The organism is Rhodococcus sp. NPDC006774, from assembly GCF_040636045.1.
Classification (GTDB): Bacteria; Actinomycetota; Actinomycetes; order Mycobacteriales; family Mycobacteriaceae; genus Rhodococcoides.
Genome location: NZ_JBEYIW010000008.1, coordinates 1 through 56,905 on the forward strand (window position 1 = coordinate 1; position 56,905 = coordinate 56,905).

General features: G+C 65.1%; 56 protein-coding genes and 4 tRNA genes (1 of these 60 cut by a window edge). 34 read left to right on the top strand and 26 right to left on the bottom strand.

The window, feature by feature from the left end; all coding sequences use genetic code 11:
* Positions 1 to 90: 90 nt before the first annotated feature.
* The 6 genes from ABZ677_RS14080 to ABZ677_RS14105 form a co-directional block, all read right to left on the bottom strand.
* Positions 91 to 525: an NAD(P)H-binding protein gene (locus ABZ677_RS14080; protein WP_358370291.1), complete on the bottom strand. Its 435-nt coding sequence runs from the start codon at positions 523 to 525 to the stop codon at positions 91 to 93.
* Positions 526 to 619: 94 nt separating this feature from the next.
* Complete coding sequence (gene sigJ / locus ABZ677_RS14085) at positions 620 to 1,480, bottom strand: RNA polymerase sigma factor SigJ (RefSeq protein ID WP_358370294.1); 861 nt, start codon at positions 1,478 to 1,480, stop codon at positions 620 to 622.
* A gap of 98 nt (positions 1,481 to 1,578) precedes the next feature.
* The gene (locus ABZ677_RS14090; RefSeq protein ID WP_358370297.1) at positions 1,579 to 3,684 is read right to left on the bottom strand and encodes a 3-hydroxyacyl-CoA dehydrogenase NAD-binding domain-containing protein; all 2,106 of its coding nucleotides are present in this window, start codon (positions 3,682 to 3,684) and stop codon (positions 1,579 to 1,581) included.
* The gene (locus ABZ677_RS14095) at positions 3,681 to 4,907 is read right to left on the bottom strand and encodes an acetyl-CoA C-acyltransferase (protein WP_358370300.1); all 1,227 of its coding nucleotides are present in this window, start codon (positions 4,905 to 4,907) and stop codon (positions 3,681 to 3,683) included. The genes ABZ677_RS14090 and ABZ677_RS14095 overlap by 4 nt, the downstream gene beginning before the upstream one ends.
* 72 nt (positions 4,908 to 4,979) lie before the next feature.
* Positions 4,980 to 6,275, bottom strand: coding sequence for a ribonuclease D (locus tag ABZ677_RS14100; protein WP_358370303.1), 1,296 nt, complete (start codon positions 6,273 to 6,275; stop codon positions 4,980 to 4,982).
* A gap of 40 nt (positions 6,276 to 6,315) precedes the next feature.
* On the bottom strand, positions 6,316 to 6,915 hold the full coding sequence (locus ABZ677_RS14105; RefSeq protein ID WP_037189453.1) for a DUF3000 domain-containing protein: 600 nt from the start codon (positions 6,913 to 6,915) through the stop codon (positions 6,316 to 6,318).
* 125 nt (positions 6,916 to 7,040) lie between these two features.
* Between ABZ677_RS14105 and hemE the strand changes: the two genes are divergently transcribed.
* From hemE to ABZ677_RS14130, 5 genes are read left to right on the top strand one after another with little or no spacing between them, the layout of a single operon-like run.
* Entirely contained in the window at positions 7,041 to 8,114 is a 1,074-nt protein-coding gene (gene hemE / locus ABZ677_RS14110) for a uroporphyrinogen decarboxylase (protein WP_358370607.1), read from the top strand.
* On the top strand, positions 8,111 to 9,466 hold the full coding sequence (locus ABZ677_RS14115) for a protoporphyrinogen oxidase (RefSeq protein WP_358370306.1): 1,356 nt from the start codon (positions 8,111 to 8,113) through the stop codon (positions 9,464 to 9,466). Before hemE ends, ABZ677_RS14115 begins: the two co-directional genes overlap by 4 nt.
* A gap of 4 nt (positions 9,467 to 9,470) precedes the next feature.
* A complete protein-coding gene (gene hemQ, locus ABZ677_RS14120; protein ID WP_032397941.1) occupies positions 9,471 to 10,166 on the top strand; it encodes a hydrogen peroxide-dependent heme synthase in 696 nt (231 codons plus the stop codon).
* Positions 10,163 to 10,867, top strand: a complete 705-nt coding sequence (locus ABZ677_RS14125) for an HAD family hydrolase (protein WP_358370309.1) — start codon at positions 10,163 to 10,165, stop codon at positions 10,865 to 10,867. Before hemQ ends, ABZ677_RS14125 begins: the two co-directional genes overlap by 4 nt.
* Positions 10,864 to 13,185, top strand: a complete 2,322-nt coding sequence (locus ABZ677_RS14130; RefSeq protein WP_358370311.1) for a molybdopterin-dependent oxidoreductase — start codon at positions 10,864 to 10,866, stop codon at positions 13,183 to 13,185. The genes ABZ677_RS14125 and ABZ677_RS14130 overlap by 4 nt, the downstream gene beginning before the upstream one ends.
* On the opposite strand, the gene ABZ677_RS14135 is transcribed toward ABZ677_RS14130, so the two are convergent.
* The 3 genes from ABZ677_RS14135 to ABZ677_RS14145 form a co-directional block, all read right to left on the bottom strand.
* Entirely contained in the window at positions 13,163 to 13,621 is a 459-nt protein-coding gene (locus ABZ677_RS14135) for a MaoC family dehydratase (protein WP_045195371.1), read from the bottom strand. The genes ABZ677_RS14130 and ABZ677_RS14135 overlap by 23 nt on opposite strands.
* A 131-nt stretch (positions 13,622 to 13,752) precedes the next feature.
* Entirely contained in the window at positions 13,753 to 14,280 is a 528-nt protein-coding gene (locus ABZ677_RS14140; RefSeq protein ID WP_358370313.1) for a hypothetical protein, read from the bottom strand.
* A 15-nt stretch (positions 14,281 to 14,295) separates the two neighbouring features.
* Positions 14,296 to 14,817: a hypothetical protein gene (locus ABZ677_RS14145; RefSeq protein ID WP_358370316.1), complete on the bottom strand. Its 522-nt coding sequence runs from the start codon at positions 14,815 to 14,817 to the stop codon at positions 14,296 to 14,298.
* Positions 14,818 to 15,580: 763 nt separating this feature from the next.
* Here ABZ677_RS14145 and ABZ677_RS14150 point away from each other — a divergent pair.
* Complete coding sequence (locus ABZ677_RS14150) at positions 15,581 to 15,808, top strand: DUF2188 domain-containing protein (RefSeq protein WP_358370319.1); 228 nt, start codon at positions 15,581 to 15,583, stop codon at positions 15,806 to 15,808.
* A 38-nt stretch (positions 15,809 to 15,846) separates the two neighbouring features.
* Here ABZ677_RS14150 and msrB read toward each other — a convergent pair whose 3' ends face one another.
* From msrB to ABZ677_RS14170, 4 genes are all read right to left on the bottom strand, one after another.
* Entirely contained in the window at positions 15,847 to 16,275 is a 429-nt protein-coding gene (gene msrB / locus ABZ677_RS14155; protein ID WP_358370322.1) for a peptide-methionine (R)-S-oxide reductase MsrB, read from the bottom strand.
* A gap of 27 nt (positions 16,276 to 16,302) precedes the next feature.
* The gene (locus tag ABZ677_RS14160; RefSeq protein WP_037189446.1) at positions 16,303 to 17,541 is read right to left on the bottom strand and encodes a glycosyltransferase family 87 protein; all 1,239 of its coding nucleotides are present in this window, start codon (positions 17,539 to 17,541) and stop codon (positions 16,303 to 16,305) included.
* A 63-nt stretch (positions 17,542 to 17,604) separates the two neighbouring features.
* Positions 17,605 to 19,167, bottom strand: coding sequence for an alpha/beta fold hydrolase (locus ABZ677_RS14165; protein WP_358370325.1), 1,563 nt, complete (start codon positions 19,165 to 19,167; stop codon positions 17,605 to 17,607).
* Positions 19,168 to 19,213: 46 nt separating this feature from the next.
* Positions 19,214 to 20,002 carry a pyrimidine reductase family protein gene (locus ABZ677_RS14170; protein ID WP_358370328.1) on the bottom strand — a complete coding sequence of 263 codons (789 nt, stop codon included), beginning with the start codon at positions 20,000 to 20,002 and terminating at the stop codon, positions 19,214 to 19,216.
* 34 nt (positions 20,003 to 20,036) lie between these two features.
* Between ABZ677_RS14170 and zapE the strand changes: the two genes are divergently transcribed.
* Complete coding sequence (gene zapE, locus ABZ677_RS14175) at positions 20,037 to 21,050, top strand: cell division protein ZapE (protein WP_037189441.1); 1,014 nt, start codon at positions 20,037 to 20,039, stop codon at positions 21,048 to 21,050.
* 7 nt (positions 21,051 to 21,057) lie between these two features.
* Here the strand turns inward: zapE and ABZ677_RS14180 are convergent, their stop codons facing one another.
* From ABZ677_RS14180 to ABZ677_RS14195, 4 genes are read right to left on the bottom strand one after another with little or no spacing between them, the layout of a single operon-like run.
* The gene (locus ABZ677_RS14180; protein ID WP_358370331.1) at positions 21,058 to 21,585 is read right to left on the bottom strand and encodes a GNAT family N-acetyltransferase; all 528 of its coding nucleotides are present in this window, start codon (positions 21,583 to 21,585) and stop codon (positions 21,058 to 21,060) included.
* Complete coding sequence (locus ABZ677_RS14185; RefSeq protein ID WP_052047498.1) at positions 21,582 to 22,034, bottom strand: hypothetical protein; 453 nt, start codon at positions 22,032 to 22,034, stop codon at positions 21,582 to 21,584. The genes ABZ677_RS14180 and ABZ677_RS14185 overlap by 4 nt, the downstream gene beginning before the upstream one ends.
* 16 nt (positions 22,035 to 22,050) lie before the next feature.
* Entirely contained in the window at positions 22,051 to 22,758 is a 708-nt protein-coding gene (locus tag ABZ677_RS14190; protein WP_358370334.1) for an alpha/beta family hydrolase, read from the bottom strand.
* Positions 22,751 to 23,068 (bottom strand): hypothetical protein, encoded by a 318-nt coding sequence (locus tag ABZ677_RS14195; protein WP_358370337.1) that lies wholly within the window; start codon positions 23,066 to 23,068, stop codon positions 22,751 to 22,753. Before ABZ677_RS14195 ends, ABZ677_RS14190 begins: the two co-directional genes overlap by 8 nt.
* 181 nt (positions 23,069 to 23,249) lie before the next feature.
* On the opposite strand from ABZ677_RS14195, the gene ABZ677_RS14200 reads away from it, so the two are divergent.
* On the top strand, positions 23,250 to 24,119 hold the full coding sequence (locus ABZ677_RS14200) for a bile acid:sodium symporter family protein (RefSeq protein ID WP_358370340.1): 870 nt from the start codon (positions 23,250 to 23,252) through the stop codon (positions 24,117 to 24,119).
* Between the two features lie 80 nt (positions 24,120 to 24,199).
* Here ABZ677_RS14200 and ABZ677_RS14205 read toward each other — a convergent pair.
* The 3 genes from ABZ677_RS14205 to ABZ677_RS14215 form a co-directional block, all read right to left on the bottom strand.
* A tRNA-Val gene (locus ABZ677_RS14205) sits at positions 24,200 to 24,274 on the bottom strand.
* Between the two features lie 37 nt (positions 24,275 to 24,311).
* Positions 24,312 to 24,382, bottom strand: a tRNA-Cys gene (locus ABZ677_RS14210).
* Positions 24,383 to 24,399: 17 nt separating this feature from the next.
* Positions 24,400 to 24,471: transfer RNA gene (locus ABZ677_RS14215), tRNA-Gly, on the bottom strand.
* 243 nt (positions 24,472 to 24,714) lie between these two features.
* Between ABZ677_RS14215 and ABZ677_RS14220 the strand changes: the two genes are divergently transcribed.
* From ABZ677_RS14220 to pdxS, 9 genes are all read left to right on the top strand, one after another.
* Positions 24,715 to 24,786, top strand: a tRNA-Val gene (locus ABZ677_RS14220).
* A 116-nt stretch (positions 24,787 to 24,902) separates the two neighbouring features.
* Positions 24,903 to 25,304, top strand: coding sequence for a TIGR02611 family protein (locus ABZ677_RS14225; protein ID WP_037190070.1), 402 nt, complete (start codon positions 24,903 to 24,905; stop codon positions 25,302 to 25,304).
* 102 nt (positions 25,305 to 25,406) lie between these two features.
* On the top strand, positions 25,407 to 27,467 hold the full coding sequence (thrS, locus tag ABZ677_RS14230) for a threonine--tRNA ligase (protein ID WP_358370610.1): 2,061 nt from the start codon (positions 25,407 to 25,409) through the stop codon (positions 27,465 to 27,467).
* Between the two features lie 2 nt (positions 27,468 to 27,469).
* Positions 27,470 to 28,012 (top strand): HIT domain-containing protein, encoded by a 543-nt coding sequence (locus tag ABZ677_RS14235; protein WP_037189437.1) that lies wholly within the window; start codon positions 27,470 to 27,472, stop codon positions 28,010 to 28,012.
* A 25-nt stretch (positions 28,013 to 28,037) separates the two neighbouring features.
* Entirely contained in the window at positions 28,038 to 28,721 is a 684-nt protein-coding gene (gene pgsA / locus ABZ677_RS14240; RefSeq protein ID WP_094741995.1) for a phosphatidylinositol phosphate synthase, read from the top strand.
* Positions 28,718 to 29,623 carry a phosphatidylinositol mannoside acyltransferase gene (locus ABZ677_RS14245; RefSeq protein ID WP_037189435.1) on the top strand — a complete coding sequence of 302 codons (906 nt, stop codon included), beginning with the start codon at positions 28,718 to 28,720 and terminating at the stop codon, positions 29,621 to 29,623. Before pgsA ends, ABZ677_RS14245 begins: the two co-directional genes overlap by 4 nt.
* Positions 29,620 to 30,744, top strand: a complete 1,125-nt coding sequence (locus tag ABZ677_RS14250; RefSeq protein ID WP_358370344.1) for a glycosyltransferase family 4 protein — start codon at positions 29,620 to 29,622, stop codon at positions 30,742 to 30,744. Before ABZ677_RS14245 ends, ABZ677_RS14250 begins: the two co-directional genes overlap by 4 nt.
* A complete protein-coding gene (locus ABZ677_RS14255) occupies positions 30,744 to 31,769 on the top strand; it encodes an NUDIX domain-containing protein (RefSeq protein ID WP_358370347.1) in 1,026 nt (341 codons plus the stop codon). Before ABZ677_RS14250 ends, ABZ677_RS14255 begins: the two co-directional genes overlap by 1 nt.
* A 250-nt stretch (positions 31,770 to 32,019) precedes the next feature.
* Positions 32,020 to 32,895 (top strand): pyridoxal 5'-phosphate synthase lyase subunit PdxS, encoded by an 876-nt coding sequence (gene pdxS, locus ABZ677_RS14260; protein ID WP_255137701.1) that lies wholly within the window; start codon positions 32,020 to 32,022, stop codon positions 32,893 to 32,895.
* A 10-nt stretch (positions 32,896 to 32,905) separates the two neighbouring features.
* Here pdxS and ABZ677_RS14265 read toward each other — a convergent pair whose 3' ends face one another.
* Positions 32,906 to 33,556, bottom strand: coding sequence for a hypothetical protein (locus ABZ677_RS14265; RefSeq protein ID WP_252342149.1), 651 nt, complete (start codon positions 33,554 to 33,556; stop codon positions 32,906 to 32,908).
* Between the two features lie 41 nt (positions 33,557 to 33,597).
* Between ABZ677_RS14265 and ABZ677_RS14270 the strand changes: the two genes are divergently transcribed.
* The 12 genes from ABZ677_RS14270 (at position 33,598) to ABZ677_RS14325 (ending at position 46,802) form a co-directional block, all read left to right on the top strand.
* Positions 33,598 to 34,449: an acyl-CoA thioesterase II gene (locus tag ABZ677_RS14270; RefSeq protein WP_037189431.1), complete on the top strand. Its 852-nt coding sequence runs from the start codon at positions 33,598 to 33,600 to the stop codon at positions 34,447 to 34,449.
* Positions 34,446 to 35,048, top strand: a complete 603-nt coding sequence (gene pdxT, locus ABZ677_RS14275; RefSeq protein WP_358370351.1) for a pyridoxal 5'-phosphate synthase glutaminase subunit PdxT — start codon at positions 34,446 to 34,448, stop codon at positions 35,046 to 35,048. Before ABZ677_RS14270 ends, pdxT begins: the two co-directional genes overlap by 4 nt.
* Positions 35,049 to 35,135: 87 nt before the next feature.
* Positions 35,136 to 35,894 (top strand): YebC/PmpR family DNA-binding transcriptional regulator, encoded by a 759-nt coding sequence (locus ABZ677_RS14280; protein ID WP_037189429.1) that lies wholly within the window; start codon positions 35,136 to 35,138, stop codon positions 35,892 to 35,894.
* A gap of 107 nt (positions 35,895 to 36,001) precedes the next feature.
* Positions 36,002 to 36,619: a crossover junction endodeoxyribonuclease RuvC gene (gene ruvC / locus ABZ677_RS14285; RefSeq protein WP_037189428.1), complete on the top strand. Its 618-nt coding sequence runs from the start codon at positions 36,002 to 36,004 to the stop codon at positions 36,617 to 36,619.
* Positions 36,616 to 37,221, top strand: coding sequence for a Holliday junction branch migration protein RuvA (gene ruvA / locus ABZ677_RS14290; RefSeq protein ID WP_037189426.1), 606 nt, complete (start codon positions 36,616 to 36,618; stop codon positions 37,219 to 37,221). Before ruvC ends, ruvA begins: the two co-directional genes overlap by 4 nt.
* A gap of 54 nt (positions 37,222 to 37,275) precedes the next feature.
* Entirely contained in the window at positions 37,276 to 38,304 is a 1,029-nt protein-coding gene (ruvB, locus tag ABZ677_RS14295; RefSeq protein WP_052047563.1) for a Holliday junction branch migration DNA helicase RuvB, read from the top strand.
* 138 nt (positions 38,305 to 38,442) lie between these two features.
* A complete protein-coding gene (gene yajC / locus ABZ677_RS14300; RefSeq protein WP_358370356.1) occupies positions 38,443 to 38,853 on the top strand; it encodes a preprotein translocase subunit YajC in 411 nt (136 codons plus the stop codon).
* Between the two features lie 161 nt (positions 38,854 to 39,014).
* On the top strand, positions 39,015 to 40,808 hold the full coding sequence (gene secD / locus ABZ677_RS14305; RefSeq protein WP_358370358.1) for a protein translocase subunit SecD: 1,794 nt from the start codon (positions 39,015 to 39,017) through the stop codon (positions 40,806 to 40,808).
* 1 nt (position 40,809) lies between these two features.
* Positions 40,810 to 41,991 (top strand): protein translocase subunit SecF, encoded by a 1,182-nt coding sequence (secF, locus tag ABZ677_RS14310; RefSeq protein WP_037189423.1) that lies wholly within the window; start codon positions 40,810 to 40,812, stop codon positions 41,989 to 41,991.
* 24 nt (positions 41,992 to 42,015) lie between these two features.
* Positions 42,016 to 43,719, top strand: a complete 1,704-nt coding sequence (locus ABZ677_RS14315; RefSeq protein ID WP_358370361.1) for an ABC transporter substrate-binding protein — start codon at positions 42,016 to 42,018, stop codon at positions 43,717 to 43,719.
* Positions 43,716 to 44,255 carry an adenine phosphoribosyltransferase gene (locus ABZ677_RS14320; RefSeq protein ID WP_037189421.1) on the top strand — a complete coding sequence of 180 codons (540 nt, stop codon included), beginning with the start codon at positions 43,716 to 43,718 and terminating at the stop codon, positions 44,253 to 44,255. Before ABZ677_RS14315 ends, ABZ677_RS14320 begins: the two co-directional genes overlap by 4 nt.
* Positions 44,256 to 44,327: 72 nt before the next feature.
* Positions 44,328 to 46,802, top strand: a complete 2,475-nt coding sequence (locus ABZ677_RS14325) for a RelA/SpoT family protein (protein ID WP_094634576.1) — start codon at positions 44,328 to 44,330, stop codon at positions 46,800 to 46,802.
* A gap of 66 nt (positions 46,803 to 46,868) precedes the next feature.
* Here ABZ677_RS14325 and ABZ677_RS14330 read toward each other — a convergent pair whose 3' ends face one another.
* Both ABZ677_RS14330 and ABZ677_RS14335 read right to left on the bottom strand, forming a co-directional pair.
* Positions 46,869 to 47,663, bottom strand: a complete 795-nt coding sequence (locus ABZ677_RS14330; protein WP_037189420.1) for a peptidylprolyl isomerase — start codon at positions 47,661 to 47,663, stop codon at positions 46,869 to 46,871.
* Positions 47,660 to 48,523, bottom strand: coding sequence for a peptidylprolyl isomerase (locus tag ABZ677_RS14335; protein WP_037189419.1), 864 nt, complete (start codon positions 48,521 to 48,523; stop codon positions 47,660 to 47,662). The genes ABZ677_RS14330 and ABZ677_RS14335 overlap by 4 nt, the downstream gene beginning before the upstream one ends.
* A 191-nt stretch (positions 48,524 to 48,714) precedes the next feature.
* Between ABZ677_RS14335 and ABZ677_RS14340 the strand changes: the two genes are divergently transcribed.
* From ABZ677_RS14340 to ABZ677_RS14350, 3 genes are read left to right on the top strand one after another with little or no spacing between them, the layout of a single operon-like run.
* On the top strand, positions 48,715 to 49,407 hold the full coding sequence (locus ABZ677_RS14340; protein WP_037189418.1) for an MBL fold metallo-hydrolase: 693 nt from the start codon (positions 48,715 to 48,717) through the stop codon (positions 49,405 to 49,407).
* Between the two features lie 2 nt (positions 49,408 to 49,409).
* Positions 49,410 to 50,681, top strand: a complete 1,272-nt coding sequence (gene hisS / locus ABZ677_RS14345) for a histidine--tRNA ligase (RefSeq protein ID WP_358370366.1) — start codon at positions 49,410 to 49,412, stop codon at positions 50,679 to 50,681.
* Positions 50,653 to 51,324, top strand: coding sequence for a hypothetical protein (locus ABZ677_RS14350; RefSeq protein ID WP_358370369.1), 672 nt, complete (start codon positions 50,653 to 50,655; stop codon positions 51,322 to 51,324). The genes hisS and ABZ677_RS14350 overlap by 29 nt, the downstream gene beginning before the upstream one ends.
* Before the next feature lie 7 nt (positions 51,325 to 51,331).
* On the opposite strand, the gene ABZ677_RS14355 is transcribed toward ABZ677_RS14350, so the two are convergent.
* On the bottom strand, positions 51,332 to 51,802 hold the full coding sequence (locus ABZ677_RS14355) for a DUF3237 domain-containing protein (RefSeq protein ID WP_037189416.1): 471 nt from the start codon (positions 51,800 to 51,802) through the stop codon (positions 51,332 to 51,334).
* A gap of 123 nt (positions 51,803 to 51,925) precedes the next feature.
* Between ABZ677_RS14355 and ABZ677_RS14360 the strand changes: the two genes are divergently transcribed.
* Positions 51,926 to 52,954 (top strand): Rv2578c family radical SAM protein, encoded by a 1,029-nt coding sequence (locus ABZ677_RS14360; RefSeq protein WP_358370372.1) that lies wholly within the window; start codon positions 51,926 to 51,928, stop codon positions 52,952 to 52,954.
* An 11-nt stretch (positions 52,955 to 52,965) separates the two neighbouring features.
* Here ABZ677_RS14360 and ABZ677_RS14365 read toward each other — a convergent pair whose 3' ends face one another.
* Complete coding sequence (locus ABZ677_RS14365) at positions 52,966 to 53,889, bottom strand: neutral zinc metallopeptidase (protein WP_358370375.1); 924 nt, start codon at positions 53,887 to 53,889, stop codon at positions 52,966 to 52,968.
* Positions 53,890 to 54,059: 170 nt separating this feature from the next.
* On the opposite strand from ABZ677_RS14365, the gene aspS reads away from it, so the two are divergent.
* Positions 54,060 to 55,844, top strand: coding sequence for an aspartate--tRNA ligase (gene aspS / locus ABZ677_RS14370; protein ID WP_358370614.1), 1,785 nt, complete (start codon positions 54,060 to 54,062; stop codon positions 55,842 to 55,844).
* A gap of 81 nt (positions 55,845 to 55,925) precedes the next feature.
* On the opposite strand, the gene ABZ677_RS14375 is transcribed toward aspS, so the two are convergent.
* Positions 55,926 to 56,905 carry the 3' portion of a hypothetical protein gene (locus tag ABZ677_RS14375; RefSeq protein WP_358370378.1) on the bottom strand. 121 nt of this gene lie beyond the right edge of the window, so only the last 980 of its 1,101 coding nucleotides appear in the window; its start codon lies beyond the right edge, outside the window; its stop codon occupies positions 55,926 to 55,928.

Consider the following 56,905-nt stretch of genomic DNA (forward strand, 5'->3'; position numbering starts at 1 on the left):
CGAAGGATCACACGGTGGCCGCTCTACACCCGTGCACAACACGGAATCGCAGACGATCTCGGCCACCGAGTTACACCACTCTATGGGGCACTACTGATCGTGTGCGCGAATCTGGCCGGCGAACTCGTGGAACTGGGTGGCTCGAAGAATTGTCCACGGCACTGTGCCGGCTCGAATGATTCTCTCCTGCTCGACCTTTCCGGCGTAGTACGAGTGTGGAGCCCTGTCTATCCCCACGATCGACAGCGCCACGTGATGGCCGACACCGGCCGCGCCCTCTGCCGTCAGCAGGTTTCGCGTGACAGCGGCGAAGAACGACATCGACTCCTTCGCCGAGATCGTCTGCGTCGACGCGACGTCGACCACCGCGTCGACTCCGGCCAGGGCGTCGGACAGACCCGACCCGCTGACGAGATCCACACCCGCAGATCGCGACAGAACGACCACCTCGTGTCCGCGTTGACGGGCGACCTCGACGACATGCACTCCGACGGTTCCGGTTCCACCGGCTACGGCTAGCTTCATCGCGTATCCACCTGATTCTCGAGAGCTGATGCGGACCGCACGGCGCGGCCCTCCACTCTCTGACGACACAGCCGTGCCGAATGTATGGCGAGTGTCAGGGCCAATGTCGGAGTTTGTCCGGATTGAGCACGATCCAGATGTCGGCCACCACCCCGTCCGCTGTGTCGAACCCGATGACGCCGAACACCTCTCCGCCGCGTCGGATCACGATGCCGGACAGGCTGTTGACGGCCTCGATGGACCAACTGAGGTCCGTGGACTTGGCGGTGATGCCGCGAACGAAACGAGCGACTCGGTCGGAGCCCACAACAGGGTTGCGGGCCGCCGAGACCTGCCCGCCTCCGTCGCTGATCAGGGTGACATCGGGGGCGAGCAACGAGACGAGCGTCGCAAGGTCTCCGTCTCCCGAGGCCATCGCGAAGGCGCGCACGACGCGATCGTGCTCGAGGGGGTCGGCAGAGGTGAGATGGCGGCCGTGCACGTGTTTTCGGGCGGCAGACGCGAGCTGGCGGCATGCGGCAGGGGAGCGGTCGAGCACGGCCGCGATGTCGTCGAACGGAACGGCGAAGGCATCGTGCAGCACGAATGCGACTCGCTGCGCAGGACCGAGCGATTCGAGAACGACGAGCAAGGCGAGAGTCACCGAATCCTGTTGTGCGACTCGATCAGCCGGGTCGGCGGCCGTCGAGTTCACCGAGTGCAGGCCGCAGACGGGTTCCGGCAACCATTGGCCGACGTACTTTTCGCGGCGGACGCGGGCCGATCCGAGCAGGTCGAGGCAGATGCGGCCGACCACCCGGGTGAGCCACGCAGCAGGGACGTCGACGGCGTCGCGTTCGGCGTCGGTGAGTCGGTACCACCGAACGAGAGCCTCGGACGCAGCGTCTTCGGCGTCGCAGTAGGAACCAAGCGTGCGATAGGCGATACCGATCAGCCGACCGCGTTCCTCGTTCATGGCGTCAGACCTTATCGCGACACAACGATGCCGAGTTCGAGGTGATGGACGAAAATCCGGAGAATTCCGTCCACAACCTCGAACTCGGCGGGGCAATGCTAGACGCTGGCTACGCCCGGAGCGAGGAAGCGCTGACCGGTTGCGGCCTCGGAGGCCCCGCTGCGGTCCAGGTACGGGGTGATGCCGCCGTTCCAGAAGCCGAAGCCGCCGCCGAGCAGCAGGCAGAGGTCGATGTCCTCGGCTGCTGCCACGACGCCCTCGTCGAGCATGATCTTGATCTCGTCGGCGATCGCGTTGCGGGTGCGTTCGAGCACCTGCTCGGCGGTCGACGGCGAATCACCTTGCGGCCACAGTGCGGCCACCTCGGGGTCGACGACCTGGCCCTCGGGGCCGTAGGTCCACACACCCGGTTTCTTCGCCTCGACGAGTGCACGGAATCCGGGGGAGTCCTTGAATCGATCCGGGTACGCCTCGGCAAGCGTCTCCGCGGTGTGCAGAGCGACGGCCGGTCCGACGAGTGCCAGCAGTGTCAGCGGACTCATCGGCATGCCGAGTTCGCCCACTGCGCCGTCGGCGACCTCGAACGGGGTGCCCTCGTCGATCGCGCTGATGATCTCGTTCGACGCGCGGGTGACGAGACGGTTGAAGACGAATCCGGGGAGATCCGCCGACAACACGGCCGACTTCTTCAGTGTCTTCGCCGTCGCGAAAGCTGTTGCGAGAGTGGCGTCGTCGGTCTTCTCGCCCTTGACGACCTCGAGCAGCGGAAGAACGGCCACGGGGTTGAAGAAGTGGAAGCCGACAACCCGCTCGGGGTGCTTCAGATCGGCCGCCATCTTCGTGATCGACAACGAGGAGGTGTTGGTCGCGAGAATCGTTTCGGCAGAGACGAATTCCTCGACCTCGGCGAACACCTTCTTCTTGACGTCGAGGTTCTCGAACACGGCCTCGATGACGAAGTCGGTGTTCGCGAATGCGGACTTGTCGATCGAGCCGGACACCAACGCCTTCAACCGATTTGCGGCATCGGGGGACAGGCGCTTCTTGCCGAGCAGCTTGTCGATCTCGCCGTGGACGTAGCCGACACCCTTGTCGATGCGCTCCTGATCGATGTCGGTGAGGATCACCGGCACCTTGAGCTGCCGCACGAACAGCAACGCGAGCTGGCTGGCCATCAGACCGGCACCGACAATGCCGACACCGGAGATCTTGCGGGCGAGAGACTTGTCGGGTGCACCGGCAGGCCGCTTCGCGCGCTTCTGAACCAGATCGAAAGCGTACAGCCCAGCACGCAATTCGTCCTTGACCAACAGCGTCGACAGGGCCTCGTCCTCGGCAGCGAAGGCCGTGTCGAGAGAGGCGGAGTCGGTGATGTCGGTGTTCTTGGCGAGCTCGAGCAGTTCGACGGCGGCGACGGGGCCGGGTGCGAAGTTGTTGGTCTTGCCCGCGACGATGCCCTTGGCACGGGCGATGGCGTCGTCCCAGGCCTGCCCGCGGTCGATCTCCGGACGGGCCGGGGTGATCTCACCCTTGATCACCTGAGCGGCCCACGCGAGGGACTGCTCGAGGAAGTCGGCTCCGCCGAAGAGAGCGTCGGCGATGCCGAGGTCGAGTGCCTGCTGCGGCTTGAGGACACGGTTCTGGTTCAGTGCGTTCTCGATCACGACGGTCACCGCATTGGATGCTCCGATGATGTTGGGCAGCAACTGAGTTCCGCCCCATCCCGGTATCAGGCCGAGGAAGGCCTCGGGCAGGCCGAGCGCAGCAGCGTTCTCCGCGACGGTCCGGTAGTGCGAGTGCAGTCCCACCTCGAGGCCACCACCGAGTGCGGCACCGTTGATGAAGGCGAACGTCGGAATCGTGCTTTCGCGCAGGCGACGGAAGACCTTGTGGCCGAGTTGCCCGATCTGCAGCGCCTCGTCCTTGGTCTCGATGTTCGGCACACCGTTGAGGTCGGCACCGACGGCGAAGATGAACGGTTTGCCGGTGACGGCGATGGCCACCGGGTTCGCTGCGAAGGCCTCGTCCAGTGCGGCGTCGAACTTGGCCAGTCCGCCGGGTCCGAAGGTCGACGGCTTGGTGTGATCGAAGCCGTTGTCGAGCGTGACGAGGGCGATGGAGCCATCGAGCCCCGGAACGGACACGATCTTGGTGAAGGCGTTCGTGACTACCTCGTCGGTGAACGCTGTGGTGATGTCGCTCATGCCTTCGCTCCTGAGTAGTCAGAGTGGTTGGGGTTCTCCCAGATGACGGTGCCGCCCATGCCGAGACCGATGCACATGGTCGTCAGGCCGTAACGGACGTCGGGCTGCTGAGCGAACTGGCGGCTCAGCTGGGTCATCAGGCGAACGCCCGAGGATGCGAGTGGGTGGCCACACGCGATGGCGCCGCCCCACTGGTTGACGCGGGGATCGTCGTCGGCGATGCCGTAGTGCTCGAGGAAGGCGAGTACCTGGATGGCGAAGGCCTCGTTGATCTCGAACAGGCCGATGTCTTCGATGCTCAATCCGGTTCGGCCGAGCAGCTTTTCGGTGGCAGGCACCGGGCCGATGCCCATGACGGCCGGGTCGACGCCTGCGAAGCTGAAGCCGACCATGCGCATGCCGACGTTCAGGCCGAGTTCGTGCGCGGTGTCCTCGCCGGCGAGGATCGCGGCGGTGGCACCGTCGTTGAGTCCCGCAGCGTTGCCTGCGGTGACGCGACCGGCAGGACGGAACGGCGTCTTGAGCTTGGCGAGGTCTTCGACGGTGGTGCCGGGGCGAGGCGGCTCGTCCTCGGCGGCCAGGCCCCACCCGGCGGCGGACTTGGTGGCGACGGGCACGAGAGTGTCGGCGATGAAGCCGGCCTTCTTGGCCGCGTCGTACTTGTTCTGGCTGGCGACGGCGTACGCGTCGGTGCGGTCCTTGGTGATGCTCGGGAACCGGTCGTGCAGATTCTCGGCGGTATTACCCATCACCAGTGCGCTGGGATCGACGAGCTTGTCGGCGAGGAAACGCGGGTTGGGGTCGACGCCTTCACCCATCGGGTGGCGGCCCATGTGCTCGACGCCACCGGCGATCACGACGTCGTACTGGCCGAAGCCGATGCCCGATCCGGTGGTGGTGACCGAGGTCATTGCGCCTGCACACATGCGGTCGATCGCGAATCCGGGGACGCTGCGGGGGAGACCGGCGAGCAGTGCGGACGTACGGCCGATGGTCAGGCCCTGGTCACCGGTCTGCGTGGTCGCGGCGATCGCGACCTCGTCGATGCGCTCGGGAGGGAGGTTGGGGTTCTTGCGAAGGAGTTCGCGGATTGCCTTGACGACCAAGTCGTCTGCGCGAGTGTCGGCGTACATGCCCTTGGGGCCTGCTTTGCCGAACGGGGTACGGATGCCGTCGACGAAGACAACATTCCTCTGTGAGCTGGTGGACGCGGGTACAGACACGCTTTTCGATCCTCCCGACAGATGCGGACGACTCGCCCGGGTACCCGGACGCGACCCCTACTGTAGCGGGTATTACCCGTCGGTAACTTGGGAAGGGTGCAGTGCCTTCGTCAGTACCGGCACCACCAGTGTCCGCTGCCAGGGTCGGGCCCCGCCGTCGGCCAGTCGGGCCTCGATCACCTCGGCCGGGTCGACGTCGGGATCGGCCGGATTCTGCCAATCCCACACCAGGCGGCGCAGCAGATCCGGCATCAACAGATTCTCGACCGGCACTGCAACCGATTCGCTGAGCTCGGTCATCGCGGCCCGTACGTCGGCGAGTCGCGCAGCGGCATCGGGATCGCGTCGAGCCCACCGATTGACCGGGGGCGGACCGTCGAAAGACGCTGCCATCGAGGGCAGTTCGGACGTCGGAAGCGCTCGCGCACGGGTCAGGGCGGAGGCCCACAGTCGGGACGATCTGCGCTGACGCGGACCGCCGAAGACCGGCAGTTGCTCGAGCTCCCGCGAGGACTTCGGGTCCGCCGTTGCGGCTGCGACGATCGCCGAGTCGGGCAACACCCGGCTCGGTGCCACATCACGCTTGGCCGCCAATTCGTCTCGGGTGACCCACAATTCGCGGACGGCAGCGAGGGTGCGGGGAGATTTGATCGCATGGATCCCCGATGTCCGACGCCATCTGTCGGTCTTGGGTTTGGGCGGTCCGAGAGTGAGGATGTGGGCGAATTCCTGTGCTGCCCACTCCGTTTTACCCTGCTGTTCGAGCTCCGCGGCCATTGCGTCACGCAGTTCGAGCAGAACTTCGACGTCGAGTGCGGCGTAGTTGAGCCAGGTGTCGGGTAGGGGACGGGTGGACCAGTCGGCAGCTCCGTGGCCCTTCTGCAGGGCAAGGCCGAGAGTGCGTTCGACGATGGCTCCTAGCCCCACTCGGTCGAATCCGGCGAGGCGGCCTGCGAGTTCGGTGTCGTAGAGCGTCGCGGGTACCAGGCCGAGTTCGGCGAGCCCGGGTAGGTCCTGATCGGCGGAGTGCAACACCCATTCGAGCGGGTTGATCACCTCGGCGAGTGGAGCGAGGTCGCCGGTGACGGGGATCGGATCGAGCAGAACGGTCCCTGCGCCACGCCGACGGAACTGCAGAAGGTAGGCACGCTGGGAGTACCGAAAGCCCGACGCGCGTTCGGCGTCGACGGCGAGAGGCCCGTGGCCCGCTGCGAGGAGCTTCGCGGCCACGAGGACGGCATCCGGTGTGTCGACGACATCGGGTACACCGTCAGCCGGGGCGAGCAACGGAACGGCGACCGGCTCGTTGACCGGCGCGTCCGACGTGGCGTCGTCCGACGTGGTGTCGGGGGAACTCTCGGCTGACATGGACAGTGACTCTAAGCCCTACGGGTGGAAGGGCCGCCCACTATGTCCGGCTGGAACTGCGCTGACCGAGGGTGGTGATGCCCGCGGGAGGCAAACCGGCCGCGTAGGCGAGCACCTCACAGAACGCTTCGACGTGCGTCGAGAGGTCCTCGGACGTGGCCGTCCACGAGGCGCGCAGTTCGAGCTGGTGGGCCTTGGGCGGCCCGGCGATGTCGCCGTAGCGCACCGAACTGGTCGAGGTGACAGTGCCGCCGAGTGCGTTGAGCGGCTCGGACCGTGACTCCAGCGCGTCGACCAGCCAACTCCACCCGACCTCGGGTAGCAGGGGATCGTCGGCGAGGGATTCGTCGACGTCCGCCTGGATGTACGCGACCAGTCGAAGGGTGCCGTTCCATGCCTCGGCACCGTCGGGGTCGTACAGCAGGATCAGGCGGCCGAAGGCGTCACCGTCACTCTGTTCGTCGACCTGGTCGGAATCGGGATGCTTGACCTCGGCCCCGATCGCATAGCTGTAGGGGGCGAGACGCTGCGGCGGCCGGATCGGACCGATTTCGATCGCCGGGTGTACCTGAGCCCGATGCATCGCGTCGATGGCGGCGCGGAACGGCGCAGGTTCGGCGGTGGATTGGGATTCGGTCACGTCACCGGACGTTAGACGCGTCACGTTGCGCTCAGGCGGAGGCGCGCCGAGCCGTGATGGAACCGAAGTGGGTGTGTCGCCCTTGGTGGCAGGAGCTTTTCTCCCGCGTGGCAGCATGGAAGGCGATGAACGCCGAACTGCACGCCACAGCCCCCGCCCGTCGAGAACTCCCGGACGCGCCGTTCCTGGCCGCGATCGCAGGTAGAGCTCCCTCGCGTCGGCCGGTGTGGTTCATGCGCCAGGCCGGTAGGTCGCTGCCCGAGTACCGCAAGATTCGCGCCGGCATCGGCATGTTGGATTCCTGCTTCCGGCCCGACCTCGTGGCCGAGATCACCCTCCAGCCTGTTCGTCGGCACGACGTGGACGCGGCAATCCTGTTCTCGGACATCGTCGTTCCGCTCAAGGCCGCCGGTATCGATCTCGACATCGTCGCAGGTACCGGACCGGTCGTCGCGCAGCCGGTGCGGTCGGCTGCCGATGTCGCCGCACTGCCGATCCTGACCGCCGATCAGGTGGAGCCGGTGGCCGATGCGGTGCGGATCCTCACCCGTGAACTGGCCGGTACGCCGCTCATCGGTTTCGCTGGCGCACCGTTCACCCTCGCGTCGTATCTGGTCGAGGGTGGCCCGAGCCGCAATCACGAGAAGACCAAGGCGCTCATGCGGTCCGATCCGGCGACCTGGCATGCCCTGCTCGACGCACTGGCCACCACGACGATCACCTTCCTGCAGGCTCAGCTCGCCGCAGGCGTCGACGCAGTGCAGGTGTTCGACTCCTGGGCGGGTGCGCTGTCCCTCGCCGACTACCGCGAGTACGTGCTGCCGCACTCGACGCGAGTGTTCGACGCCGTGTCCTCGGCCGGTGTACCCAAGATCCATTTCGGTGTCGGAACCGGAGAACTGCTCGGGGCGATGGGTGAGGCCGGTGCCGACGTGGTCGGTGTCGACTGGCGTATTCCGCTCGACGACGCCGTGCACCGGGTCGGCGGCGGCAAGGTGCTGCAAGGAAATCTCGATCCCGCGGTGCTGTTCGCCGGCTGGGATGCCGTCGAGGCCGAAGTTCGCCGCATCGCCGCCGAAGCGGACCGCGCGGTGGCGGCCGGTGCGCGCGGACATGTGTTCAACCTCGGACACGGAGTGCTCCCCGATACCGATCCCGAGATTCTGACCCGGGTGGTCTCGCTGGTGCATTCGTTGTGACGGTGCGGCGGTACGCCGTGGTCGGCGGCGGAATCTCCGGCCTCGTCGCGGCGTATCGCCTTCGACAGTCCTGCGGACCGGATGCGGAGATCACTCTCGTCGAGGCCTCGTCGCGCATCGGTGGCACGCTGCGCACCTCGGCAGTCGGAACGGACTCGTTGGACGTCGGTGCGGAGGCATTCATCGGTCGTCGTCCGGAAGTGCCGGCTCTGCTCGCCGAGCTCGGCCTGTCGGATCAACTGGTGCACCCGTCGTCGGCGCGTCCACTGGTCTACTCCGGCGGTCGGACGCATCCCCTCCCGCTCGGCACCTTGATGGGGATACCGTCCTCGGCCGATTCGGTACGGGATCTGGTGGACGGTGAAGACCTGCGCCTCATCGAGACCGAGACCGCGCGGCCCTTCGCCTGGACCGCGGGTTCGGACGTGAGTGTGGCCGATCTCGTGGGCACCAGGTTCGGCTCCCAGGTCGTGAGCCGTTCGGTGGACCCGCTGCTCGGCGGCGTGTATTCCGGCTCGGCGAGCTCCATCGGCGTCCGTGCGGCTCTGCCCACGTTGGCTGCCGCGTTGGACGGCGGAGCGGCGAACCTGACCGAGGCAGTGCTGGCAGCACTGCCCACTCCGTCGCCGGGACCGGTCTTCGGCGGACTGCGCGACGGTTATGCGGTGCTGCTCGATGCTCTCGTCGCTGCGGCCGATGCCCACACGGTCGTCGGAGCAGGCGTCGGTGAGATTCGCAGCGACGCCGGCGGGTGGTTCGTCGAGGGCGTCGGACTCGTCGACGGCGTGGTACTGGCGGTCCCCGCGCCGATTCTCGGTCGCCTCATCGCCGAGGTGGCACCCGCGGCGGCGCAGGCCGCGCGGGATATCGAACTCGCGTCCTCGGTCGTCGTCGCGCTCGCGTTCCCCAAGACCACCGAACTGCCGCAGAACTCGGGAATCCTGGTGGCCACGGACGCGGGCCTGGACGTCAAGGCATTCACGTTGTCGAGTCGTAAGTGGCCGCACCTGGAGGAGCGTGACGCGGTACTGCTGCGGGCCTCGCTCGGCCGCTTCGGTGACACCACGGCATCGGACCGATCCGACGCGGAGTCGATCGAGACGGCACGCGCGGACCTCGCGGCGGTGGCGAACATCGATGCGCAGCCGCTCGCCGCGACCGTGCAGCGCTGGCCGGGAGGTCTGCCGCAGTACGCCCCGGGGCACCTCGATCGCGTCGCCGCCATCGAGGCCGGAGTCGCCGACCTACCCGGCCTCGAGGTAACCGGGGCCTGGCAGCGCGGCGTCGGAGTGCCCGCGTGTATTGCGTCCGCCACCACCGCTGCCGCCCGTCTGATCGAAGTGGCACGATAGGGCCATGGCACGCCTCGATTACTCAGCGCTCAACTCGACTCTTCGCTACTTGATGTTCTCGGTCTACAAGGTCACGCCCGGCGTTCTCGGCGAGGATCGGGCCGCGGCTGCCAAGGAAGCGAAGGTGTTCTTCGAAGGTCGTGAAGACAAGGGTGTCGCAGTGCGAGGGGTCTACGACATCGCCGGTATGCGCGCCGACGCCGACTTCATGGTGTGGACGCACGCCGAGCGCATCGAGGATCTCCAGGCGACGTACTCCGATTTCCGTCGCACCACCGCGCTGGGCAAGGCGAGTACTCCGGTGTGGAGCAACACCGCGTTGCACCGCCCGGCCGAATTCAACAAGAGCCACGTTCCGGCCTTCATCGCCGGTGAGGATCCGGGCGCGTACATCTGCGTCTACCCGTTCGTCCGCTCGATCGATTGGTACCTGCTGCCCGACGACGAGCGTCGCACGATGCTCGCCGACCACGGCAAGGCCGCACGCGACTACAAGGACGTGCGCGCGAACACCGTGCCGTCGTTCGCACTCGGCGACTACGAGTGGATCCTCGCCTTCGAGGCTCCCGAACTCGATCGCATCGTGGACCTGATGCGTGACCTGCGGGCCACCGAGGCGAGGCGTCACGTGCGCGAGGAGACCCCGTTCTTCACCGGCCCTCGGGTCGAGGTGGACGCGCTCGTCGAATCTCTGCCGTGACGACGACGGACACACCCGCGATCGAGGCCGTCCTGTTCGACTTCTCGGGCACGCTGTTCAGGCTCGAGGAGCACCCCTCCTGGTTCGACGGGATTCACGATGCCGATGGCACCCCCGTCGACGGTGCCGGAGCCGCGGAACTGATGCGACGCATGACGGCACCGGTGGGGGAGACGGTCGAGTTCGACGACGCGACGCGTCATGCTTGGCGGAACCGAGATCTCGATCCGGCCCTGCACCGGCAGGCCTATCTGCATGTGCTCGCGCAGTCCGGTGTCACCGATCCGGCGCACGCAGAATCCGTCTACGGTCGCGTGATCGATGCGGATTCCTGGACGCCGTACCCGGATACCGAGCCGGCTCTGAAAATGCTTGCGGGGAAATCGATTCGGACCGGTGTATTGAGCAACATCGCGTTCGACATCCGTCCTGCCTTCGTCGATCGCGGTCTCGACAGATTCGTCGACGAATTCGTGCTCTCGTTCGAGGTGGGTCACGTCAAACCGCAGCCCGAGATCTTCCGGCACGCGGTAGCGGCCTTGGGAGTCGATCCCTCGGTGACACTGATGGTGGGCGACAGCGCCGAGGCCGACGGTGCCGCTCGAGAGATCGGATGCAGCTTCGCTCTCGTCGATCCGGTGCCGACGACGCAGCGGCCCGATGCGCTACTGAAGGCATTGCGCGAGTTCGGAATTCGATGACCGGGGTGGCCGGCGTTCAACACATGGGCCACTGGGGCATGTTTCGTGCCGAGTCGGACGGGCACGATGTCACCGCGATTCAGCCCCAGGTGACGGACAGCAATCCCTCCCCGGTGTTGGGCAACCTCGTCGGGTCGGTGACCCATCGATCCCGCGTCACCGCACCGGCGGTGCGCAAGGGCTGGCTCGAGCACGGGCCGGGGCCGACCGACAAGCGTGGCAGCGACGAGTTCGTCGAGGTCTCGTGGGACGAGTTGACCGACCTGCTGTCCAACGAACTACGCAGAGTGATCGACACATTCGGCAACAACGCCGTGTACGGCGGGTCGTACGGGTGGGCGAGTGCCGGACGCTTCCATCACGCGCAGAGTCAGGTGCATCGCTTTCTCAACTGCATCGGCGGTTACACGCGATCGGTGCACAGCTACTCACTGGGTGCGACCGGCGTCATCATGCCGCACGTCCTCGGTGCGCATTGGAAGATGTTCTCGCGCTCCACCTCCTGGAACGTGATCGCCGCACACACCGAATTGTTGGTGGCGTTCGGCGGAGTTCCGGTGAAGAACACCGGCATCAATCACGGCGGTACGTCGGACCACCCCACCGTGGATTCGCTCGACGCGATGCGCGCCCGCGGTGGGCAGATCGTCACCGTGAGTCCGCTTCGCAGCGATATGAACGGCGACGCGCGCTGGATCGCTCCGCGGCCCGGTACCGACGTCGCGATGATGCTGGCGCTCGCATACGTGCTCGCCGACGAAAAGCTGCACGACACAGCATTTCTCGACACGTACTGCCAGGGCTATCCGGAGTTCGAGCGATATCTGCTCGGCATCACGGACGGCACACCCAAGACCCCGCAGTGGGCCTCGGCGATCTGCGGCATCGACGCCGCGGAGATCGCGGATCTGGCCCGCGAGATGGCGTCGAAACGCACGATGGTGACGGTCACCTGGTCACTGCAGCGGACGCGACACGGCGAGCAGGCTCCGTGGATGGGCGTCACGTTGGCGTCGATGCTCGGTGGGATCGGCGTTCCTGGTGGCGGATTCGGGCACGGTTACGGGTCGATGAACGAGCCGGGCCTGGCCCCGGTGCCGTATCCGTTGCCGACTCTGCCCCAGGGAATCAATCCCGTTCCCGATCTGATTCCGGTCGCTGCTGTCTCGGACATGCTTCTGAATCCCGGTGGTGAATTCGACTACGACGGTAGACGATTGACCTATCCCGATATCAAGATCGTCTACTGGGCCGGCGGGAATCCTTTCCACCACCACCAGGATCTGGGGCGGCTACGTCGCGCTCTCGGGAGAACCGACACCGTCGTGGTGCACGACCCGTACTGGACACCGATGGCCAAGCACGCCGACATCGTCGTCCCGTCGACCACATCGTTGGAGAGGTCGGATCTGAGCTGCACGCGCAACGATCCCTTGCTCGTCGCGATGGCCCCGGCCGCCGCGCGGTTCGCCGATTCCCGCGACGACTACGACACGTTCGCCGAGCTGGCGACGAAACTCGGTGTGGGCGAGCAGTTCACCGAGGGGCGTAGCTCGCAGCAGTGGGTCGAGCACCTGTACGAGCAGTGGCGCGGATATCTACGCGCCGGGGGCGTCGATACTCCCGAATACGACGATTTCGTGCGTGCGGGCTCGTTTCGGATGAAGACCGAGGATGATCTGACGTTCTTCGAGGACTTTCGACGCGACCCGGTGGGCAACGCGCTGCGCACCCCGAGCGGCAAGATCGAAATCTTCTCGTCGACGGTGGCGGGGTTCGACTACGAGGACTGCCGTGGGCATCCGATGTGGTTCGAGCCGCAGGAATGGCTCGGTGGACCGCGAGCCCGGCAGTTCCCGTTGCACCTGATCGCCAATCAGCCACGCACCAGGCTGCACAGTCAGCTCGATCACGGTGCGGTGAGCCGTAACTCGAAGGTTCAGGGCCGCGAGCCGATACGAATGCACCCGTCGGCGGCCGGGGTCAGGGGAGTGTCGGACGGCGACGTCGTACGGGTGTTCAACGACCGCGGTTCGTGTCTGGCCGGTGTGGTTCTCGACGACGCGATGCTGGAATCGGTCGTGCAGTTGTCCACCGGAGCCTGGTACGACCCGCTCGATCCGGCGGATCCCGATTCGATGTGCGTACACGGCAGCGTGAATGTGCTCACCGCGGACGAGGGCTCGTCGGCGCTTGCGCGCGGCTGCACCGGCCAGCACGTGTTGGTGGAGATCGAACGCTACGACGAGCCGTTGCCGCCGATCACAGCGTTCGATCCACCTGTTCGATCCGAGGTCAGAACACGACGCGAGAGATGATTTCGGCGACCAGCGCCGGCTTGTCCTCGCCCTCGATCTGCAACGTTCCCGCCGTCACCATCTGCAGTGCCCCGCCGGATACCTCTTCGACGGAGACGAGGGTGGTCTGCAGGCGCACGTGGGCACCGACCTTCACCGGGTTGATGAAGCGAACCTTGTTGGAGCCGTAGTTGATTCCGAGCTTGGTGTTCTCGATGGTGTAGATCTGCCAGTTGAGCATCGACACCAGGGACAGGCTCAGAAATCCGTGGGCGATGGGTGCGCCGAACGGGCTTTCCTTCTTCGCCCGCTCGACGTCGACGTGGATCCACTGATGATCGCCGGTGGCGTCGGCGAAGGTGTTCACCCGTTCTTGGGTGATCTGCAGCCAGTCACTGGTGCCGAGGTCTTCGCCGACGGCCGCTTTGATCTGCTCTGGTGAGGTGAAAGTGCGCATGCTCACAGTATGGACGAAGCAGTGCCGATCAGGATGCAGGCTTGAGCCAGAGAATCATCAGGTGTGGCTTGGACGCCGGTAGTGGAGACAGTTATCAGTAGTGGATACTCGGATCGATACAGCGATACCTACTAGGAAATATTGTCGATGTCTAAGAATTTGTAGGTTTCGTTTCTTAGTCCTCTGTGCAACTTGTCCAGATCTACAAGGCGCATGTAAGACGTGTTATTGAGTTGTTGTCTGTTCCGAGCATTTGGAAGTTTTGGGTCCGTCGTAAAGGTGTGAAAGCTTACCTTGTGCTCATCGAGAAGGTCATTCGCGGCGTTTCGGACAGCGCTCTCACGGGGTAGGCTCAGATTCAGAATATGATACTGGGTTTCCAGCTTGCGAATCTGGTTGATCCATTCTTTACGATCATCGTCAAAATCTTTGATTGTATCGAATCTAGTTTGCGAGAGTAGCAGCATCTCTATAACGGATTCCGCAACAGTAGTTCTTTGCCAATTCAACAAGTCACGGGATTTGCTTTGCCGGTGAAGATAAATCCACCCCGCTACGGCGATAATCGCGGCAACGGCGGCACCACCTAGACCTGTACCTACAGTCCACCAAGGATCGGGGGCGTTGTAGACGAACTGTTCCACCTGCGCTCGCATCATGTTACGGATTCTCTTTCAAGACTTGCTTATATGATTTTCGTTTTTCAGACCAATTGCTTTTTGAAGTGCAGACTTGATATCGGTTCTTTCTCCGTCTGATTTTATCTGATCAAACAAGTCGGCTTTGTCTTTCAAGAATAAGTCCGGATTATACATTTCTTGGTGGCTTTCCATCATTGCAACCTGAACCATATCTGAGATTTCTCGTTGCCGGTATCCATCAGCGATCGAAGATAACTCGTCGCATTCGCATATTTCATAAATATGAATACACATGATCAATCGGTCTATAGCCGTTTTGAGTTCTTCATTGCGGTAAGGACGTTGATAGGTTTCGTTTGGGTCTTCGGAGAGTAGATACTTTCGATGACAATCCTCGATGTCGCTGACCGCTTGTAGGAGGTTCGCTGTGGTTTGCATCAGGGTGTCTCTACGCCACTTGGTTAATTCTCGCCTGTCAGTACGTCGTTGTACGTAGATCACGGTACCGAGAGAGACGCACAGAGCGAGACCGGAGAGCAGCAGGGACCAGTTCATGTCCGAATCTTAGGTCCACCGAGTGCCCATCTGGCACATGCCCATGTGGTTGGTACACCCGGTGCAGTGGCGAGCCTATCCAGTTACTAGGCGCAGATACAGCAGTGAGCTAACTGCGTCAACCGCAGGGTGCGGCAGGCCGTGGCAGGTTGCGAGGTCTGGAGATAACAGTTCGGTCACTTCGCTAATGTTCCCCTCAGCTTTGGCTCTGTAGTGTCCACTGCTTGATTAAGTCCCAATCTTGGCCGTTGGCATCCAGTTGGATGCTTAGGCCGTATTTAGGCGGACTAGGAGGGTTTACGGCACTTTCCGAACATTTGGTCGACCAGAATGGATTTAACATGATCGTAACAATGGCTGTGCGTCTACCAAATCAGGCAGGTTGAGCAGGCAAAAGGCGAAGTGCTGTCTACCAATTCCGCTCGAAACTTGAATAGCCACCTCCGACATCACCAATGTTCTGTCGGTACCAGCGCGTAGGGTCTGTACTGGCAGGAGGAGAAACACAGAGAGCCCCGAAACTCGGGGTTGCCGAGCCGGGGCTGACTGGTTGCAAACTTGCAGGGATGCAACTGCGAGGCTACCTGTTTCGCAAGTTTCTTGCCCAATTCTGTAAGAAATCTCATTGAAGTGAATCTCCTGCCGTTAGGAGACGAATCGTGCCTTCGAGGCGAGTTCGTGTTCAGGTAAGAGTCAAACCCGTGAAGGTGGTGCGCACGGTGCGCGTCTCCCAGACTGTCACCGTGAAGCGGGGGCAGTAGCCATGGCGGACCGGATCGTGAGTCCCGGCTCAAATGGAGGATGGGACGTCAACGGTGGCGGTAAGCGTGCAAGCGCTCATACCGACACGCAGCGGGAAGCTATCGCACGAGCGAAGGAGATAGTAGCCAACGCAGGCGGTGGCGAGGTTTCGATTCAGGGTCGTGATGGTCGGATCCGAGCAAAGGATACGGTCGATCCAGGTCGAGACCCGAGGAACATCCCCGGTTAAACAGAGTGCCCCGGTCCACGTGACCGGGGCATTTCTGTCTATTTGGTTGGGTGTAAAACTAGAGAAATCGAGTTGATGCAGTACCGCTGATCGGTCGGGGTGGGGTAGCCCTCGCCCTCGAAGACGTGCCCGAGGTGACTGTGGCAGGTGCGGCAGACGACCTCGACGCGGCGCATTCCCAGTGTGGTGTCTTCCTTCAGGATGACGGCGTCGCTGTCGGCCGGGTCGAAGAAGGACGGCCAGCCGCAGTGCGATTCGAACTTCTCGGTGCTGCGGAACAGTTCGGCTCCGCAGGCGCGGCATTCGTAGATGCCTTCGGTGGTGGTATCGGTGTATTCGCCTACGCCGGGACGTTCGGTGCCTGCCTGGCGGAGCACCGCGTATTCCTCGGGGGTCAGCTTCTCGCGCCACTGCGCGTCGGTGAGCTGGACGGCCGGGGCGGAGTTTTTGTCGGTAGCTGAACTCATGCTTACACGCTAATACGATTTGTCGGGCTATGCCGTTTTCGCTGGTGGAGCGCTCGGCAACAGGTAGCTCGGTTCGATTCCGTCGTCGAGTCGCCCTTCGCTTCGGGCGGCGAACCAGCGTCCGACGAGCACGCCGAAGATGACGACGATCAGCAGGGCCCAGCCGAACGTGGTGCGGAGATAGTCCAGCGCGCGCCCGGTTTCGATCCATCGCCCCGAGAGCCATCGGTCGTAGTTCATGAACCCGTAGATCGCGAGCCAGGCAGGCCAGTTTCGCAGCAGCGAATTCTTCAACACGACGGTCATGAGCAGCGGGAACAGCATCATCGAGTAGTACATCTGGCCGAGCGAGCCCAATAGCCAATGCGCGGTGAGGATCAAGCCCGAGGTGGTCGCGAAGAAGAACAGTCGGTCCTCGCGGCAGTACCGGTAGAGCAGCCACAGCGAGATCAGAACCATGATTCCCAGGACCGCGCGGATGCCGAGAGTGAGCAGTTCGGGAACACCGTAGTAGCGCCCGTTACCCACGACAGCACTGTTGAAGTAGTCGCGAGTCTGCAGCAGATACGGCAGCGTCCTGTCGATGAAGTTCATCGGGTCCACCGACAGCGGCCAGGCGATGGCCATCATGACCACGGGGATCGCGATCGAGGTGATGAACACCTTCCACTGACGCGTCATCAGGGGAAGCAGCAGCAGCGGCGCAAGCATGGGCTTGATCGCCAGAGTCAGACCCATGGCAACGCCGGCCGACAGGTCCTTGCGCTGGAGGAGGAATCCGAGGAAAGCGACCTCTCCGAGAAGCACGAAGCCGTTGAAGTTGGTGAACACCAAGGTGTTGGTCACCGTTTCGCTGACGAAGGCGGCCAGCAGGAGTGCGGGGGCTGCAACCGAATCCAAGCGGAATCCGAAGATGCGCAACAGGATGTACAGCGCCAGCAATATCGCGATCGTGCTGGCGATGATGAACAGCCAGCGGGATCGCTCGGGATCGATGACGGCAATGGGGGAAAGCAGCATCGTCGCGCTCGGCTGATACAGGTAGTGCGGATCGACCGAGTCGAAATTCGCCGTGTACACCGGCTGGCGGTTGAGGAATGCCAGGGCGGCGCTGTACACCGGGTTGAAATCGTTGGTGATGTCTCCGTTGACCGCCTTGATCACCACCCGCTGGATGACGGTCATGATGGCGATCGGCCACAGGGCGTACTTGATTACCTCGGCGGTCGTCCGCCCTGACCGCGGCTCCAGAAAGCTAAGTGACACCCGGGAACGGTACCCGAGGCGGGGACCGCACCGGCGAAGGACACCCCGCGATGGGTGCCCGACTCAGGCGGGGCAGACGGTGCCGTCGGTCGGAAGTGCGGTGTCGCGTGCGTAGTTCACCGCAGCGCTCTGCAGACACTGCGATCCGCCGAGGCTCGGATGCCCGCTGCCCTGCCACGCGGCCGACGCGACGCCTGCACCGGTCGCCCCGACCAACCCCGTGACCGAGGACAGACCGCCGTTGCCCACGATCGGATCGCCTGCATTGGACAGGACCAACACCGGAACCTCCAGGGAAGTGGGCAGCGGTGTGGACGGAGCCGTCGGCCACGACGAGCACAGCAGCGCCGTCAGAGCGGCGTCGGTGCCGTAGATCGGGTAGCGGTCGTTCCACTGCGACGACAGGTCGCGAACGCCCTGCGGCGACGGCCACTGCTGCCCGTCCGTGCACCGAGACACGAACTGACCGTCGGTGCTGTAGGCGTTTCGGCCGCGTTCGGCGAGGGCCGCCAGCGCGGTGGTGTCGGAATCGGCAGCCGAGGACAGGGTTGTGGAGAGTCCCGTGGCCCGAGACGAGGCGTCGCCTGCTGTCGATGCCAGGGCGAAGGTGATGCCGTCGAGAATCTCGTGGGTGGACAGCGGTGAGAACTCGCCGCCGGCGGCGCGTCGGAGCAGCTCGGCGACGGCGGCCGTCGGATCGCTGCCGAGGGAGCAGTTCAGCGCGACGCATCGCTGCGCGAACGCTCTGAAGGCCGCTTCCTTGCCCTGCGTGCGCTGCTCGGCCAACGTGATCTGATCGGTGCCGACACCGGTCGGCGAATCGAGGATCAAGCGCGAGATGGCGGCCGGGAACTTCGCCGCGTACGCCAGCGCGGTGAGCGCGCCGTTGCCCGATCCGATCAGGCCGATCTGTTCCACACCCCACAGTTGCCGCAGACGGTCCAGATCGTCCGCCGCGTAGGTGGTTCCGAACGCGAGCTCCTGCGGTTGCAACGTGTCGGTGCACTCGATCGTGGCGTCACGACCGGCGTCGACAGCGCGGTCGACCGTGTCGGCATCGGATCTGGTGAACTGCCCCAGCGCGTCGACGGCGGGTCCGGTGACGTCGTCGATGCAGTCCACAGCAGTGGATCGGCCGATTCCGCGTCGATCCACCGCGACGATGGGATGAGCCTCGAGCAGCGTCGCGAGCGGCCCGGCGGCCATCGTGGCCAACGTGGCAATCGAGGACCGATCCGAACCGGACGTGAACACCAGCGGTCCTGCATCGGCTGGCGTTCTGTCGAGCCGCGCTCGCAGCGCCCCGACGGCGAAGGTGCCGAACATCTGCCCACTCGCATCCACGTCGGCTTCGTATTCTGCGCATTCGAGTGTCAGGCCGGGGGTGGTGGAGGTGAGCCCGAAGGTCCCGAGTGTTGCTGCGGTGCAGTCGGCCCAGGCGAGATCGGTGGTCGGAACGGCGAGTGCGACCGGTTCCGGTGGCGCGTCTGCCGAGGACTCGGCGGGCGCACCGGGGGAGCGTTGTTCCACCGCGACGTCGGGTCGGATCGACGGGCCGGCACCGCAGGCCGCGCACATCGTGGCGAGGACGAGGACCGCGGCGAGCAACGTTCGTTTCTGCGTCACCGTGCGAGGCTATCGACTTTTCGATCGACGGCGGTCCGCGCGCTGCTCATCGCTGACGCACCCAGCGCGTGAGTAGCGTTCCGTCCGCATCTCCCAGGACGTGTGCCCGGTGCATGGGCGCGTCGGACGCGTCGGATGCATGGGCGATACGGCCCGCCTCTCCGGCGACCAGCGTCGGCGAGATCGTCAGACACAGATCGTCCGCCGCCCCGTCGGAGACGAGTTGCCCGAACAGTCCTGGTCCGCCCTCACACAGGATGCGACGGAATCCGAGGTCGCCCAGCGTCGCAACGATGTCGTCGGTCGACACCGATTCGCCGGAGACCTCGAGCACCGTCGCTCCCGCCGAACGAAGCGCTGCCACCTTCGAGCCGTCCGCCGCCGCCGAGGTCAGCACCACCGGCTGCACGTCGGTGTCGGTGATCAATCGAGAATCTGCGTCGATCGACCCGGAGGCGGTGACCACCACGATCGTCGGAACCGGTGCCAGTCCGCCCGCCACCCGCCGTGCCTTTGCTTCGGCGGACAGCGAGACGCCGCCGTAGTTCTCGGCGCGCGCGGTACCGGCCCCGACCAGGACGGCGTCGCACATTTCTCGGAGAATGCCGAACAGTCGGGCATCCGCGGGGGTTCCCAGGCCCGCCGACTTACCGTTCGCGGTGACCGATCCGTCGATGCTGGCGACGAAGTTCGTGCGGATCCACGGTCGGTCGAGGTCGGCCGGGTACGCGTGCAGGGCGCGGACGGCATCGTCGTCGAGTGTCGATCCGACGGTGAGCACGGACTCGGTTGCCTGCTCCGATGTGAAGTAGGTCCCAATATGGAGAAGCTGCATGAGAGAGATCAGACCACGTCGTTACGCTCGACAAATGCCCGCACGCCTTGTCGACCGAAATCCCGTGGTCCCCTCCGATCAGCTGATCGCGCAGATGGTCCCGCCGGCGATGTTCGACGACGTCAGTTTCGCCTCGTACATTCCCGACCCCAAGGAGCCGACGCAGGCTGCTGCGGTCGCGAAGGCCGAGGAGTTCGCGAACAAGGTGCAGAAGATCCGCGGCAAGGGCAAGCGCGGCCTTTTCGGCAAGAAGACCCCGGCCATCGGTGCAGGCCTGTACCTCGACGGTGGCTTCGGCGTCGGCAAGACCCACTTGCTCGCCTCGATTTACCACAGCGTTCCCGAACCCAAGGCGTTCGGCACGTTCGTCGAGCTCACCCACGTGGTCGGTGCCCTCGGCTTCAACAAGGCACTCGAAGAACTCTCGAACCACAGCGTGTTGTGCATCGACGAGTTCGAGCTGGACGATCCCGGCGACACGATGTTGGTCTCGCGGTTGCTCTCCGAGCTCTCGCAGCGCGGAGTGTCCATCGTCGCGACCTCGAACACCTTGCCCGGGCAGCTCGGTGAGGGTCGCTTCGCTGCCGAGGACTTCATGCGGGAGATCAAGAAGCTCGGTTCGATCTTCGAGTCCATCCGGGTCGACGGCCCCGACTACCGCCACCGCGATCTGCCCCCGGCTCCCGAGCCCACGTCCGAGTCCGAGCTGATCGACCGCGCCGATACTGTCGAGGGCGCAACCTTGGACGATTTCGACGAGCTGCTGGCGCATCTGAGCACTCTGCACCCCTCGCGCTACGGCAAGTTGCTCGACGGCATTCCTGCGGTGTTCCTCAAGAACGTGCACCCGGCATCGGATCAGGCCATCGCCCTGCGCCTGGTGGTTCTCGCCGACCGCCTGTACGACGCGGGCATCCCGGTGACGGCCTCGGGCGGCAAGCTCGACGAGATCTTCACCGAGGAGATGTTGGCCGGCGGCTACCGCAAGAAGTACCTGCGCGCTACCTCGCGTCTGCTCGCGTTGTCCCGTTTCGCCGCAGTCGGCTGAGCTGTCGTCACAGCCGCACCTGCATGACGTAGTCGTCGTGCGTCTGGACCCCGACGACGAACGTCTTGGTGCCCACGATCTCGAAGCCGTGTTTGGCGTAGAACTTCTGGGCCCGCACGTTCTGCTGATTGACGCCCAACCATGCTGTCGCACAACCGGAGTCACGTGCATGGACGAGCGATGACGTCATCAATCGCCCTGCTGCTCCGCTGCCGTGCTGGGTCGGCCGCACATAGAGTTTGCTGATCTCCGTGGTCGGATGGTGGGAGAGGGTCGCGCGAATGTCCGGGTCCGTAGGAGTTCCCGACACGAGCATCGCGTAGCCAACGACGTCGGCATCGACGGTTTCGTCGACGAGGACCGTCCGGGCAGCGTCGGCGATGTAGTTCTCGAAGTGCTCGGCCGACAACACGGTGGAGATGAACTGCTCGATGTCCTCGGGCCGGGTTCCCGGCGGGCAGGCGAGCGGAAAAGTCGACGCGGCCACCTCGGCGACGCGATGTGCATCGGCGAGTGCTGCCACGCGCACGGTCACAGCAGATCCACCGCGTTCTTGGCATCGCTCAACGACAGACCGGTTCGGTCACGAAGCAGCTTGATCGCCGAGATCGCTTTGCCCTCCGATTTCAGTGACTGCAATCGCGGGATCAGATCGTCCCAGGGTGTCGGACCGGAGTGAGCGGCGTCGACGATGGTGGCCGAGGACGGAAAGGGCTCGCCGCGTTGGACGCTTTCGATCGCGTTCTTCGCGTCGAGGAGACCGGCACCTGTCCGTTGACGAAAGACCTTGATGGCCTGGATCTTCTTGTTCGCGGCAAGCAGCCGATGAATATCTGCGCGGGCACCCTCGTCGAGACCGACGAGCCCGATGGTGTGCGAGCCCGCCGGGGACGTGCCGGGCTTCTTGCGGGCCAGCAGCCACGCTGCCAGCACTGCGGCGTCGACGAGGACCAACGCCACGATGAACCATCCCCAGGTCGGCATGCCTTAGTAGACCACTTCAGCGCGACGGGTCGAAGAGCGGGACGACAACCGACGAATCGGACGTCGGGCCACCGAACAACGAGGAGGCACCGGCAAGGGTCTTCGTGGCTGCGTCGTACTTGATCGGAGCAAGGTCGTGGCCTGCACCCTCGATGTCGACGAGCAGCGTGGGGGCCGGGACGAGCGCGAGCGCAGCGATCGATTCGGCAGTGGTGCCGAACGGATCCTTCGTGCCGTGCACCATCACCGTCGGTGTTCGCAGTTCGGGCAGGTGCTGGGTACGAGCTTTCTCCGGCTTGCCCGGCGGGTGCAGGGGATAGGAGGTCAGAACGAGTCCGTCGACGAGACCTGGTTGCTCGGCCGCGATTATCGACCCTTGTCTGCCACCGTAGGAATGCCCACCGAATGCGATGAATCCGCCGGTCTCGGCGCGAAGGCGGTCGACGGCAGCGGCGATGCCCAGCCGGTCCTCGGCCGACCGGGACGGGTGTGGCGGCCCCTTGGGCTTGCGTACTCGGAAAGGAAGGTCGAAACGCAGCACCGTGAAGCCGGCTGCTGTCCATACCGACGCCATGCGCTGCAGCAGAAGCGACTCGCAGTTGCCGCCCGCACCGTGCGTGAGAGCGAGGCCGCCCCGTGACGGCATCGAGGGGGTGTGCAGAAAGGCGACGCCCCCGCCGAGATCGATGTCGGCGGGGGCGTCGGGACCATCGAGTTCAGGCATCGTTCGAGGACGTTACCTTTTCCTGGGTGTCGGCGTGATCCGTGTCAGTAGGGCTGTCGGAGTCGGTGGAGTCCTGGTTATCGGCGTCCACCATCTCACCGTTGTCGTCGACCATGTCGGCGAAGGCGGTCCCGGCGACGGTGCCGTTGGTTCCCGGAAGGGCCACGGTGGGCCGGGCACCGGGGCGATACCGGTCGTCGAGGCCCTCGACGGACTTCTTCGCTTCCTCCAGGGTGGCGTCGTCGACTGTGGGTTCGCTCTGAGCATCGTCCGACACGTGAGTGTCCTTCCATCGAAGTGTGTGCGTCATCTCCACTGTGCACTTCTATGGCGTGAATCACCACAATTGATTTCGGGATGCGCGCCGATGACCCGTCGCAAAGGTCGAATCGACCGCCGAACAACTCATTTCCATTCTCTTCGTCGAACTCTCGCCAGAAACGGACGAATGCCGCACACTCATGTCACGTTTCCCGCACCAGAAGGAATCCATGAACGACTCGGTATTGATCTCGACGTTTCTGCCAATCGCACTCGCGATCATCATGTTCGGACTGGGACTGTCGCTGACCGTCGAGGATTTCCGACGCACCGCGCGCACGCCGCGGGCCGTTGTGATGGCCCTGGCTCTCCAAATCTTGGTTCTTCCCGTTCTCGCATTCGGACTGATTCTGCTGTTCGACCTGCCGCCATTGCTGGCTGTCGGAGTGATGCTGCTGGCCGCCTCGCCGGGCGGGACCACCGCGAACCTGTTCTCGCACCTGTTCCGTGGGGACGTCGCGCTCAACATCACGTTGACTGCGGTCAATTCGGTTCTGGCGGCCGTGACCATTCCCGTCATCACCAACTTCGCCATCGCTTACTTCGATGCAGACGGTGAATTGGGCCTGCAGTTCGGCAAAATAGTGCAGGTCATAGCCATCGTGCTGATTCCGGTGGCACTCGGAATGCTGGTGCGCAGTCGCTCCGTGGCGTTCGCCGAACGCGCGGATCGACCGGTGCGGATCTTCTCGATCGTCATCTTGGTGTTGGTGGCGGTCGGCGCTCTTGTCGGCGAGCGATCCAACGTTGTCGGTTACCTCGAACAGGTCGGACTGGTGACGGGGTTGTTCTGCTTCGCAAGCCTGGCCATCGGTTACGGTGCTGCGCGACTGCTGAAGATGGGTGAGCCGCAGTCCATCGCGATCTCGATGGAAATCGGAATCCATAACACCACCGTTGCCCTCACGGTCGCGTTGAGCGTGCTCGAAAGCACCGAGGTGGCGATACCGGCCGCCGTCTACTCGTTCCTCATGTACGTATTGGCCACAGCATTCGGCTATCTGGTCACCGGACGGACCCGCACACGGGTCTCGTTATGACGTCGGGCAGACGGATCGAATGCGACTCCAGCACAAACAAGTCAGGCCCCCTCGAAAGGGGGCCTGACTTGTTTGTGCTGTGGTGCGCGATACTGGGATTGAACCAGTGACCTCTTCCGTGTCAGGGAAGCGCTCTCCCGCTGAGCTAATCGCGCGTGTCCTCGCATCGATCTTGCAACCGATGCACTAGCGAGGTGGAGACGGGAATCGAACCCGTGTGCACGGCTTTGCAGGCCGTTGCCTCACCACTCGGCCACTCCACCATGGGTCGAGACCCTCGAGCGGATGACGGGATTCGAACCCGCGACCCTCACCTTGGCAAGGTGATGCGCTACCACTGCGCCACATCCGCATACCCCGGAGGCGCTCACTGCTGGGCAGTTGTTGTCTCCGTGGTGCGGGGAAAACATTAACCCAACGGGAGTGAAACTCACAAATCTCGTGGTCAGGCATCGAATTCGGTAGATCGGCGCGTGTGAAAGGTGTGAAAGCAGAGGCGAGAGCAGTCCTGCGGAGGCAGTAAGTCGACGTGTTCGGCGATCGGACAGGCGATTCGGTTCGCCGCGGCACCTCGTGTTAATGTTTTGCCTCGTTCGGTCCCGTGGCTCAGTGGGAGAGCGTCCGCTTCACACGCGGAAGGTCGCTGGTTCGATCCCAGCCGGGACCACAGAAAAGAAGGCCCGCACCGCCAGTCGGTGCGGGCCTTCTTTCGTTCGAGGCCGGTAACCTGAGCCGGTGAGCACCGAACAGTCGAAGCCCCGGGCCGTCGCCGACCAGGGTCCGATGGACACAGCCAAGGTGAAGCACCGGCGTTTCCGGGCGCGCATCGCCGAGAACAAGTCCCTCGATCTTGCGTACCGAATAACGGTCGGCGTGGTCGGAACAGTCGTGTTGGTGCTGGGCGTACTCGCCATTCCGTACCCGGGGCCCGGCTGGCTGATCGTGTTCGCGGGCCTGGGCATCCTGGCCTCGGAATTCGCGTGGGCCAAGAGTGCGCTGCGGTTCGTCCGCAAGAGATACGACGCCTTCATGGCGTGGTTCTCGAAGCAGTCCATGTTCGTGAAGGGTCTCGGCGTGCTGTTCACCACCGTCGTCGTGCTGGCAACGCTGTGGTTGCTGGGCACGTTCGCGTTGGTCGGGGGCTGGATCGGTCTCGACTGGACGTGGCTCGAAAGCCCGATCTGACGTCACTCGTCGCGCTGAGGCCAATCGAGTGGACTGTTGCCGATAGGCTGTCGGAGGCCTTCCTGGCCAGAAGAACCGATCGAGGAGTACATCGCTGTGAGCATGCCCGTTGTCGCCGCTGTTTCGCCCGCCCGCATCATGGTGCCGGCCGGAACCACGGCAGGTACGGCGCTCCGCGACACCGGCCTGCCGAACAAGGGACCCGACGCCATCGTCGTCGTGCGCGATCCCGACGGCAAGCTCCGTGACCTGTCCTGGGCACCGGAGGACGACACCGAGGCCGAGCCCGTTCCGGCGAACACCGAGGACGGACGAAGCGTCATCAGGCACTCGGCTGCGCACGTGCTTGCGCAGGCCGTTCAAGAGCTCTTCCCCGACGCCAAGCTGGGCATCGGACCGTTCATCAAGGACGGCTTCTACTACGACTTCGACGTGAAGCAGCCATTCACGCCCGAGGATCTGACGGCACTCGAGAAGAAGATGAAGCAGATCGTCAAAGCCGGACAGCGTTTCTCGCGTCGGGTGTACGAGTCGGTGGAGCAGGCCCGCGAGGAGTTGGCGAACGAGCCGTACAAGCTCGAACTGATCGACGACAAGTCCGGCATCGACGATCCCGAGGTCATGGAGGTCGGTGTGGGAGAGCTGACCGCCTACGACAACCTCAATCCCCGGACCGGCGAGCGCATCTGGGGCGATCTGTGCCGCGGACCGCACATCCCCACCACCAAGTACGTGCCCGCGTTCAAGCTCACCCGCAGTTCGGCTGCGTACTGGCGCGGCAATCAGGACAACGCCGGACTGCAGCGCATCTACGGAACTGCGTGGGAGTCCGCCGAAGCACTCGACGCTCATCTCGAACTGCTGGCGGAGGCGGAACGTCGCGATCACCGCAAGCTCGGATCCGAGCTGGACCTGTTCAGCTTCCCCGACGAACTGGGCTCCGGTCTGCCGGTGTTCCATCCCAAGGGTGGCGTGATCCGCAACGAGCTGGAGAACTACTCGCGCCAGCGGCACATCGAAGAGGGCTACGAGTTCGTCAACACCCCGCACATCACCAAGGGCCATCTCTACGAGGTCTCCGGTCACCTCGACTGGTACCGGGACGGCATGTTCCCGGCGATGCACCTGGACGCCGAACTCGACGAGAACGGCGACGTGCGCAAGCCCGGCCAGGATTACTACCTCAAGCCGATGAACTGCCCGATGCACAACCTGATCTTCCGTTCCCGCGGCCGCTCGTACCGCGAATTGCCGTTGCGCCTGTTCGAGTTCGGCTCGGTCTACCGCTATGAGAAGTCCGGCGTTATCCACGGTCTGACCCGCGTGCGCGGCATGACCCAGGACGACGCACACATCTTCTGCACCCGTGAGCAGATGCGCGGCGAGCTCACCAGCACCCTCGAATTCGTTCTCGGGCTGCTCAAGGACTACGGCCTCGACGATTTCTACCTCGAACTCTCCACTCGCAACCCGGAGAAGTCGGTCGGCAGCGACGAGGTCTGGGAAGAAGCGACCAACACCCTCGCCGAGGTAGCGGCGGCGTCGGGCCTGAACCTGGTGCCCGATCCGGGTGGTGCCGCGTTCTACGGACCGAAGATCTCGGTGCAGGCCAAGGATGCTCTGGGGCGCACCTGGCAGATGTCGACCATTCAGCTCGACTTCAACCTGCCCGAACGCTTCGAGCTCGAATACACCGGCTCGGGCGGAACCAAGGAACGCCCGGTGATGATTCACCGCGCGCTGTTCGGTTCCATCGAACGCTTCTTCGGAGTGCTCACCGAGCATTACGCGGGCGCCTTCCCGGCCTGGCTCGCTCCGGTCCAGGTCGTCGGAATCCCGGTTGCCGAGGTCTACCAGGACCACTTGTTCGCGGTGGTGAACGAGCTCAAGAAGCGCGGAGTGCGCGCCGAGGTCGATGCCAGTGACGACCGGATGCAGAAGAAGATCTTCAACCAGACCGCCCAGAAGGTCCCCTTCATGCTGCTCGCCGGCGAACGGGACGTCGAAGCCGGTGCCGTGAGCTTCCGATTCCGGGACGGCACTCAGGTCAACGGCGTCCCCGTGGCACAGGCAATCACTGTCGTCACCGACTGGATCTCCCAGCGCAACAACGCATCACCGACCGCCGAGCTCGTGCAGACCGAACCCGCAGGAGTGAGCTGATCATGTCGGAACAGGACGAGTCGATCGTCGTCACCGGAGCCGGTGAGCCCGATCGGCTGCAGCGACTGTGGACGCCGCACCGGATGTCCTACATCGCCGAGGCTCCCCAGGGGTCGGCGAAGTCGAACGAGCCCTTCACCGACATTCCGAAGATGAGCGACGAGGACGGTCTCGTCGTCGCACGAGGCGAGTCGGTGTACGCGGTCCTCAACCTGTACCCCTACAACCCCGGCCACGCGATGATCGTGCCGTATCGCCGCGTCGCAGCACTGGAAGACCTCACGCCCGCGGAGAGCGCCGAGTTGATGGCATTCACTCAGCAGATGATTCGCGTCATCAAGCGGGTGTCACGTCCGCACGGTTTCAACGTGGGACTCAACCTGGGCGCAGCCGCGGGCGGGTCGTTGGCCGAGCACCTGCATCAGCACATCGTGCCCCGGTGGGGCGGCGACGCGAACTTCATCACCGTGATCAGCGGCGCAAAAGTCATGCCGCAGTTGCTCCGAGACACTCGGGCCCTGCTCGCGTCGGCCTGGAACGAATGAACCACAGGCGAGAGGAGCACGCGCCGTGCTGAGCATTTTCGGCCGTGCGCCGGTCTCGAAGGTGACCGCCCCGCTCGGGCGTGCCCTCAACAGCACCGGGCTGACCCCCAACTCCGTGACGATCATCGGCACCGTCGTCACCATCACGGCCGCGGTCACGATGTACCCCGCCGGCTACCTGTGGTGGGGTTCGGTCGTCATCACCCTGTTCGTGTTGTTCGACATGCTCGACGGTGCCATGGCGCGGGCTCGGGGCGGTGGCACGAAGTACGGTGCCGTCCTCGATGCGACGTGCGATCGAGTGGCCGACGGTGCGATCTTCGGCGGCCTGGCCTGGTGGGCGGTGTACTCCGAGCAGGACAAGCTACTGCTCGTTGCCACCCTGATCTGCCTGGTCACCTCCCAGGTGATCTCCTACGCCAAGGCGCGCGCCGAGGCCAGCGGACTCTCGGCGGACGGGGGTTGGATAGAACGCCCGGATCGCTTGGTCATCGTTCTCGTCGGTGCCGGATTCACCGGCGTCGGACGGCATTTCGACATCCCGTGGCTGGACAGCGTGATCTACCCGGCGATGTGGATTCTCGCCGCCCTGAGCATCGTGACCGTGTTCCAGCGCGTTCTGGCAGTCCGTGGATCCGAGGGTGCTCGCGACATCATCGTGCCTCCGGTGGCACCGGTATCCGACGACGGCGACGTGGCCGCGTCGTGAACGTCTCGGAAAGAGCCAGCGACCTCGGGTACGCAGCCGGGTGGCGACTTGTCCGATCGCTGCCCGAGGGTGTGGCGAGAAGTCTCTTCGATCGAGGCGCGGATTTTGCGTCCACCCGAAACGGTGGCCCAGACCAATTGCGCCGCAATCTCGCTCGGGTCCTCGGGACCACTCCAGCCGAGGTGCCCGACGAGCTGATACGCGACAGTGTTCGCTCCTACGCCCGGTACTGGCGTGAGGCGTTTCGGTTGCCGTCGATGGATCTGGCTGCGCAGGCCGCCGTCATCGATCGGTGCGTGAACGGTAAGGAACATCTCGAGGGTGCGCTCGCAGCCGGTAAGGGAGTGGTGCTGGCGCTGCCGCACAGCGGCAACTGGGACATGGCCGGAATGTGGCTGGTGCGCACGCACGGTGGGCTCTCGACCGTTGCCGAACGGCTGAAGCCGGAGTCTCTGTACCAGCGATTCGTCGCCTATCGGGAGAGCCTGGGCTTCGAGATCTTTCCACTCAGCGGCGGTGAGCAGCCGCCTCTTCTCGCGCTGTCCGAAAGGCTGCGCCAGAACAAGGTCGTTTGCCTGCTCGGCGAGCGAGACCTCGCCAAGCACGGAGTACCGGTCACCTTCTTCGGCGAACCGACCCGGATGCCCGCGGGCGCCGCGAAACTCGCGATCGACACCGGAGCGACTTTGCTGCCGGTGCACGGCTATTTCGACGGCGACGGCTGGGGCTTCGACATCTCGCCCGCCGTGGACGTCTCGGCCGGAGTCGGCCCCGCCACCCAGACGTTGGCCGACCATTTCGCTGCCGGAATCCGAGCCCATCCGGCGGACTGGCACATGCTGCAACCCCTGTGGATGAGCGACTGGTCGGCCGAGCGACGCGCCCGAATCGAGGGCGCGTGAAGATCGGCATGGTGTGCCCGTACTCGTTCGACGTTCCCGGTGGAGTGCAGGCGCACGTTCAGCAGTTGGCCGAGGTGTTCATCGAACGCGGACATCGCGTCAGTGTGCTGGCTCCGGCGTCGGAGGACGTCGAGTTGCCGGACTTCGTGGTGTCGGCGGGCGAGGCACTCGCCATTCCGTACAACGGATCCGTCGCGCGCCTGCGATTCGGACCGGTCACTTATTCTCGAATCCGTAAGTGGATCTCCGACAACGATTTCGACGTCCTACACATCCACGAACCGAACGCGCCGAGCCTGTCGATGTTGGCGCTCAAGGCCGCCGACGGCCCGATCGTGGCAACCTTCCACACCTCGACGACGAAGTCCTTGGTGCTCAGCACCTTTCAGGGTGTGCTCCGTCCGTACCACGAGAAGATCAGCGGCCGAATCGCCGTGTCCGAACTCGCCCGACGCTGGCAGGTCGAGGCCCTCGGCTCCGACGCCGTCGAGATCCCCAACGGAGTCGACGTGCCCGCGTTCGCCGATGCCCCTGTGCTGGAAGGCTATCCACGCGCCGGTCGCACGGTGCTCTTCCTCGGCCGTTTCGACGAACCGCGCAAGGGAATGGCCGTCCTGCTCGGTGCCCTTCCCACGCTCGTCGAATCCCATCCGGACATCGAGATCCTCATCGTCGGGCGCGGCGACGAGGACAAGCTACGCAAGGACGCAGGCGCACTCGCGTCGCACCTGACGTTCCTGGGGCAGGTGGACGACGCGACCAAGGCATCCGCGATGCGCAGCGCCGACGTCTACTGTGCACCCAACCTCGGCGGTGAGAGCTTCGGCATCGTCCTCGTCGAGGCCATGGCCGCCGGAACTCCGGTGGTGGCGAGCGAACTCGACGCATTCCGTCGAGTTCTGCGGGACGGCACCTGCGGGCTGCTGGTCCCGATCGACGATTCCGATGCCGTTGCCGCCGCAGTGACCTCGATCCTCTCCGACGACTCCGTTCGTGAGCGCCTGGTCGACGCCGCTTCGGTGGCCGTGGCCACCTACGACTGGCCCGTCGTCGCCGAGCAAATCCTGCGCGTCTACGAAACCGTCACCCTCGGGGGCCAGAAAGTGCGGGCGGCGAACTGATGACGCTCTCGGCGCTCACGATCCTGGTACTCGGGCTGGTCGCGGTACTGATCCTCGTCGTCGGCCTGTGGGCGTATGGAACGGCGAACCGACTCGACCGCCTCCACGTGCGCACCGACCTCGCCTGGCAGGCACTCGACGCAGCACTCGCCCGCCGTGCCGTCGTCGCGCGAGCGGTGTCCGCTGCCACCCGAGACTCGGCCCCGTCGAGCAGAGAACTTGCCGCACTGGCCGATCGGGCCGAGCGCGTAGACCGGTCGCAGCGCGAAGAGGCCGAGAACGCGGTGTCCATGGCTCTGGCCGTCGTCGAACCGAACGCGTTGCCCCCGCAACTGGTGGCCGAACTCGCCGACGCCGAGGCCCGCGTGCTGATCGCACGGCGTTTTCACAACGATGCCGTTCGCGACACCCTGGCGCTGCGCGTCAGACGCCCGGTCCGCTGGTTGCACCTCGGCGGAACCGCGGCCCTGCCGTCGTATTTCGAGATCGCCGAGCGGTCTGCTGCCGCGGCGTTCGGCAGCGAGAACCGTGCCACTCCGAGAACGTCCGCGCGGGTGGTGCTGCTCGACGAGCGTGGCCGCGTCCTGCTGCTGCGCGGACACGATCCGACGGTTCCCGACACTTTCTTCTGGTTCACCATCGGTGGGGCAGTGGAGAAGGGCGAGTCGCTCCGCGAGGCTGCGGTGCGTGAGGTACACGAAGAGACCGGCCTGACCGTCGCCGCGGCCGATCTGCGCGGTCCGCTGTGGCGCCGGGTTGCGACGTTCCCGTTCAACGGAATCCTGATCCGCTCCGAGGAACTGTTCTTCGCGCATCGAACGCAGGAGTTCGAGCCGCAGAGCGCCGGCTTCACCGACTTCGAGCGCCGCACCGTGACCGGCCACCAGTGGTGCACAGAGGCCGACATCCGTGCGCTGAGCGCCGTCGGCGAGAACGTCTATCCCCAGGATCTGGCCGAACTGCTCGACGAGGTCAACGTGGCTCTCGCTCGACGCGGCGACCCGGACGTGCGCGCTATCCGCTAGCAATCTGGACCCTTTTCGAGCAGTCCAGCAATCGTCAAGTGGTTATGGGAAACCGCCGCGTCGAGGCCTACAGTTCTGGGCGCGACTTCGCGCCGCGCGCAATCGTCCGCTCGTGCGCGGCCGGACGTGGTCGCCCGTATCAATCCGGAGCACCACGAACGGTGCCCAGAACACAGGAGTTGGCTTGAGTACCCCACACGCATCCACTACACCCGCTGGATCGGCCGAAGGCGGGTCGAGCGAGAACGGAATCGGCACCGCGCGCGTCAAGCGGGGCATGGCCGAGATGCTCAAGGGTGGCGTCATCATGGACGTGGTCACCGCCGATCAGGCCAAGATCGCCGAAGACGCCGGAGCAGTGGCCGTCATGGCACTCGAGCGCGTCCCCGCCGACATTCGCGCTCAGGGTGGGGTGTCGCGCATGAGCGATCCCGACATGATCGACAGCATCATCTCCTCGGTCAGCATCCCGGTGATGGCGAAGGCCCGCATCGGCCACTTCGTCGAAGCGCAGATCCTGCAGAGCCTCGGCGTCGACTACATCGACGAGTCCGAGGTGCTCACCCCGGCCGATTACGCCAACCACATCGACAAGTGGAACTTCACCGTTCCTTTCGTCTGTGGTGCCACCAACCTGGGTGAGGCACTGCGTCGAATCACCGAGGGTGCGGCCATGATTCGCTCCAAGGGCGAGGCCGGAACCGGCGACGTCTCGAACGCGACGACGCACATGCGCAAGATTCGCGACGAGATCCGTCGTCTCACCTCGCTTCCCGAGGACGAGCTGTACGTGGCGGCGAAGGAACTGCAGGCCCCGTACGACCTCGTCGTCGAGGTCGCCCGGGCCGGCAAACTGCCCGTCACACTGTTCACCGCCGGCGGCATCGCGACTCCCGCAGACGCAGCGATGATGATGCAGCTCGGTGCCGAGGGCGTGTTCGTCGGATCGGGAATCTTCAAGTCCGGCAACCCCAAGGAGCGCGCCGAGGCGATCGTCAAGGCCACGACGTTCTTCGACGACCCCGACGTGCTCGCGAAGGTCTCGCGCGGTCTCGGCGAGGCCATGGTCGGCATCAACGTCGACGATCTCCCCGTCGGACACCGTCTCGCCGAACGTGGCTGGTGACGGTTTCACGTCAGTTGCGTTCGAGTGCCGGGCGGTCCGGATGGTCCCATCGGACCAGAAAATCCGGCCGCTCGGCCGAGGGGTCCAGGCTGTCGTAGTAGTCGATCAGTGGGGCGCACGTCCACTGATCGGCGGCGCTGGTTCTGCGGCGTAATGCGCTCGCGGACAGGCGTAGATGCACCGACAGGTCGGCGTTCAATCCCCGTCCGAGCAGCATGGGTCCCGCGATCAGGACGATCTGATTCGCTGCCGCCGAGGCGCTGCGGGCCCGAGCCGAGCGGTCGGCGGCCTCATCCCACAGTCGCGGTAGAAAGTGACCTCCGCCACCGGGCCGCAGTGGGACGATGACCTCTCGAACAAGGGCGTCGTAGTCGAACCACAGTGTGCGATAGCTCAATTCGTCGGTGCGCGAGTACTCGAATCGAATCGATGCAGGTCGGACGTAGTCGTGCAGGTCGACGACGGCAGCCGGACGGCCCCGTGAGCGGGCGTGTTCGGCTGTGCGCGTGGCGAAGTCGACCGGCCGCGCGGCATCCGCGCCGTCGATCACGATGATCGAGCGCGCCCCGTCCTGGCACGAATCGACGATCGACTCCACCAGAAGATCGGGAAATATCGGCACCGGTTGACCCACACCGACCATCTTGCCTGGTCCGTCCATTGTTAGCCTGAGCCGTTGTCACAGAAAGGTGGACACCAGCCATGGCCAGCATCGAGGACATTCTCGAATTGGAGCGGATCGAGAACGACATCTATCGGGGACGGACTTTCCCGAGTCGGCTGCCCCGTACGTTCGGCGGTCAGGTGGCGGGCCAGGCGCTCGTCGCGGCGGTGCGCACAGTGGCACCCGAGTTTCGTGTGCACTCGCTGCACGGCTACTTCCTGCGTCCGGGTAATCCGAACGAACCGGCCGTGTTCATGGTCGACCGGATTCGCGACGGACGCTCGTTCTGCACGCGCCGCGTCACCGGAATTCAGCACGGCAAGGCGATCTTCACGATGTCTGCCTCGTTCCACGGCGACGACGACGGCATTTCGCATCAGGACGTCATGCCCGAGGTCGTGGGGCCGGACAGCCTGCCCGATCCCACCACCCTCGCCGAGTACGACCACTCGTACTACAAGGAGTGGTCGGAATGGGACATCCGTCTCATTCCTGATGACCAGACCGTCAAGCATCCCAGTTTCGCTGCGCAGCAACGTGTGTGGTTCCGCTACCGAGACACGTTGCCCGACGATCAGGTGTTCCACGTCTGCGCACTCGCCTACATGAGCGACATGACGCTGCTCGGATCGGCCAAGGTGCCACACCCGGACGCCGTCACGCAGACGGCCTCGCTCGATCACGCGCTGTGGTTCCTTCGTCCCTTCCGGGCAGACGAATGGTTGCTCTACGACCAGACGTCGCCCTCGGCCGATTTCGGGCGCGCACTGACCCAGGGGCGAATCTTCGACACGTCCGGACGGCTGGTTGCCGCGGTGGTGCAGGAAGGTCTCATGCGGTACGAGCGGGACCCCGACGCGCCCCATGTCGATCCCTTCGGGCGCAAGTGAACGCTCCGACCATCGGAGTTCTCGCACTGCAGGGCGACGTTCGCGAACATCTGGCGGCGCTCGAGTCGAGCGGCGCGCGCGGTGTCACGGTGCGTCGGCCCGCCGAGCTCGCGCAGATCGACGGACTGATCATCCCCGGCGGGGAATCGACGACCATGAGTAACCTGCTCGCCGTGTTCGATCTCATCGAACCGTTGCGCGCCCGGTTGGCCGACGGGCTGCCCGCCTACGGTTCGTGCGCGGGCATGATCCTGCTGGCGTCCGAGATTCTCGACACCAGGCCCGACGCCCGGCATCTCGATTCCCTCGACATCACCGTGCGACGCAACGCTTTCGGCCGTCAGGTCGATTCCTTCGAGACCGACCTCGACGTCATCGGCATCGACGGTGGGCCGGTGCGGGCGGTGTTCATCCGAGCGCCCTGGGTGGAGCGGGTGGGCGAGCACGTCGAGGTGCTCGCCACGGTGCCGCACGGACCGGCCGCCGGACGCGTGGTGGCCGTTCGTCAGAACTCCGTTCTCGCGACGAGCTTTCACCCCGAGGTCACCGGCGACGATCGAGTACACGCACTCTTCGTCGACATGGTGCGAGGCCGCTAGAACCTTCGACGGTCGGTCGGTGCCGAGCGCCGAACCGGGCGAGTAAAGTCGACAACACTGATTTCGAGCAGGAAGGGGCCCTATCGCATGAGCGGCCACTCAAAATGGGCCACCACCAAGCACAAGAAGGCGGTGATCGACGCCCGACGCGGCAAGTCTTTCGCCAAGCTCATCAAGAACATCGAGGTGGCGGCCCGCACGGGTGGCGGTGACCCCACCGGCAACCCGACCCTCTTCGACGCCATTCAGAAGGCGAAGAAGACCTCGGTTCCGATCGACAACATCGAGCGGGCCCGTAAGCGCGGAGCGGGCGAAGAGACCGGTGGAGCCGACTGGCAAACCATCATGTACGAGGGCTACGGACCCAACGGTGTCGCCATTCTCATCGAGTGCCTCACCGACAACCGCAACCGCGCCGCAGGCGAGGTGCGTGTCGCGATGACTCGCAACGGCGGAAACATGGCCGACCCGGGTTCGGTGTCCTACCTGTTCTCGCGCAAGGGCGTGGTGACCCTCGAGAAGAACGGTCAGAGCGAGGACGACGTTCTGATGGCCGTTCTCGAAGCCGGTGCCGAGGAAGTCAACGACAACGGTGACACCCTCGAGATCGTCAGCGAGCCGACCGACCTGATCGCCGTGCGCACCGCGTTGCAGGAGGCCGGAATCGACTACGACTCGGCCGAGGCGAGCTTCCAGGCGTCGGTGAACGTTCCGGTCGATGCCGACGGTGCACGCAAGGTGTTCAAGCTCATCGATGCACTCGAAGACAGTGACGACGTCCAGAACGTGTGGTCCAACGTCGACCTCTCCGACGAGGTCATGGCGGAGCTCGACGCAGAGGACTGACGCCTGGCGCACCCGACGACGTGATCGACCGGGTGTCGTATCCCTGATCCGACGGTGGGCTCCGCTACGCTATCGAACAACAGTTCGTAAGCGGAAGGTGTGGTGGCGTGCGGGTGATGGGTGTCGACCCCGGTCTCACCAGGTGTGGGCTCAGTCTGATCGAGGGTGGCGTGGGCCGAACGGTGGTCGCGCTCGATGTCGATGTGGTGCGGACGCCCGCGGACATGGATCTCGCGCAGCGTCTGCTGAGGATTTCCGAGGCCGCGGAGTACTGGCTCGATACGCACAAGCCCTCGGTGGTCGCGATCGAGCGAGTCTTCGCCCAACACAATGTGCGGACGGCGATGGGCACGGCCCAGGCCGGTGGCGTCATCGCCCTCGCGGCGGCCAGGCGCGGCGTCGACGTCTGCTTCCACACTCCCAGCGAGGTCAAGGCCGCAGTCACGGGCAACGGCTCGGCCGACAAGGCTCAGGTGACCGCCATGGTCATGCGCATTCTCGGCCTGCAGACCGCACCGACTCCCGCCGACGCGGCCGACGCTCTGGCCCTCGGTATCTGTCACTGCTGGCGAGCGCCCATGATCGCCCGGATGGCGAAGGCCGAAGCGATGGCCGCTGAACAGAAACGCAAGTACGACGCGCGTCTGGCCGAGGAGCGCAAGGCGCGTGCCGTCGTGGCACGCAGGATCGAGAAGATGGCCAAGAAGGAGGCGGGCGCACGATGATCGCGTCGATCAGGGGTTCGGTGTTCGACATCGCGCTCGATCACGCCGTGCTCGAGGCGGCGGGCGTCGGGTACCGGGTCAACGCCACTCCGGCGACGTTGGCCACGCTGCACCGGGGGAGCGAAGCGACCCTCTTGACGACCATGATCGTGCGTGAGGATTCGCAGACGCTGTACGGGTTCCCCGACAAGGAGTCGCGTGAGCTGTTCGAGTTGCTCCTCACCGTGACCGGCGTCGGCCCGCGAATCGCCATGGCAACTCTTGCTGTACACGAGCCCGATGCGCTGCGAACTGCGTTGGCGGACAGTGATATCGGAGCTCTGACCAGGGTGCCCGGTATCGGGAAGCGCGGCGCGGAGAGAATGGTCGTCGAGCTGCGCGACAAGGTCGACGCGGTGGTCGGACGAGCCGGAAGCGCGGCCGTGCCGGGATCCGGTGCGGGCAATTCGATGCGAGACCAGATCGTCGAAGCGCTGATCGGTCTCGGATTCCCCACGAAGCAGGCCGAGGAAGCAACCGACGCGGTACTCGCTCAGCAGCCGGAGGCCACGACGTCGACCGCGTTGAGGTCGGCGCTGGCGTACCTCGGCAAGTCCAGGTAGGCCCGGGTGACCGAGGGCGACCAGTTCGCCGAATCCCAGGTCGGTGCGGACGCGATGTCCGACGACTTGGACGTCGAAACGAGTCTGCGTCCGAAGAACCTCACCGATTTCATCGGCCAACCTCGCGTGCGGGAGCAGCTCCAGCTCGTGTTGTCGGGTGCCAAGATGCGTGGCGGCACCCCCGATCACATCCTCATGTCCGGGCCGCCGGGCCTCGGCAAGACCAGTATGGCGATGATCATCGCGGCAGAGCTGGGAACCTCGCTACGGCTCACGTCGGGTCCGGCGCTCGAGCGGGCAGGTGATCTGGCGGCGATGCTCAGCAACCTGGTCGAAGGGGACGTGCTGTTCATCGACGAGATCCATCGCATCGCCCGTCCGGCCGAGGAGATGCTGTACCTGGCGATGGAGGATTTCCGGGTCGACGTCATCGTCGGCAAGGGCCCGGGAGCGACGTCGATTCCACTCGAGGTCGCGCCGTTCACCCTCGTCGGTGCCACCACCAGGTCGGGTGCGCTGACCGGGCCGTTGCGCGATCGGTTCGGATTCGTGGCACACATGGATTTCTACGAGCCCAGCGAGCTCGAACGAATCCTGATGCGGTCGGCAGGGATTCTGGGCGTACCGATCGACCGGGACGGCTGCGCAGAGATCGCCGGGCGCTCGCGCGGAACCCCCCGAATCGCGAACCGATTGCTCCGTCGAGTCCGCGACTACGCGGACGTCCGTGGCGACGGCACCGTCACCCAGGACACCGCGAAGGCCGCGCTGGTGGTCTACGACGTCGACAAACTCGGGCTCGACCGACTCGACCGCGCAGTACTGAGCGCGCTCATCCGGAGCTTCGGCGGGGGACCGGTGGGTGTATCGACACTGGCCGTCGCCGTCGGCGAGGAACCGTCGACGGTCGAAGAAGTGTGCGAGCCGTTCCTGGTGCGTGCCGGAATGATCGCCCGTACCCCCCGCGGGCGCGTCGCGACCGCTGCTGCGTGGCAACACCTCGGTCTGACGCCGCCGCCGGACCTCGCAGTGGGAGGAATTTCGGTCCGATCCTCGGAGGTCCAGCAGGGATTATTCGAATGAATCGGGCACAACGGGACACGAACGGACCGGGCCGGTTCCAGGTAATGGCACACTGGGTAGCTGCGAGGCCCGCACCGGCGACGTTCTCGCACGAGACAATGACGTATTTCGAACCCGACTTCGAGGACTGACCTTCCGATGGATTTGCTGTTTCCGCTGCTGATCGTGGCCCTTCTGGTACCGCTGTTTCTCAATGCGCGTCGACAGAAGAAGGTGTTGGCCAAGACCACGGAAATGCAGGACTCGCTGAAGATCGGCGACGAGGTCGTCACCACCGCAGGCCTGTACGCCCGTGTCGTCCTGGTCGAGGACGACACGATCGACCTGGAGATCGCCGACGGCGTCATCACCACCTGGTCGCGTGCAGTCGTACGTGAGGTGTTGCCCGACGACACCGAGTTCGACGACACCGACATCGACGCGACCACCGATGCGGACCTCGCGGCCCTCGGCTCGAACGACACCGCGGGTCCGTCCCTGAGCAAGGCAGACGCGAGCCGGCCGGACGAGACGATCGAGCAGACGTCGAAGAGGCTCGAAAAAGAGTGAGCACGATGTGAACGAACCGCTGTCGGAGACAGTATCCGGCAGCGGTTTTCTCTGCGGTGACCGATGTGGTGCACAATCGCACCGCTCACTGCTGACACAGCGGGCCGCCAGGCCCTGCAGGAACCGACACTTTCCATCGCCTCAGAGGAGAAACACACACCGTGGCACCTTCCAGCGGACCGGTGCAACCCGCCCGCTATCTCGCCGTTTTTGCGGTGCTGATGGCAGCGGTGTACGCCATGGTCTTCTTCACCGGAGACAAAGACCCCTCGCCGAAGTTGGGAATCGACCTGCAGGGCGGCACGCGCGTGACACTCACCGCGCGGACCCCCGACGGCAATGCACCGACGCAGGACAGCTTGAAGCAGGCGCAGCAGATCATCGAGACCCGCGTCAACGGTCTCGGTGTCTCCGGCTCCGAGGTGGTCATCGACGGTGACAACCTCGTCATCACGGTGCCCGGCGACGACAGCTCCCAGGCGCGGACCCTCGGGCAGACCGCGCGACTGTTCATCCGGCCCGTCGTTGGATCCGTTGCTCCGTCGACGGGCGAGGGTGCTGGCACGCAGCAGACCCCGGTCGACCCGGCCGCGCCGGTCGATCCTGCGGCACCGGTCGATCCTGCGGCACCGGCAGACCCTGCTGCTTCGGCGGATCCGGCTGCGCCCGTAGATCCGGCCACTCCGCAGAACCGTGTGTTCCCGGCGCAGGATCCGTCTGCGGTCGATCCGACGCCTGCTCCTGCGACCGACGCACCCGCTACCGACGAACCCGCGACAGACGATCCCGCCGCGGATGCTTCGCTGTCCGACGCGGATCGCGCTGCCCAGGAGATCGCCGACGCCAAGACGCTTCGGCAGAGCGAGGACCCGCAGGTCCAGCAGCTCGCGATGCAGTCCCTCGACTGCAACGCAGCAGACCCGCTCGCCGGTAACGACGATCCGGCGCTGCCCCTCGTGGCGTGCTCGACCGACGGAACGGCCGTCTACCTGCTCGGTCCCACGATCATCGACGGTCAGCAGATATCCGACGCCACCTCCGGCTTCGACAGTCAGCAGGCCCAGTTCCAGGTCAGCCTGACGTTCGACTCGGAAGGCTCGAACACCTGGGCTCAGTTCACCGCGGCCAATCTGCAGAAGCAGGCTGCGTTCGTGCTGGACTCGAAGGTGATCAGTGCACCGGTCATTCAGGGGGCCACCCCAGCGGGCAGCGCCACCTCGATCACCGGCAACTTCAACAACCAGACCGCGTCCGAGCTCGCCAACACCCTCAAGTACGGCTCTTTGCCGCTCTCCTTCGTGTCCTCCGAGGCCGAGACGGTGTCGGCAACACTGGGATTGGCCTCGCTCGAAGCAGGTCTGCTCGCCGGTGCCATCGGACTGGCGCTGGTGTTGGTCTACTGCCTGCTCTACTACCGTGCCCTCGGGCTGCTCACTGCGCTGTCGTTGGCGCTGGCCGGTCTCGTGGTCTACGGAATCATCGTTCTGTTGGGCCGATGGATCAGCTTCACACTCGACCTCGCAGGCATCGCAGGCCTGATCATCGGTATCGGTATGACCGCGGACTCGTTCGTGGTGTTCTTCGAGCGCATCAAGGACGAGATCAGGGAGGGCCGCAGCTTCCGATCGGCGGTTCCTCGCGGTTGGGCACGCGCCCGCAAGACGATCCTGTCGGGCAATGCGGTGAGCTTCATCGCTGCCGCAGTGCTCTACGTGTTGGCGGTCGGTCAGGTCCGCGGCTTCGCGTTCACCCTCGGACTGACGACGATCCTGGACATCATAGTCGTGGTGCTGGTGACATGGCCGCTGGTGTACCTGGCATCGAAATCCACCTTCTGGTCCAAGCCGTCCGTCAACGGACTCGGTGCCGTCCAGCAGATCGCGCTCGAACGCAAGCGCGCAGCCAACAAGGCACTCGCCGTCAAGACCGGCACTGCGCCGTCGAAGGAGGCATGACATGTCGGACACGACCACGTCGACCCCATCGCCCCTCGACGATTCGGGTGTCGATCAATCCACCCAGCCGAAGCACAGCTGGCTGTCCAGGTTGTACACCGGTACCGGTGCCTTCGACATCGTCGGTCGTCGCCGGTTCTACTACATCCTCACCGGCGTCATCGTGCTCGTGTGCCTGCTGAGCTTCCTCGTTCGCGGCTTCACCCTCGGTATCGACTTCGAGGGCGGAACCCGGATCGCGCTGCCCGCGGCCGACAACATCACCACCGAGCAGGTCGAGACCGTGTACGACGACGCGCTCGGCATGCCGCCGGTGTCGGTACAGACCGTCGGTGCGGGTGCCGCAGCAACGGTGCAGATTCGCTCCGAAGCTCTCGACCCCGCCGAAGTGGACACTCTTCGCCAGGCGTTGTTCGAGGCATTCCAGCCGCAGGACAACTCGGGTACCGCGACCCCCAACGCCATCAGCGTGTCGGACGTCAGCGAGACCTGGGGCAGCCAGATCACCCAGAAAGCTCTGATCGCGCTCGTAGTCTTCCTGGTCATCGTCAGCATCTACATCGCTGTCCGGTACGAGCGAGACATGGCGTTGGCGGCGCTGGCCGCCTTGGGATTCGACCTCCTGGTGACCGCAGGCGTGTACTCGCTCGTCGGATTCGAGGTGACGCCGGCAACCGTGATCGGCCTGCTGACGATCCTCGGTTTCTCGCTGTACGACTCTGTGGTGGTGTTCGACAAGGTCGAGGAGAACACCCGCGGCATCCTGAACCTGCATCGCAAGACGTACGCCGAACAGGCGAACCTGGCCGTCAACCAGACCCTGATGCGCTCGATCAACACCACCGTGATCGGTGTCCTCCCGGTGATCGCACTCATGATCATCGCGGTATGGCTACTCGGAGTGGGCACGCTGAAGGATCTGGCTCTGGTGCAGTTGGTCGGCATGATCGTCGGTGCCTACTCGTCGATCTTCTTCGCCACTCCGTTGCTGGTGACGCTCAAGGAGAAGTGGGGCCCCGTCGCAGTCCATACCCGCAAGGTCCACTCCAAGCGCGCCGAAGCGGCAGCCCGCGCAGCCGGCCTCGCTCCGGAGCCGGTTGCCGTCGGTGTGGCCGCCCCGAAGGCGTCGGCTCCGCAGCCGGGCAACCGCCCCACCGGGAAACGAAACAAGAAGCGTCGGTAGAACCACCCTCGACAGGGACGGAGAGTGCACGTGAAACGACGGTGGAGCGCGGCACTGGTGGCAGCGAGTGTCGGCGCAGTGTCCATCACTGCGTGTTCGTCGCCCGAGGACAAGGTGCCCTCGATCGGCTACTCGTTCGACAACGTGGTGAACACGTACAACGCCAGAACCGTCGACGGCGCGGCGTCGGGAGCCCGGCAGGCGTTCACTCGGGTGCAGGTGGGCTTCAGCTACCTCGGGCCCGAGGGAGACGCGTTGTCGGACAACGACATCGGAACAGCCACGGTGGTTCCCGGTGACACGCTGACCGTGCAGTACTCCATCGCCCCGGCCGCGACGTACTCCGACGGTGCGCCGATGGCCTGCGACGACCTGGTGTTGGCCTGGGCGGCGAACAGCGGAAGGTTCGCCACCGACCGCCCCCTGTTCGACGCGGCGTCGACGGCCGGGTACTCCGACATCGAGCGCATCGATTGCGTTCCTGGGGCCAAGGAAGCCACTGTCGTCTTCGCGTCCGGCCGCAGCTACCAGAACTGGCGCGCGCTGTTCGGTGCCACCGACCTGCTACCGGCACACGTCGCGGCTCGGGCCGCGGGCGTGCCGAACGTCGTCGATCCCATCCTGGGCGAGGACGACGACGTGGTGAGCCGCATCGCCGACTTCTGGAACACCGGATGGACCCTGACGCCGGGCTCGATCGACCTCTCGCTACTGCCCTCGGCCGGCCCGTACCGGGTCGAGTCATACTCCGCCGAGGACGGTCTCGTGCTCGTGGCGAACGACGCCTGGTGGGGAAACCCGCCCGAGACCGCGCAGGTGGTCGTCTGGCCCAAGGGCACCGACCTGACGGCGAAGGCTGCGGACGGCTCGCTGGACGTGATCGACCACGGGGCCGGTGCCGTCGATCTCGGGACCCCCGAGGGATTCACGACCACCGAGCAACCGTCGCGAGGCGTCGAGCAATTGACGTTCGCAACCCAGGGGGTGTTGGCCGACGCGAGTGCACGTCGAGCAGTGGCCGCGTGCATCCCGAGATCGGATCTGTTCGACACGTTGGGTCACCCCGGTTTCGAGGCGGCTGCGGCGGGCCTCGGCTCGGGCCTCGTCGACTCTCGTCTCGTCCAGCCCGACACACTCGAGTACCCATCGGTCGCAGCGGTGGTGGGTGATCGATACCAGCGTTCGGACCTGGACCAGGCGGGCCGAGAACTGGAGGCCGCAGGCGTGGACGCACTGACCGTTCGTGTCGGCTACCGGGGACCGGACGCGCGCCGCGCCCAGGTGGTGAGTCGCATGGCTGCCGATTGCGCGGCCGCAGGCATCACCGTCGAGGACGCGAGCTCACCGGACTTCACACCGTCCGCCCTGCGGGCCGGGGCGGTCGATGCCGTCCTCGGTAGCAGCGGATCGCTTCCCGGACCGTCGGGTTCGGCTGCCGCGGTCACCGCACGGTATTCGTTGCGGACGGGCATCGGTCTGAACGTCGGCGGATACAGCAACGGCAGGATCGACTCCATCGTCGATCAGTTGGCGGTGACCGACGATCCCGAGCGCATTCTGGCGCTGGCCACCGAGGGCGAGAACATCCTGTGGAACGACATGCCGTCGCTTCCCCTGTACAACGAGCCGCGTACGACTGTCGTCAGTGACGGCATGCAGGACGTGGTGCCCAACCCGACGGCCGCTGGTGCCGGATGGAACATGGATCGGTGGGTGCTTCTTCGATGAACGACGCAGGCGGTGCAGTGGGTGCTGCCGCTGCCGTGACCAGGCTGACGCGGTGGGTCGACGACTTCCCCGTCCCCGGTGTGCGCTTCGGCGATCTGACACCGGTGTTCGCGGACGGGCCGGCGTTACGCAGTGTCGTGTCGGAGCTGGCGCAAGGGTTCGAGGACGTCGACCTGGTGGCGGGTATCGACGCACGGGGATTCCTGCTGGGGGCCGGAGTTGCCCTCGAACTCGGGTGCGGTGTGCTCGCGGTGCGCAAGGCGGGAAAGCTTCCGCCTCCGGTGCATTCACGGTCGTACGATCTCGAGTACGGAACCGCCGAACTGCAGATCCCGACTGCGATCGACGTGGCCGGACGACGAGTTCTGGTGGTCGACGACGTGCTGGCGACCGGCGGTACCGTCGATGCGACGGCTCGGTTGTTGGCCGAGCAGGGCGCGGTGATCGCCGGTGCTGCTGTGGTTCTCGAGATCGCCGTTCTGGGTGGGCGCGACAAGTGCAGTGGCTACCCGCTCGGCTGCCTGGTTCGAGTATGAGGACTAAAGTCTCTTTCACAATGCGTTGATGTTCCGGCGTCAGCGCGGAACGTGTGGCAGGAGGTGATGAGAGTGACCCGTTACATCGATCAGCCCTTGCCCGATCGGCCTGCCGTCCCCGAGCGGCCCGCAGTTGCCGATCAGACCGGCGTTACCGATCGGACCGGTGGACTCGTCACGACCGACGAGGCCGCGTCCGGTGATGCCGGCCCGGCCGTCGACACTCCGGTTTCCCGCGATCCGGTGGCGTCCGATTCGCAGGCGCCGTCGGGAACCCGTAACTCGGCACCTGTCCCCACTTCGGCGTCGCGGCGGGTGCGAGCACGTCTGGCGCGCCGCATCACCGCTGGACGCAGCGCCGCGGTCAAGCCGGTGCTCGAGCCACTGGTAAGCCTGCACCGCGAGCTCTATCCCAAGGCCGACCTGGCGTTGCTGCAGCGGGCCTACGACGTGGCGGACGAGCTGCATGCCTCGCAGATGCGCAAGTCCGGGGACCCCTACATCACGCATCCGCTCGCCGTGGCCAATATTCTGGCCGAGTTGGGGATGGACACGACCACTCTGGTTGCGGCGCTGCTGCACGACACTGTCGAGGACACCGGATATTCGCTCGCCAAGTTGACCGAGGAGTTCGGCGACGAGGTGTCTCATCTCGTGGACGGAGTGACCAAGCTCGACAAGGTCGTGCTCGGAACCGCGGCCGAGGGCGAGACGATCCGCAAGATGATCATCGCGATGGCGCGAGATCCACGGGTGTTGGTCATCAAGGTCGCCGATCGGTTGCACAACATGCGCACCATGCGGTTCCTGCCTCCGGAGAAGCAGGCGCGCAAAGCCAAGGAGACGCTGGAAGTCATTGCGCCGCTTGCTCATCGGCTCGGGATGGCCACGGTCAAGTGGGAGCTCGAAGACCTGGCGTTCGCGATTCTTCATCCGAAGAAGTACGACGAGATCGTGCGTCTCGTCGCCGATCGTGCGCCGTCCCGCGACACCTACCTCGAAAAGGTTCGGGCCGAGATCAACGCGACACTCGCCGCGTCGCGAATCAGTGCCGTCGTCGAGGGGCGCCCGAAGCACTACTGGTCGATCTACCAGAAGATGATCGTCAAGGGCCGCGACTTCGACGACATCCACGACCTCGTCGGCGTCCGCATTCTGTGCGACGAGATCCGTGACTGCTATGCCGCTGTCGGCGTGGTCCATTCGTTGTGGCAGCCGATGGCGGGCCGTTTCAAGGACTACATCGCGCAGCCGCGTTACGGGGTCTACCAGTCGCTGCACACCACGGTGATCGGCCCCGAGGGCAAGCCCCTCGAGGTGCAGATCCGCACGCGCGACATGCACCGCACAGCCGAGTTCGGCATCGCTGCGCACTGGCGTTACAAGGAGACCAAGGGCAAGCATTCGCAGGACAATGCCGAGGTCGACGACATGGCGTGGATGCGTCAGCTTCTCGACTGGCAGCGAGAAGCCGCCGATCCGGGGGAGTTCCTCGAGTCGCTGCGCTACGACCTCGCGGTCAAGGAGATCTTCGTCTTCACCCCCAAGGGTGATGTCGTCACCCTGCCTGCCGGATCGTGTCCGGTCGACTTCGCGTACGCGGTGCACACCGAGGTGGGGCATCGCTGTATCGGCGCGCGGGTCAACGGTCGACTCGTCGCACTGGAACGGACTCTCGACAACGGTGAAGTGGTCGAGGTGTTCACCTCCAAAGCCGCCACTGCCGGTCCCAGTCGGGACTGGCAGGGGTTCGTAGCCTCCCCGCGAGCCAAGACCAAGATTCGCCAGTGGTTCGCCAAGGAGCGCCGCGAGGAAGCCCTGGAGGCAGGCAAGGACGGCATCGCCAAGGAGGTTCGTCGAGGCGGACTTCCCTTGCAGCGCTTGATGAATGCCGAGTCCATGTCGGCGATCGCGCACGAGCTACGGTACGTCGACGTCTCCGCGCTCTACACCGCGGTCGGCGAGAATCATGTGTCCGCCCGCCACGTGGTGCAGCGGCTGGTCGCCCATCTCGGTGGCGTCGGCGATGTCGAGGAAGAGCTCGCCGAGCGGTCGACACCGTCGACGATCCCGACTCGACCCCGTCAGGTCGGCGACGCGGGAGTGCTGGTCACCGGTGCCGAGGGTGTTGTCGCGAAACTGGCGAAGTGCTGCACTCCGGTGCCGGGAGACGAGATCCTCGGATTCGTCACCCGTGGTGGATCGGTGAGTGTCCACCGCACCGACTGCACCAACGCACGCTCGCTCGAAGAGCAGTCCGAACGGTTCATCGAAGTTCAGTGGGCACCGTCGGCGTCCTCGGTGTTCCTGGTCGCCATTCAGATCGAGGCACTCGACCGTCACCGGCTGCTCTCCGACGTCACCAAGGCGCTCGCCGACGAGAAGGTCAATATTCTCTCGGCGTCCGTCGCGACGTCGGGGGACCGGGTTGCGATCAGCAAGTTCACGTTCGAGATGGGCGACCCGAAGCACCTCGGGCATGTGCTGAACGTCGTGCGCAACGTCGAGGGAGTGTATGACGTGTACCGCTTGACGTCTGCGGCCTGAGCGGCAGTCCACGGAAGCAACGAGAGGGTGAGCAGATACTCTGCTCACCCTCTCGTCTTTCTGAACTCAGGCTGCGGACTCCACGATCACCGGATTCGCCGGTGCACCGTCCTCGGAGCCGCCGGTGACCCCGCCCGCTGCGATGGCGTCGAGGGTTTGCAGACCGGCGTCCGAGATGGTGCCGAACACCGTGTACTGCGGCGGCAGCACCGAATCGGCGTACACCAGGAAGAACTGGCTGCCGTTGGTATCGGGGCCTGCATTGGCCATGGCCAGCGTTCCGCGGGGGTAGACCACCGGATTCTCGGCCTGCGCCGGATCGTCGGTGTACGCGGTGGTGGGGTACTCGTTGGCGAAGGTGTATCCCGGTCCGCCTCGACCGGACCCGGACGGGTCACCGCACTGCAGCACTTCGAGGCCCGGTGACGTCGTCAGACGGTGACAGGGCGAGCCGTCGAAATATCCCTGCTGGACGAGGCCGACGACGCTGTTGACGGTGCACGGTGCCTGAGTCCGGTCGAGCGTGATGTCGATCGGACCCTGATTGGTGGACAACGTCACATCGACGTTTCCGTACACGTCGATGTTGTCGGTCGCGGGCGCCTCGACCTCCTTGGCGGCCGGGGACTCGGCCGGATACGAGCAGGACACCGTGTCGGTCGTCGGCTGCGGCACGGGCGGCAACGCGCCGAAACGGGACAGATCGAGGGCAGGCCGCGGCGCGGGTGCTGCGGTCGTCGTCGTCGTTGTCGACGACGGTGTGGTGGCCGGTGCAGCTGTCGGTTCGGCCGAACTGGAACACCCTGCGAGTACCAGCGCGGTGGCCGAGACCGCGATCGTCAGCGCCGAGGTGCGCTTCACAGGTCGCTCAGCATGGACGTGATGTCGACCGGTTCGGCGGGGGCTCCGTCGGATGCGCCGCCCTCCACTCCCTTGGCTGCGATGGCGTCGAGAGTGGCGAGTCCGGTCTCGTCGATGGTGCCGAACGCGGTGTAGGCGGGCGGCAGTTCCGAATCGCCGTAGACGAGGAAGAACTGGCTGCCGTTGGTACCCGGGCCTGCGTTGGCCATGGCCAACGTACCGCGTGGGTAGGAGATCGGGGTCTGAGCAGCGGGGTCGCCCTCGGCATAGGTATCGGTGGGGAATTCGTCGGCGAACTGATAGCCCGGTCCGCCGGAGCCGGTGCCCGTGGGATCGCCGCACTGCAGAACCTGCAGGCCCGCGCCCGTGGTGAGTCGATGGCAGGTGGTGCCGTCGAAGTAGCCCTGATTGGCGAGCGAGACGAAACTGTTGACCGTGCACGGAGACTCGGGATTGTTCAGCGTCAGCCCGATGTTCCCCGCAGACGTGGTCATGCTGTAGCTCAGCGGCTCGTCGCTGGTGGGGACGTTGTCGGTGCGCGGGGGAGTGTTCTCCTTGGCCGCAGGCTGTGTCGCGGCGGGATAGGAGCAGTTCACCGTCTCGGGCAGCGGCTCGGTGCGCCCTGCTGCGATGATCGAATCGGCGGGTGCCGACGTCGTCGACTCCTGGGCGGTGCTCGCATCGTCGTCACCGCGGGTCACCACGAACACGACCGAGACGACGGCCACGACCGCGACGACACCGAGAATGGAACCGGCGATCGTCAATTGCTTACGACGTCGCGCTCGCTCGGCGCGGCGTACGAGTTGGCGTTCGAGCTTTCGTTTGGCAGCCTCGCGCCGTTGCTCGTTGCTGGGCAATTCGTGTTCCTCCCGCTTGTCGAAAAACGACCTCGCCCGCTCGCTGCACGGACCGATCGTGTGGTAATCGGCCGAGAATCGGCCAACGCGAGTTTGCCATCACTGCCTGAGAGCATGCTGGGGGGACCCGGCGGGAGCGGCCCCACTAAGCTTGCTCGGTACTTCGGCCTCAGCCTTTAGGAGCGTTTGTCTTGCTCGTCACCGGATTCCCCGCAGGCATGTTTCAGACGAACTGTTACATCCTGGCCCAGGACGACGCGTCCGAGTGTGTCGTCGTCGATCCCGGTCAGGACGCCGCTGATCCGTTGATCGACTTCCTGACGCAGTCCTCGCTCACCCCCACCGCAGTACTGCTCACGCACGGTCATCTTGACCACACGTGGTCGGTGGAGCCGATCTGCGCAAAGTACGGCATCCCGGCGTACATCGCACCCGAGGACCGCTACATGCTGTCCGATCCGATCAAGGGAACGGGTCCGACGTTGGCGGCAGTGCTCGGCGACCTCGAGTTCCACGAACCGGCCGAGGTGATCGAGCTCACGGACGGTCTACGGCTCGAGCTGGCCGGCATCGAATTCACGGTGGTGCACACTCCCGGGCACACCCAGGGGTCGGTGGTGTTCCTCGCCCATGCCGACGGGCCCGACGGATCGGTTCCGCTGGCCCTGACCGGGGACACCCTCTTCGCGGGATCGATCGGGCGCACCGATCTGCCCGGCGGCGATCACGACCAACTGCTGAGGTCCATCGCGACTCGGCTGCTCCCGCTGAGCGACGACACGGTGGTGCTCCCGGGTCACGGCGGACAGAGCTCGATCGGCCAGGAGCGCGGGTCCAACCCGTTCCTCGTTGGACTCACCGACCCCGAGCAAGGAAAGCTGTGAGCGTGAGCAAGCCGACCGCCTTTTCCGCCCCCAAGGGGATTCCCGATTACTTTCCCCCGAACTCGGCCGAGTTCGTCGCCGTTCGCGAAGGGCTGCTCGACGCGGCCCGCAACGCCGGCTACGGCCACATCGAACTGCCGATCTTCGAGGACACCGGCCTGTTCGCCCGCGGGGTCGGGGAGTCGACCGATGTGGTGAGCAAGGAGATGTACACGTTCGACGATCGTGGAGACCGATCGGTGACGCTGCGCCCCGAGGGCACCGCAGGGGTCATGCGCGCGGTGATCGAGCACGGTCTGGATCGGGGAGCACTGCCGGTCAAGCTCGCCTACGCCGGGCCGTTCTTCCGTTACGAGCGCCCACAGGCCGGGCGGTACCGGCAGCTGCAGCAGGTTGGTGTCGAGGCGATCGGCGTCGACGACCCGGCGCTGGACGCCGAGGTCATCGCCGTGGCCGATGCCGGTTTTCGTGCCCTCGGGCTCACCGGGTTCCGACTCGAGATCACCTCGCTCGGTGACGACACCTGCCGCCCGCAGTACCGAGAGCTGTTGCAGCAGTTCCTGTTCGCCCTTCCCCTCGACGAGGACACGCGTCGACGTGCCGAGATCAACCCACTGCGGGTGCTCGACGACAAGCGGTCCGAGGTGCGTGAAATGACCGCGGACGCGCCGTTGATGCTCGATCACCTCTCCGATTCGGCGAAGGAACACTTCGACGAAGTGCTGGCATACCTGGACGTGATGAACGTTCCGTACCTGGTGAATCCGCGGATGGTGCGTGGCCTCGACTACTACACCAAGACGACGTTCGAATTCGTGCACGACGGGCTCGGCGCACAATCGGGCATCGGCGGCGGTGGACGCTACGACGGATTGATGGAACAGCTCGGTGGGCAGGCGCTCTCCGGAATCGGGTTCGGTCTCGGCGTCGATCGCACAGTGCTGGCACTCGCCGCCGAGGGCAAGACCGCGGGCGCGACGGCACGATGCCAGGTCTTCGGCGTTCCGATGGGGGCCGGTGCCAAGCTGGCGATCGTCGACATCGCGGCTCAGCTTCGCGAACGAGGAATAGCCGTGGACATGGCCTACGGAAATCGCGGAATCAAGGGTGCCATGAAGGCCGCCGACCGATCCGGCGCGCGGTTCGCGTTGGTGCTCGGCGACCAGGAATTGGTTGCGGAATCGGTTCTGATGAAAGACCTTTCGAACGGCGAGCAGGAGACCGTTCCGATGGCCGACGTGGTCGATGCCCTCGGAGCGCGCCTTGGCCGGTGATCGTCGGCCCGGTGACTCCGGGTCCAATGCGGGGCCGGTAGCCCTGGACCTGGTCTCGGTGGAGTTCCTGGCACCGCGCCTGCGCAAGATCATCGTCGGGTCGGCCGCGATCGGGATTCTTCTCGCCGTCGTCCTGGCGCTGTTCGCGCCGGTATGGGTTGCAGTTCTCGTCGGGGTGATCGTCGGCGGTCCCGCAGTACTGTCGGGTTGGCTCGGTCTGCGCCGACGGGTGTGGCTCGACGGCCCGCAACTGTGCGCGCGGGGGTTGCGCACTCGCCGGCTGAAGATGCCGGAGGTGGTGACGGCCGAACTGACGATTCGGACGGCCGGAATCGATCAGATCTCGCTGCGGCTCTACGACGGGCGTACCCACATCGTGCTTCCCCTAGCGCTCTACACCAGGGATGGGGGCCGTGAACTGCCGATTCTCGCGTTACGCACCCTCGCCGACTCCCTGTGGACCACCGAGCTGGTGCCTGCCGCGGCGATCGCATCGGTGCTGGTGGATCAGCTGCGCGCCGAGGCACGCGACGCCGGACTCGACCAACGGCCGCTCTACCGCGCCGTCGAACTCGTCCGGAGCAAAGGACGGACTCCGCAGGCGACGCTGACCGACCGTGAGGTCGCTCAGCTGCTCGACTGAGTCGTGGTCAGGTGACCAGGAAGGCGTCGAGCACGACGGCTTCGGCGGAGCGAGATCCGGACGTGACGACGAGTGCGCGGTTGAGATAGGTGAACTTCGGAACTGCGGTCGACACGCTGAGGGTGCCGCGGAAGTAGTAGGTGGCGGGATCGACCTCACGTTCGGGATCGTTCAGAGCGTCGATGACGTCGGCAGGCCCGAACTGAACCCCGCGGTAGTCGAGCGAGAGGTAACCGCCGGTCGCCAATTCGAGAACGAGATCGCTGCTGAACTCGGTGCATCCGTCCGGCCGAGTGACGCTGACGACGGTCGACCCTGCTGCGAGGGTGCCCTCGATGTCGGGGCCGGGAGCTGCGCCGCCGAGCACGGTGGTGACCACCCGCTCACCGGCGGGTACCGAACCGATGTCGATTCCCGGTCCCAGCGTGAGGCCGAGACGCAGAATGGGTTCGAGGGTCGGTGTGTTCGGGGCGGTCACGGCGGTGCACTCCTAGGATCGACTGTGGGCCTACGCTATCGCCCTCCGGTGACCACACCCGAGCGGGTACCGGCGGGGTCGGCCGGCCTTGACACGACATAGAACAAATGTTCGACTGTGTGCATGCGATGGGCCGGTCAGACTCTCGACGCCGCGGACGACGGGGCGCTCCCGGGGCTCGAGCGGTCCGGGCTGGTCCGAAGCGTGCAGACGCCCGAGTTCGAGGGCATCACCTTCCACGAGGTGCTGTGCAAGAGCGCCCTGAACGAGGTGCCGAGCGAATCGCAGGTGCCGTTCTCCTGGACCGTCAATCCGATGCGTGGGTGCTCACACGCATGCCGGTACTGCTTCGCTCGCCCGACGCACGAATATTTGGATCTGGACTCCGGCAACGATTTCGACACGCAGATCGTCGTGAAGACGAACGTGGCGGCGGTACTGCGCAAGGAACTCTCACGCCGGTCGTGGAAACGGGAGCCGGTGGCCCTCGGTACCAACACCGACCCCTACCAACGCGCGGAGGGTCGATATCGGTTGATGCCCGGCATCATTCGGGCACTGACCGAATCGGGCACGTCGTTCTCGATTCTCACCAAGGGCACCTTGCTGCGGCGTGATCTGCCCCTGTTGACGCTCGCCGCGCAGCAGGTCGACGTGCAGGTGAGCATCAGCCTGGCCATTCACGACGCCGACCTGCAGAAGCAGCTCGAGCCCGGAACCCCCAGTCCGCGAGCGCGATTGGACCTCATTCGTGCGGTACGTGATGCGGGACTGGACTGCGGGGTTCTGGTGGCACCGGTCATTCCGTTTCTCACCGACGGGGCCAAGCAACTGGACGGTCTGATCGGTGCCCTGGCCGAGGCCGGTGCGACGACCGTGACGGCCCTGCCGATGCATCTGCGTTCGAGCACCAAGGACTGGTACATGAGCTGGCTGGTGAAGGAACACCCCGCGTTGGTGCGTCGATACCGTCAGCTCTACGGACACGGGGCGTACGTGACTCCCGAGTACAAGCAGTGGCTGAAAGCCAGAATCGATCCGCTGCTCGACGCCTACGGGTTCGCCGCAGAGCAGACCCGCTCGCTGCCCGCCAACGAGCCGGCCGATTCCCGAGAACTGGTGACCTCGGGGCCCGCTCTCACCCTGTTCTGATCGGTGCCGGTTCAGGGATTGTTCAGATCGCGTGCCGCGAACGTGTCGCAGGCCGCCACCTGTCCGGACTCGTAGCCCGCGGTGAACCACGCCTGTCGCTGCGCGGACGAACCGTGAGTCCAGCCCTCGGGGTTGACGCTGCCCGTAGATGCCTGCTGAATTCGGTCGTCGCCCACCGACGATGCCGCGGAGAGGGCGTCGTCGATGTCGGTGGTGGTCAGCGGCTCGAGGAACGGAACCCCGGTGTCCGGGTCGACGGTGTCGGCTGCGTAGTGCGCCCAGATTCCCGCGTAGCAGTCGGCCTGCAACTCCACTTTGACGCCACCGGACTCGGGTCCCTGCGGATCGGCCTGGGCGCGGCCGATGTCGCCCAGTTGGTTCTGCAGGTGGTGGCCGATCTCGTGCGCCACCACGTACTCCTGCGCCAACGGGCCGCCGCTGGAGCCGAACTGGTCGACGAGAACCTGAAAGAAGCTCGTATCGAAGTAGGCGGTGGAATCGGCCGGGCAGTAGAACGGCCCGACGGCGCTGGTGGCGTTGCCGCAGCCGGTGTTGGTTGCTCCCGAGAACAGATTCACGCCGGGTTGAACGTAAGCGACACCGGTCTGCGCTTGCAGCTGAGATTCCCAGACGGTGTCCAGACTCGATACCGTGAATCCGATTCGGCAGTCGATCTTGCTGTTCGCTTCCGCCTCTGTCTCGCAGCCCTCGAGGGTCCCCGAGGCACCGGAGTCGACCTGCCCTGCAGAGCTGTCGCCGCCACTGATCTGATTGAGAATCGAGCCGGGATCTCCGCCGAAGAGCAGTGCGATGACGATGATGATCAGGCCGCCTGCACCACCGCCGATGGCGAGTTTGCCACCGCGTCCGCCGCCACCGCTGCCGCCGACGGAGACTCGACCCCGCTCCATCCGCGAACCTTCTCTGAAGGTCATGCCCGAGTTCCTCTCCGCCGAGCTCCCACCCTGTGGCGAGAACACACATCGCTGCTGTCGGCCATAGCTTCGCACGCCGCGGCGCGATCTCGTTTCCTTCTACGGTCATGTGCTCCGTAGGATCGGTGAGCGAAGAACACGATCAGCGGATTTTTCTCGAAAGGACACCCGTGCTGCGCACCCACCTCGCCGGCTCATTACGCCCCGAGCACGTCGACCGAACCGTGACGCTGACGGGATGGGTGGCCCGCCGACGCGATCACGGCGGCGTCATCTTCATCGATCTGCGCGACGCGTCCGGTGTGTCCCAGGTCGTCTTCCGCGAGGGAGCAGCACTCGAGCAGGCGCACCGCCTGCGCGCCGAATACGTCGTGAAGGTGACCGGCAAGGTCGAAGGCCGCCCCGAGGGTAACGCCAACTACGAGATCCCGACCGGCGCGATCGAGGTAGAGGCCTCCGAGATCGAGGTTCTGTCCGAGGCCGCACCGCTGCCGTTCCAGCTCGACGACCAGCCGGGTGAAGAAGCGCGTCTGAAGTACCGCTACCTCGATCTGCGTCGTGAGGGCCCCGGGCGTGCCATTCGCCTGCGCTCGCACGTCAACGCCGCGGCCCGATCGGTGCTCGCGCATCACGAGTTCGTCGAGGTCGAGACTCCGACGCTCACGCGATCCACCCCCGAGGGTGCCCGCGACTTCCTGGTGCCGGCGAGGTTGCAGCCGGGTAGCTTCTACGCTCTGCCGCAGAGTCCGCAGCTGTTCAAGCAGCTGCTCATGGTCGGCGGCATCGAGCGGTACTACCAGATTGCTCGGTGCTACCGAGACGAGGATTTCCGCGCCGACCGTCAGCCGGAGTTCACGCAGCTCGACGTCGAGATGAGCTTCGTCACCCAGGACGACGTGATCCTGCTGGCCGAGGAGATCCTGGCCTCGCTGTGGAAGCTCGTCGGCCACCACTTCACGGCTCCGATTCCACGGATCACCTACGCCGAGGCGATGCGTCGCTACGGTTCGGACAAGCCCGACCTCCGCTTCGACATCGAACTGGTCGAATGCACGGACTTCTTCTCCGACACCACGTTCCGAGTGTTCCAGGCCCCGTACGTCGGCGCGGTCGTCATGCCCGGTGGCGCGAGCCAGCCCCGAAAGCAGCTCGACCGGTGGCAGGAATTCGCCAAGCAGCGAGGCCACAAGGGCCTCGCGTACGTTCTCGTCGGTGAGGACGGCACGCTGGGCGGCCCGGTTGCCAAGAATCTGACCGACGCCGAGCGCGACGGCCTCGCAGCACACGTCGGTGCGAACAACGGCGATGCGATCTTCTTCTCCGCGGGCCCGATCAAGGCATCACGTGGATTGCTCGGTGCCGTGCGCGGCGAGATCGCTCGCAAGCTCGACCTGATCGACCCGAAGGCATGGGCGTTCGTGTGGGTCGTCGACGCTCCGTTGTTCGAGCCCACGTCCGACGCCACCGCCAGTGGCGACGTGGCCGTCGGGTCAGGTGCGTGGACTGCAGTGCACCACGCCTTCACGTCGCCCAAGCCGGAGTCGATGGACACGTTCGACACCGACCCCGGATCTGCTCTGGCCTACGCCTACGACATCGTCTGCAACGGCAACGAGATCGGCGGTGGCAGTATTCGTATCCACCGCAAGGACATTCAGGAACGGGTGTTCGCGATCATGGGTATCGGCAAGGAAGAAGCTCAGGAGAAGTTCGGCTTCCTCCTCGATGCCTTCTCCTACGGCGCACCGCCGCACGGCGGCATCGCGTTCGGCTGGGATCGCATCACTGCGCTGCTCGCCGGAGTCGATTCCATCCGTGAGGTCATCGCGTTCCCCAAGTCCGGAGGCGGCATCGACCCGTTGACCGACGCACCCGCACCGATCACGCCGCAGCAGCGTAAGGAATCGGGCGTCGACTTCAAGCCGGAGAAGAAGGAAGAATCGGCCGACGCGTAAGAGCTCCGAATACGAATGTCCCCGTAGCGCCCGCGCCACGGGGACATTCGTCTGTTCGAGAGTAGTTCGGGAGCAGTCGGGTCAGCGTGCGGGGGACAGCGGACCGCCGGTCAGGACGCGGTACGCGTAGTTGGTGGCGATCACCGAAATCGGAATGGTGAAGAGCAAACCGAGGCCACACAGCAGAGCACCGACGATGTTGATCGCGGCCAACAGCAGGAGGAGCAGCAGCAGCGGGCCGAAGTTCTTGACGGTCAGGTCGACACTGGACTTGATGGATTCGATCGCCGACTGGTTCCGATCGATCAGGAACGTCAGGGCGAAGTTGGCCAGGAAGCCGATCACGATCAGAAGGACCGTTCCGAGGAACGGGATGAAACTGAACACCACGCTGACGACGGTCCAGATCAACGCCAGGATGGCGATCTGCCCGACGTTGGTGAGTTGAAAGAACCGCCCGAAAGACGGCTTCTCGGGTGCACCGGTCTCGTCCAAAGCTCCGCGAACATAGGCGGCGTTGACGAAATACGACGCGAACGTGGCGATGGCCGTCATGACGATGGCCACCCCGGATGTCGTGGTCGTGAAGGTCGTGTCGCCGGCGTCGGCGGCTGCCATTGCTGCGCTGAACGTCGAGACGAAGATCACGGCGAGTCCGATAGCGCTGACGGCCCAGACGATGGCGGTGATGCCCAGCCACGGGCCGACGTTGGCCTTGAACTTCGCGAACCCGTAGCTCAGCGCCGCGCCTGCGTCCAGACGACCGGGATTGGGACCCAGGGGCGTGTGCCCGTACCCCTGGTTGCCGTAATTTCCGTAATTGCCGGGAGGCGGTGGGTACGCCCCGGGAGGCGGTGGGTACGCCCCGGGAGGCGGCGGATAGTCGCCGGGTGCGCCGCCCTGCGGTGGAAAGTTTCCGGGCGGGGGTGGGTAGCCACCGGGAGGCGGGTAACCACCCTGCTGTGGGTAACCACCCTGCGGCGGGTAGTTGCCCTGCGGTGGGTAGTTGTCCGGAGATGGGTAGCCGCCGGGAGGCGGGTAGTTTCCGGACGGGGGCTGGT

Bases quoted from the DNA above. Each gene is read 5' to 3' on its own strand.
- ABZ677_RS14350 (WP_358370369.1), top strand. From the start codon at position 50,653: ATGCCCTCGGAGCGCGCCTTGGCCGGTGATCGTCGGCCCGGTGACTCC.
- hemQ (WP_032397941.1), top strand. From the start codon at position 9,471: ATGGCACGCCTCGATTACTCAGCGCTCAACTCGACTCTTCGCTACTTG.
- ABZ677_RS14130 (WP_358370311.1), top strand. From the start codon at position 10,864: ATGACCGGGGTGGCCGGCGTTCAACACATGGGCCACTGGGGCATGTTT.
- ABZ677_RS14280 (WP_037189429.1), top strand. From the start codon at position 35,136: ATGAGCGGCCACTCAAAATGGGCCACCACCAAGCACAAGAAGGCGGTG.
- sigJ (WP_358370294.1), bottom strand. From the start codon at position 1,480: ATGAACGAGGAACGCGGTCGGCTGATCGGTATCGCCTATCGCACGCTT.
- ABZ677_RS14190 (WP_358370334.1), bottom strand. From the start codon at position 22,758: ATGCCTGAACTCGATGGTCCCGACGCCCCCGCCGACATCGATCTCGGC.
- ABZ677_RS14360 (WP_358370372.1), top strand. From the start codon at position 51,926: ATGCGATGGGCCGGTCAGACTCTCGACGCCGCGGACGACGGGGCGCTC.
- ABZ677_RS14200 (WP_358370340.1), top strand. From the start codon at position 23,250: ATGAACGACTCGGTATTGATCTCGACGTTTCTGCCAATCGCACTCGCG.
- ABZ677_RS14170 (WP_358370328.1), bottom strand. From the start codon at position 20,002: ATGCAGCTTCTCCATATTGGGACCTACTTCACATCGGAGCAGGCAACC.
- ABZ677_RS14365 (WP_358370375.1), bottom strand. From the start codon at position 53,889: ATGACCTTCAGAGAAGGTTCGCGGATGGAGCGGGGTCGAGTCTCCGTC.
- ABZ677_RS14265 (WP_252342149.1), bottom strand. From the start codon at position 33,556: ATGGACGGACCAGGCAAGATGGTCGGTGTGGGTCAACCGGTGCCGATA.
- yajC (WP_358370356.1), top strand. From the start codon at position 38,443: ATGGATTTGCTGTTTCCGCTGCTGATCGTGGCCCTTCTGGTACCGCTG.
- ABZ677_RS14195 (WP_358370337.1), bottom strand. From the start codon at position 23,068: ATGACGCACACACTTCGATGGAAGGACACTCACGTGTCGGACGATGCT.
- ABZ677_RS14255 (WP_358370347.1), top strand. From the start codon at position 30,744: ATGACGCTCTCGGCGCTCACGATCCTGGTACTCGGGCTGGTCGCGGTA.
- ABZ677_RS14235 (WP_037189437.1), top strand. From the start codon at position 27,470: ATGTCGGAACAGGACGAGTCGATCGTCGTCACCGGAGCCGGTGAGCCC.
- ABZ677_RS14150 (WP_358370319.1), top strand. From the start codon at position 15,581: ATGGCGGACCGGATCGTGAGTCCCGGCTCAAATGGAGGATGGGACGTC.
- secF (WP_037189423.1), top strand. From the start codon at position 40,810: ATGTCGGACACGACCACGTCGACCCCATCGCCCCTCGACGATTCGGGT.
- ABZ677_RS14135 (WP_045195371.1), bottom strand. From the start codon at position 13,621: ATGCGCACTTTCACCTCACCAGAGCAGATCAAAGCGGCCGTCGGCGAA.
- hemE (WP_358370607.1), top strand. From the start codon at position 7,041: ATGAACGCCGAACTGCACGCCACAGCCCCCGCCCGTCGAGAACTCCCG.
- ABZ677_RS14100 (WP_358370303.1), bottom strand. From the start codon at position 6,275: ATGTCAGCCGAGAGTTCCCCCGACACCACGTCGGACGACGCCACGTCG.
- ruvA (WP_037189426.1), top strand. From the start codon at position 36,616: ATGATCGCGTCGATCAGGGGTTCGGTGTTCGACATCGCGCTCGATCAC.
- ABZ677_RS14185 (WP_052047498.1), bottom strand. From the start codon at position 22,034: ATGCCGACCTGGGGATGGTTCATCGTGGCGTTGGTCCTCGTCGACGCC.
- ABZ677_RS14080 (WP_358370291.1), bottom strand. From the start codon at position 525: ATGAAGCTAGCCGTAGCCGGTGGAACCGGAACCGTCGGAGTGCATGTC.
- ABZ677_RS14140 (WP_358370313.1), bottom strand. From the start codon at position 14,280: ATGATGCGAGCGCAGGTGGAACAGTTCGTCTACAACGCCCCCGATCCT.
- thrS (WP_358370610.1), top strand. From the start codon at position 25,407: ATGCCCGTTGTCGCCGCTGTTTCGCCCGCCCGCATCATGGTGCCGGCC.
- ABZ677_RS14145 (WP_358370316.1), bottom strand. From the start codon at position 14,817: ATGAACTGGTCCCTGCTGCTCTCCGGTCTCGCTCTGTGCGTCTCTCTC.
- ABZ677_RS14320 (WP_037189421.1), top strand. From the start codon at position 43,716: ATGAACGACGCAGGCGGTGCAGTGGGTGCTGCCGCTGCCGTGACCAGG.
- ABZ677_RS14090 (WP_358370297.1), bottom strand. From the start codon at position 3,684: ATGAGCGACATCACCACAGCGTTCACCGACGAGGTAGTCACGAACGCC.
- ABZ677_RS14225 (WP_037190070.1), top strand. From the start codon at position 24,903: ATGGACACAGCCAAGGTGAAGCACCGGCGTTTCCGGGCGCGCATCGCC.
- msrB (WP_358370322.1), bottom strand. From the start codon at position 16,275: ATGAGTTCAGCTACCGACAAAAACTCCGCCCCGGCCGTCCAGCTCACC.
- ruvB (WP_052047563.1), top strand. From the start codon at position 37,276: ATGTCCGACGACTTGGACGTCGAAACGAGTCTGCGTCCGAAGAACCTC.
- ABZ677_RS14270 (WP_037189431.1), top strand. From the start codon at position 33,598: ATGGCCAGCATCGAGGACATTCTCGAATTGGAGCGGATCGAGAACGAC.
- zapE (WP_037189441.1), top strand. From the start codon at position 20,037: ATGCCCGCACGCCTTGTCGACCGAAATCCCGTGGTCCCCTCCGATCAG.